At 44.5% G+C, this 57,671-nt stretch carries 49 protein-coding genes (1 of these 49 cut by a window edge); 28 read left to right on the top strand and 21 right to left on the bottom strand.

Features of this window, described 5'->3' with window-relative positions; genetic code table 11:
• Positions 1-103 precede the first annotated feature (103 nt).
• The 7 genes from OU793_RS03230 to thrS form a co-directional block, all read right to left on the bottom strand.
• A complete protein-coding gene (locus OU793_RS03230) occupies positions 104-892 on the bottom strand; it encodes a TetR/AcrR family transcriptional regulator (RefSeq protein WP_005462636.1) in 789 nt (262 codons plus the stop codon).
• Between the two features lie 323 nt (positions 893-1,215).
• Positions 1,216-2,025: a helix-turn-helix transcriptional regulator gene (locus OU793_RS03225; protein ID WP_159404138.1), complete on the bottom strand. Its 810-nt coding sequence runs from the start codon at positions 2,023-2,025 to the stop codon at positions 1,216-1,218.
• Between the two features lie 478 nt (positions 2,026-2,503).
• Positions 2,504-2,821: a heavy metal-binding domain-containing protein gene (locus OU793_RS03220; protein WP_005462608.1), complete on the bottom strand. Its 318-nt coding sequence runs from the start codon at positions 2,819-2,821 to the stop codon at positions 2,504-2,506.
• Positions 2,822-3,066: 245 nt separating this feature from the next.
• Positions 3,067-3,420, bottom strand: coding sequence for a 50S ribosomal protein L20 (rplT, locus tag OU793_RS03215; RefSeq protein WP_004727974.1), 354 nt, complete (start codon positions 3,418-3,420; stop codon positions 3,067-3,069).
• Between the two features lie 40 nt (positions 3,421-3,460).
• Positions 3,461-3,655 carry a 50S ribosomal protein L35 gene (rpmI, locus tag OU793_RS03210; protein WP_005462620.1) on the bottom strand — a complete coding sequence of 65 codons (195 nt, stop codon included), beginning with the start codon at positions 3,653-3,655 and terminating at the stop codon, positions 3,461-3,463.
• Positions 3,656-3,774: 119 nt separating this feature from the next.
• Positions 3,775-4,326 (bottom strand): translation initiation factor IF-3, encoded by a 552-nt coding sequence (gene infC / locus OU793_RS03205; RefSeq protein WP_071651979.1) that lies wholly within the window; start codon positions 4,324-4,326, stop codon positions 3,775-3,777.
• Between the two features lie 3 nt (positions 4,327-4,329).
• The gene (thrS, locus tag OU793_RS03200) at positions 4,330-6,258 is read right to left on the bottom strand and encodes a threonine--tRNA ligase (protein WP_005490070.1); all 1,929 of its coding nucleotides are present in this window, start codon (positions 6,256-6,258) and stop codon (positions 4,330-4,332) included.
• Positions 6,259-6,562: 304 nt separating this feature from the next.
• Between thrS and OU793_RS03195 the strand changes: the two genes are divergently transcribed.
• A complete protein-coding gene (locus OU793_RS03195) occupies positions 6,563-7,558 on the top strand; it encodes a DUF3187 family protein (protein ID WP_140103401.1) in 996 nt (331 codons plus the stop codon).
• Here OU793_RS03195 and OU793_RS03190 read toward each other — a convergent pair.
• Positions 7,553-8,296 (bottom strand): sporulation protein, encoded by a 744-nt coding sequence (locus OU793_RS03190; protein ID WP_140103400.1) that lies wholly within the window; start codon positions 8,294-8,296, stop codon positions 7,553-7,555. The two genes, OU793_RS03195 and OU793_RS03190, sit on opposite strands and share 6 nt — an antisense overlap.
• Positions 8,297-8,544: 248 nt before the next feature.
• Between OU793_RS03190 and hutC the strand changes: the two genes are divergently transcribed.
• The 6 genes from hutC to OU793_RS03160 all read left to right on the top strand — a co-directional run bounded on the left by hutC (position 8,545) and on the right by OU793_RS03160 (position 15,982).
• A complete protein-coding gene (gene hutC, locus OU793_RS03185; RefSeq protein WP_005483583.1) occupies positions 8,545-9,252 on the top strand; it encodes a histidine utilization repressor in 708 nt (235 codons plus the stop codon).
• 130 nt (positions 9,253-9,382) lie between these two features.
• A complete protein-coding gene (gene hutI, locus OU793_RS03180; protein ID WP_159404139.1) occupies positions 9,383-10,633 on the top strand; it encodes an imidazolonepropionase in 1,251 nt (416 codons plus the stop codon).
• Between the two features lies 1 nt (position 10,634).
• On the top strand, positions 10,635-11,657 hold the full coding sequence (hutG, locus tag OU793_RS03175) for a formimidoylglutamase (RefSeq protein ID WP_031821678.1): 1,023 nt from the start codon (positions 10,635-10,637) through the stop codon (positions 11,655-11,657).
• Positions 11,658-11,741: 84 nt separating this feature from the next.
• Positions 11,742-13,439, top strand: coding sequence for a urocanate hydratase (gene hutU, locus OU793_RS03170; protein ID WP_017448639.1), 1,698 nt, complete (start codon positions 11,742-11,744; stop codon positions 13,437-13,439).
• A gap of 11 nt (positions 13,440-13,450) precedes the next feature.
• Positions 13,451-14,986, top strand: a complete 1,536-nt coding sequence (gene hutH / locus OU793_RS03165; RefSeq protein WP_140103398.1) for a histidine ammonia-lyase — start codon at positions 13,451-13,453, stop codon at positions 14,984-14,986.
• 270 nt (positions 14,987-15,256) lie between these two features.
• Positions 15,257-15,982, top strand: coding sequence for a DUF3581 domain-containing protein (locus OU793_RS03160; protein WP_005462640.1), 726 nt, complete (start codon positions 15,257-15,259; stop codon positions 15,980-15,982).
• Positions 15,983-16,087: 105 nt separating this feature from the next.
• Here the strand turns inward: OU793_RS03160 and OU793_RS03155 are convergent, their stop codons facing one another.
• Both OU793_RS03155 and OU793_RS03150 read right to left on the bottom strand, forming a co-directional pair.
• Positions 16,088-16,549 carry an isoprenylcysteine carboxylmethyltransferase family protein gene (locus OU793_RS03155; protein ID WP_020840461.1) on the bottom strand — a complete coding sequence of 154 codons (462 nt, stop codon included), beginning with the start codon at positions 16,547-16,549 and terminating at the stop codon, positions 16,088-16,090.
• Between the two features lie 70 nt (positions 16,550-16,619).
• On the bottom strand, positions 16,620-19,658 hold the full coding sequence (locus tag OU793_RS03150) for an FAD-binding and (Fe-S)-binding domain-containing protein (RefSeq protein WP_159404140.1): 3,039 nt from the start codon (positions 19,656-19,658) through the stop codon (positions 16,620-16,622).
• Positions 19,659-19,922: 264 nt separating this feature from the next.
• On the opposite strand from OU793_RS03150, the gene OU793_RS03145 reads away from it, so the two are divergent.
• The 7 genes from OU793_RS03145 to OU793_RS03115 all read left to right on the top strand — a co-directional run bounded on the left by OU793_RS03145 (position 19,923) and on the right by OU793_RS03115 (position 25,879).
• Positions 19,923-20,603 carry a DUF3334 family protein gene (locus OU793_RS03145; RefSeq protein WP_025635710.1) on the top strand — a complete coding sequence of 227 codons (681 nt, stop codon included), beginning with the start codon at positions 19,923-19,925 and terminating at the stop codon, positions 20,601-20,603.
• Between the two features lie 212 nt (positions 20,604-20,815).
• On the top strand, positions 20,816-21,511 hold the full coding sequence (locus tag OU793_RS03140) for a DUF2786 domain-containing protein (RefSeq protein ID WP_005462644.1): 696 nt from the start codon (positions 20,816-20,818) through the stop codon (positions 21,509-21,511).
• A gap of 178 nt (positions 21,512-21,689) precedes the next feature.
• Positions 21,690-22,358 (top strand): OmpA family protein, encoded by a 669-nt coding sequence (locus tag OU793_RS03135; protein WP_005483532.1) that lies wholly within the window; start codon positions 21,690-21,692, stop codon positions 22,356-22,358.
• Positions 22,359-22,434: 76 nt separating this feature from the next.
• Positions 22,435-23,412 carry a J domain-containing protein gene (locus OU793_RS03130; RefSeq protein ID WP_017448642.1) on the top strand — a complete coding sequence of 326 codons (978 nt, stop codon included), beginning with the start codon at positions 22,435-22,437 and terminating at the stop codon, positions 23,410-23,412.
• Positions 23,413-23,589: 177 nt separating this feature from the next.
• Entirely contained in the window at positions 23,590-23,775 is a 186-nt protein-coding gene (locus tag OU793_RS03125) for a hypothetical protein (protein WP_180793879.1), read from the top strand.
• 405 nt (positions 23,776-24,180) lie between these two features.
• Positions 24,181-24,573, top strand: a complete 393-nt coding sequence (locus tag OU793_RS03120; RefSeq protein ID WP_083151057.1) for a SulA-like leucine-rich domain-containing protein — start codon at positions 24,181-24,183, stop codon at positions 24,571-24,573.
• 202 nt (positions 24,574-24,775) lie between these two features.
• Positions 24,776-25,879, top strand: a complete 1,104-nt coding sequence (locus OU793_RS03115; RefSeq protein WP_025630752.1) for a phosphoribosylaminoimidazolesuccinocarboxamide synthase — start codon at positions 24,776-24,778, stop codon at positions 25,877-25,879.
• A 79-nt stretch (positions 25,880-25,958) separates the two neighbouring features.
• On the opposite strand, the gene OU793_RS03110 is transcribed toward OU793_RS03115, so the two are convergent.
• The 4 genes from OU793_RS03110 to OU793_RS03095 form a co-directional block, all read right to left on the bottom strand.
• Positions 25,959-27,632, bottom strand: a complete 1,674-nt coding sequence (locus tag OU793_RS03110) for an alkaline phosphatase (RefSeq protein ID WP_029824997.1) — start codon at positions 27,630-27,632, stop codon at positions 25,959-25,961.
• Positions 27,633-28,020: 388 nt separating this feature from the next.
• On the bottom strand, positions 28,021-28,398 hold the full coding sequence (locus tag OU793_RS03105; RefSeq protein ID WP_005462601.1) for a hypothetical protein: 378 nt from the start codon (positions 28,396-28,398) through the stop codon (positions 28,021-28,023).
• Between the two features lie 236 nt (positions 28,399-28,634).
• Positions 28,635-29,393, bottom strand: a complete 759-nt coding sequence (locus OU793_RS03100; RefSeq protein WP_005462596.1) for a phospholipase A — start codon at positions 29,391-29,393, stop codon at positions 28,635-28,637.
• Positions 29,394-29,580: 187 nt separating this feature from the next.
• Positions 29,581-31,935 carry a helicase-related protein gene (locus OU793_RS03095; RefSeq protein ID WP_140103395.1) on the bottom strand — a complete coding sequence of 785 codons (2,355 nt, stop codon included), beginning with the start codon at positions 31,933-31,935 and terminating at the stop codon, positions 29,581-29,583.
• A gap of 214 nt (positions 31,936-32,149) precedes the next feature.
• Between OU793_RS03095 and OU793_RS03090 the strand changes: the two genes are divergently transcribed.
• The 3 genes from OU793_RS03090 (at position 32,150) to OU793_RS03080 (ending at position 36,341) form a co-directional block, all read left to right on the top strand.
• Positions 32,150-33,838, top strand: a complete 1,689-nt coding sequence (locus tag OU793_RS03090; RefSeq protein WP_005462599.1) for an NAD-dependent malic enzyme — start codon at positions 32,150-32,152, stop codon at positions 33,836-33,838.
• Positions 33,839-34,003: 165 nt separating this feature from the next.
• Positions 34,004-34,738 (top strand): vancomycin high temperature exclusion protein, encoded by a 735-nt coding sequence (locus OU793_RS03085; RefSeq protein WP_005462605.1) that lies wholly within the window; start codon positions 34,004-34,006, stop codon positions 34,736-34,738.
• 232 nt (positions 34,739-34,970) lie between these two features.
• On the top strand, positions 34,971-36,341 hold the full coding sequence (locus OU793_RS03080; RefSeq protein ID WP_005462594.1) for a DASS family sodium-coupled anion symporter: 1,371 nt from the start codon (positions 34,971-34,973) through the stop codon (positions 36,339-36,341).
• Positions 36,342-36,715: 374 nt separating this feature from the next.
• Here the strand turns inward: OU793_RS03080 and OU793_RS03075 are convergent, their stop codons facing one another.
• Positions 36,716-38,053: a diguanylate cyclase gene (locus OU793_RS03075; protein WP_025509185.1), complete on the bottom strand. Its 1,338-nt coding sequence runs from the start codon at positions 38,051-38,053 to the stop codon at positions 36,716-36,718.
• Between the two features lie 349 nt (positions 38,054-38,402).
• Between OU793_RS03075 and OU793_RS03070 the strand changes: the two genes are divergently transcribed.
• Entirely contained in the window at positions 38,403-39,227 is an 825-nt protein-coding gene (locus OU793_RS03070; protein ID WP_029843054.1) for a DUF2797 domain-containing protein, read from the top strand.
• Positions 39,228-39,319: 92 nt separating this feature from the next.
• On the opposite strand, the gene OU793_RS03065 is transcribed toward OU793_RS03070, so the two are convergent.
• Together OU793_RS03065 and OU793_RS03060 are read right to left on the bottom strand one after the other, a co-directional pair.
• Complete coding sequence (locus tag OU793_RS03065) at positions 39,320-40,555, bottom strand: cysteine desulfurase-like protein (protein WP_020840450.1); 1,236 nt, start codon at positions 40,553-40,555, stop codon at positions 39,320-39,322.
• Positions 40,539-41,195, bottom strand: a complete 657-nt coding sequence (locus tag OU793_RS03060; protein ID WP_015296577.1) for a 2OG-Fe dioxygenase family protein — start codon at positions 41,193-41,195, stop codon at positions 40,539-40,541. The genes OU793_RS03065 and OU793_RS03060 overlap by 17 nt, the downstream gene beginning before the upstream one ends.
• A 360-nt stretch (positions 41,196-41,555) precedes the next feature.
• On the opposite strand from OU793_RS03060, the gene trxB reads away from it, so the two are divergent.
• From trxB to cydC, 3 genes are all read left to right on the top strand, one after another.
• The gene (gene trxB / locus OU793_RS03055) at positions 41,556-42,515 is read left to right on the top strand and encodes a thioredoxin-disulfide reductase (protein WP_017448652.1); all 960 of its coding nucleotides are present in this window, start codon (positions 41,556-41,558) and stop codon (positions 42,513-42,515) included.
• 103 nt (positions 42,516-42,618) lie between these two features.
• Positions 42,619-44,406 carry a cysteine/glutathione ABC transporter permease/ATP-binding protein CydD gene (cydD, locus tag OU793_RS03050; RefSeq protein WP_140103394.1) on the top strand — a complete coding sequence of 596 codons (1,788 nt, stop codon included), beginning with the start codon at positions 42,619-42,621 and terminating at the stop codon, positions 44,404-44,406.
• Entirely contained in the window at positions 44,399-46,120 is a 1,722-nt protein-coding gene (gene cydC / locus OU793_RS03045; RefSeq protein ID WP_025795379.1) for a cysteine/glutathione ABC transporter ATP-binding protein/permease CydC, read from the top strand. Before cydD ends, cydC begins: the two co-directional genes overlap by 8 nt.
• Positions 46,121-46,188: 68 nt before the next feature.
• On the opposite strand, the gene OU793_RS03040 is transcribed toward cydC, so the two are convergent.
• From OU793_RS03040 to OU793_RS03030, 3 genes are all read right to left on the bottom strand, one after another.
• Positions 46,189-47,478, bottom strand: a complete 1,290-nt coding sequence (locus tag OU793_RS03040) for a D-serine ammonia-lyase (RefSeq protein WP_274647722.1) — start codon at positions 47,476-47,478, stop codon at positions 46,189-46,191.
• Positions 47,479-47,583: 105 nt separating this feature from the next.
• On the bottom strand, positions 47,584-48,678 hold the full coding sequence (gene serC / locus OU793_RS03035; protein WP_005456169.1) for a 3-phosphoserine/phosphohydroxythreonine transaminase: 1,095 nt from the start codon (positions 48,676-48,678) through the stop codon (positions 47,584-47,586).
• Positions 48,679-48,816: 138 nt separating this feature from the next.
• Positions 48,817-50,082 (bottom strand): DUF945 family protein, encoded by a 1,266-nt coding sequence (locus OU793_RS03030; RefSeq protein ID WP_005495576.1) that lies wholly within the window; start codon positions 50,080-50,082, stop codon positions 48,817-48,819.
• Positions 50,083-50,268: 186 nt separating this feature from the next.
• Between OU793_RS03030 and OU793_RS03025 the strand changes: the two genes are divergently transcribed.
• The 3 genes from OU793_RS03025 to OU793_RS03015 all read left to right on the top strand — a co-directional run bounded on the left by OU793_RS03025 (position 50,269) and on the right by OU793_RS03015 (position 53,446).
• Positions 50,269-52,209: an ATP-binding protein gene (locus tag OU793_RS03025; RefSeq protein WP_025508532.1), complete on the top strand. Its 1,941-nt coding sequence runs from the start codon at positions 50,269-50,271 to the stop codon at positions 52,207-52,209.
• Positions 52,206-52,703: a response regulator gene (locus tag OU793_RS03020; protein ID WP_005483573.1), complete on the top strand. Its 498-nt coding sequence runs from the start codon at positions 52,206-52,208 to the stop codon at positions 52,701-52,703. Before OU793_RS03025 ends, OU793_RS03020 begins: the two co-directional genes overlap by 4 nt.
• A 197-nt stretch (positions 52,704-52,900) precedes the next feature.
• Complete coding sequence (locus OU793_RS03015) at positions 52,901-53,446, top strand: hypothetical protein (protein WP_005459590.1); 546 nt, start codon at positions 52,901-52,903, stop codon at positions 53,444-53,446.
• Between the two features lie 173 nt (positions 53,447-53,619).
• Here the strand turns inward: OU793_RS03015 and OU793_RS03010 are convergent, their stop codons facing one another.
• A complete protein-coding gene (locus tag OU793_RS03010; RefSeq protein WP_005459593.1) occupies positions 53,620-54,207 on the bottom strand; it encodes a TfoX/Sxy family DNA transformation protein in 588 nt (195 codons plus the stop codon).
• A 370-nt stretch (positions 54,208-54,577) separates the two neighbouring features.
• Between OU793_RS03010 and OU793_RS03005 the strand changes: the two genes are divergently transcribed.
• From OU793_RS03005 to panP, 4 genes are all read left to right on the top strand, one after another.
• Complete coding sequence (locus OU793_RS03005; RefSeq protein WP_017448658.1) at positions 54,578-55,498, top strand: HDOD domain-containing protein; 921 nt, start codon at positions 54,578-54,580, stop codon at positions 55,496-55,498.
• Positions 55,499-55,605: 107 nt separating this feature from the next.
• Positions 55,606-56,511, top strand: a complete 906-nt coding sequence (locus OU793_RS03000) for a lysine exporter LysO family protein (protein ID WP_005483516.1) — start codon at positions 55,606-55,608, stop codon at positions 56,509-56,511.
• Between the two features lie 207 nt (positions 56,512-56,718).
• Entirely contained in the window at positions 56,719-57,231 is a 513-nt protein-coding gene (locus OU793_RS02995) for a hypothetical protein (protein ID WP_005483562.1), read from the top strand.
• 160 nt (positions 57,232-57,391) lie between these two features.
• A protein-coding gene (panP, locus tag OU793_RS02990) for a pyridoxal-dependent aspartate 1-decarboxylase PanP (RefSeq protein ID WP_159404141.1) crosses the window boundary here: on the top strand, positions 57,392-57,671 show its beginning. The gene runs 1,367 nt beyond the window's last position; only the first 280 of its 1,647 coding nucleotides appear in the window; its start codon is at positions 57,392-57,394; the stop codon falls past the right edge of the window.

The following is a 57,671-nucleotide window of genomic DNA, read 5'->3' as shown; positions in this document are numbered from 1 at the left end:
GTTCTTCACCTTAAGCATCATCTTTTAAGTCAAATATTGACGATTCGTCACTTTAGTGTGATAAAAAAGCCAATCATCGTTTGGATTGGCTTCTGTAACCGATTTAACGGTTCACTGTTTCTAAGTAAGCAATCTCTTCACTAAAGAGTTCCTGTTCTACTCGACGCCAGGTTTTCCGATAGTCCCACTCTGTAGAAAGTGGCGCCCAACCTAAGCCGTCTAATAACATATTCGCATTGTGCAACACAGAAAATGGGTCTTGGATTCGTTGTATACAGCGACTATTCGATGCGTTTTGCGCAAGCGCGTTAGAACCAAATGCGATAGACCAGTTAGCAAACACAATAGCATCCGCACCTATAGCAGGAGAAAACTTTAGATCTCCGCACTCTACTGCATTATTGACCAACGCATCTGCACCGGAAATCACTTCTTCTTCTAGCCGATTCAGCTCATTCAAACGTTCAGGTGATGCTTTTTCCAACACCCAAGGCGTTTTAGCTACAATCGCGCAAGTCGACAGCACTGGCTCCATTCGAGCGTAAATACGATAGCCTACATGCATCGCAATAATTTTCTCTCGAGTATTGCCATCGAAGTTTGCCGTGCGCTCGAAAAATATCGCTTCGCTTTTTAACGAATGGATACAAAGCGCAAGTATTACGTCTTCTTTGCTGCAAAAATGATTGTAGATGGTGCCCTTAGAATAAGAGCTAGCCGAGGTCAGCTTATCCATAGTGAGGTTCGCAAACCCCTGCTCTTGGACGAGTGACTTAGCCAGTTGAATAAGCTCAACTTCTCTATCCGCAATCGCTTGTTGCTTTTTGGTTAGCCCGGACGAGACACGACACCCGTCTCGCTTACCATCCTTTTTACAGCGAAAGTTAAACATAATCCTTTGATCCGTATACCCACACACTCCTGATAATTGTAACACGATTATGTAAAACAGGAACGTCACCATTTTTGACGAACCGTCATAATTGACACTTCGTCATAATAGATCAAAAAACAAACATTACAAGTATGAATTTATCCATAACGAAAAATTACAAAAATCTATAGTTTTATCATTAAAATGCAAAAACAAAGGCTAGACAAACTGATGTGCTGAAGATTTAGGCGAGAGATAGACGTTAAGCCAAGAGCTTACAAACTCGATATTTCCCAATACCTAAGATGCAAGCCATTGGCTCTGAGAGATAAGTGAATGGATTAAATTGAAAGGCTTGGTTTATCCCCTGCTGCTGCAATTGCGTAGCGAATATCGTCAATAAAACGATATTCTGTTTCTACAATTCCATCAGAGAATGTCACTGGTTGATGTGGCCCAGCAAGTAGAACGACGTTTGTGAAGTCGGAAACATTAAAGTTTTCAGCGACAACATTCTTCGAGTGAAAATCAATCACCGTTTTCGCTACTTGATCTTCAAGCTCCAGCAACTGTTCTTCCGTAATTTTCATTCGCGCCAAAGCAACACGAACGCATTTATCATGTGTCGTTGTTTGCTCTTTGATTATCTCGGTGTACTTATCGTTTAACTTCGAGTTTTCTGCGTAGCTGTAGTACAGCGGGCCGTGCAACGTAATACTTTTGTTTTCATCTACGTAAACAAGGTCTAGCAACTCTAGTGCACCCAGATAATCAGACATGCTTTGCTCTGATAAGTCGTATTTCTTCTTTAAAATTGTGTATCCATCTTTTCCGCGCAACATCCTCAGTTCACGATAAAAATCGTAAAGATGTGGGAACTGAAAAAACACTTCGTCTTGTGTTCGACTAAAATAATCTTCATCTTCACCTTGCAACTGATTGGCTAACTTTTGCAATTCATCCAATGTACAGTCAATCGCACGACAGTATTCAAGCAGTTTATCTAACGCGAGGTTGGTACTGGTTAAATGTCTCTTAAAAGTGGACAGTGGCATGCCCATTTTTTCAGATAGCTCTCGATATGTTAGCCCCTTTGTTTTAATCGCTTGTCGTAAAGCGGCTAGCAAATATTCGGGAGTCAGATCTCTCATCTACTATTCCTTTTGGCAATGTTACAGCTTTATAGTATTTGTAACAATTTAGAGCTTATTAGCAAGCTATAAGTTCATATTTTTATAATAAATTCTTGAATTAATATACCAACAACACCATTCAACACGCAAATGACATAACTCAAAAGACATTGAACTTGGTTATATATATCTAAGTCATTTAATAATAAAAGAAATAAAATCAGTTTACCTGATCGCAATTTGTATGGCTTAGATAATTAAAGCAAGAAGATAACACCAGATCACATAACTAGTTTTAGAATATTTACCCTACTTAAATCAAGCCAAGTAAATGAATAAAAATTCACAATCACAAAAAAGATATACCAATAAAGCCATAGGATTAGAGTATGAGTTTTTTAACATTTTGGAGTGAAGCCATGGCTTACTCAAACCACTTCAGGGAGAGTCTAAAGAAGGCGAAGAACCGATGTTGCCTCGCCAATCAAAAGCAATTCTATTCCACGAGCTTTACAGCGGTACCAAAAGCAAGGATTTCAGATGAACCATCGACAATTGAGCTTGTAGTAAAGCGAATTCCTACAATCGCATCAGCGCCTTTCTGGTTCGCTTGCTCGACCATACGTTGAATAGCAATGTCACGTGCTTCGGTCATCATTTCGGTGTATCCGCGGATCTCTCCACCAACAATGCTTTTTAGACCAGCCATTAGGTCTCTGCCGATATGCTTAGATTGAACAACGTTGCCCGTCACCACTCCTCTAACTTCTGCTATTTCCTTGCCTGGAATCGTATCTGTTGTTGTGTAAATCATGTCGTGCCCTTAATACTATGAAGTAAATACAGTACGTTACCACCAAGCCTTTAAATATGAAATCAGGATAGTGTTAGTAAGTTATATAGAAGTGGCTGTGCGTGAGTACCTTTATTGAAAGTATTCAATGTGAGAGGAGTGTAACCAGAAGTGATGCAAACAAGTAAGAAAACACACAGAAGAGAAATTACAGATAATAAAAAAGGAGAGCAAATGCTCTCCTTTCCTTAAACCTAAACTGCTAATTAAAGAGCAGCTTTCGCTTTTTCAACTAGAACTGCAAATGCAGCTTTGTCGAATACTGCGATGTCCGCAAGGATCTTACGGTCGATCTCGATAGATGCTTTCTTAAGACCGTTGATGAAACGGCTGTAAGATAGACCATTTTGACGAGATGCCGCGTTGATACGTGCAATCCATAGTTGACGGAATTGACGTTTCTTAGCGCGACGGTCACGGTAAGCGTATTGACCAGCTTTAGTAACTGCTTGGAAAGCTACGCGGTAAACACGTGAACGTGCACCGTAGTAACCTTTAGCTTGTTTTAGAACTTTCTTATGACGTGCACGAGCTTGTACACCACGTTTTACGCGAGGCATTATGCTTCTCCTAAACTAAACGATTGATAACTAAAAAGAATTAAGCGTATGGCAACATACGGATTACTGCAGCCACTTCACAACGTGGAAGGATTGCATTTGGACGTAGTTGACGCTTGTTCTTAGTAGTACGCTTAGTCAGGATGTGACGTTTAGTAGCGTGCTTGTACTTAATACCACCAGCAGTTTTCTTAAAACGCTTAGCAGCACCTTTGTTGGTTTTCATCTTAGGCATGATGAATAACTCCGCATTGAGTAGTTTAATAAACAATGTAATTAGGGCGAACAAAACCCATCCGTTGCCTTTTATTCAAAGGGAAACGGCTGGGTTTCAATTACTTTATGAGCCGTTAATTACTTCTTTTTAGGGGCTAGCACCATGATCATCTGACGACCTTCAATACGGCTAGGGAAAGCTTCTACTACAGCAATTTCTGCAGTGTCTTCTTTCAAGCGGTTTAGAACGTCGACACCGATGTCTTGGTGTGCCATCTCTCGGCCACGGAAGCGAATTGTTACCTTCACTTTGTTGCCTTCTTCAAGGAAACGCGTCAGGTTGCGTAGTTTTACCTGATAGTCTCCAATATCAGTTCCAGGACGGAATTTTACTTCCTTGATCTGGACCTGCTTTTGCTTCTTCTTCTGCTCTTTAGCAGATTTGCTCTTCTCGAAGAGGAACTTACCATAGTCCATCACACGACAAACTGGTGGCTCGGCGTTAGGGCTGATCTCAACGAGATCCATACCAGCTTCTTCAGCAGCTGCAATGGCTTCTTGAATCGATACAACACCAACTGATTCACCGTCAGCGCCTGTTAGTCGAACTTCACGAATACCACGAATTTCACCGTTGATACGGTGCGGGTTTTGTTTTACCGGCTGTTGGCCACGTCTTCCGCCTTTAATAGCTTATTCCTCCAGATTGAGCTTACGGCTAGAGATCTCGTCTTGGATGTATGCGATGAAGTCATCCACTTTAAATTTACCAAGATCTTTGCCTTTACGAGTACGTACTGCAATTTCGCCAGCTTCCATTTCTTGGTCACCAACAACAAGCATATACGGTACACGCTTCAAAGTATGTTCGCGGATTTTAAAGCCAATCTTCTCATTTCTCAAGTCCGCTTTAGCTCTAATTCCACTTTTTTGTAGTTTTTGTACGATTTCTTGAACATAACCTGACTGTTTATCAGTAATGTTCATAAGAACTGCTTGTTCTGGCGCCAACCAAGTTGGGAAGAAACCAGCATATTCTTCGATAAGGATACCGATGAAACGTTCTAGAGAACCTAGAATTGCACGGTGAATCATTACCGGAACAAGACGTTCGTTGTTTTCACCTACGTAAGTTGCACCTAGGCGACCTGGTAGGTTGAAGTCTAGCTGAACTGTACCACATTGCCATGCACGGTCTAGACAGTCATATAGCGTAAACTCGATCTTAGGACCGTAGAATGCACCCTCGCCTTCTTGAATCTCGTATGGAATTTCCATTGATTCTAGAGACTGTTTCAATGCTTCTTCAGATTGATCCCAGATTTCGTCTGAACCTACACGTTTTTCTGGACGAGTAGACAGTTTCACTACGATATTGTCAAAACCAAATGTTTGGTACGTATCGTAAACCATCTTAATACAGCTTGTTACTTCCTCTTGGATTTGACTCTCAGTACAGAAGATGTGAGCGTCATCCTGAGTAAAGCCACGTACACGCATAATGCCGTGTAGTGCGCCAGAAGGTTCGTTACGGTGACATGAGCCAAACTCTGCCATACGTAGCGGAAGATCACGGTACGATTTCAGACCTTGGTTAAAGATCTGAACGTGACCAGGACAGTTCATTGGTTTAATCGCGTATTCACGGTTCTCAGAAGAAGTCGTGAACATCGCGTCTGCGTATTTATCCCAGTGACCAGAACGTTCCCAAAGAACGCGGTCCATCATTAGTGGACCTTTCACTTCTTGGTAATCGTATTCGTTTAGTTTGTCACGAACGAACACTTCTAGATCACGGAAGATAGACCAACCATTGTGATGCCAGAACACCATACCCGGTGCTTCTTGTTGCATGTGGAATAGGTCTAATTGCTTACCGATTTTACGGTGGTCACGCTTCGCCGCTTCTTCTAGACGAGTTAGGTGCGCTTTCAGTGCTTTCTTATCGTGGAAAGCAGTACCGTAGATACGTTGAAGCATTTTGTTGTCGCTGTTACCACGCCAGTAAGCGCCTGCAACATTCAATAAAGTGAAGTGTTGACAGAAGCCCATGTTAGGAACGTGAGGACCACGACACATGTCAATGTATTCTTCATGGTGGTATAGGCCCGGACGATCATCGCGAGATACGTTTTCGTCTAGGATTTCCACTTTGTACGGTTCACCACGTGATTCAAATGTATCACGTGCTTCCTGCCAGCTTACTTTTTTCTTAACAACTTCGTACTTGGTTTTCGCAAGTTCTTTCATACGCTTTTCGATCTTTTCAAGATCTTCTTGCGTTAGAGACTCGTCTAGGTCGATGTCGTAGTAGAAGCCATTGTCGATGGTAGGACCAATCGCCATTTTAGCTTGTGGGTATAGCTGTTTTAGAGCGTGACCAAGAAGGTGAGCACAAGAGTGACGAACGATTTCTAGACCGTCAACTTCATCTTTTACTGTGATGATTTCTAGGCTTGCGTCTTCTTCAATTAGATCACACGCATCAACGCGGTTACCGTTAACACGACCAGCAATCGTTGCTTTTGCAAGACCGGGACCGATCGATTGCGCAACTTCCATTGTAGATACTGGGTTGTCAAATTGACGCTGACTGCCGTCAGGAAGAGTAATAATAGGCATGCTATGTCCTTTACAGTGGTGTTGCATACCAAGCAACACATGTTATTCAAATTTAGAAGCTATTTGTTGATAAATAGTTGAGAAGCGATAGAGGTCGCTCAGTAACACGAATACCGGACCGCTATCGGAAGAGCGATTGTACCTAGCTCACATTTAGATTGCAAAGCGCGATTTCAGTTTGTCATTGAAAGTTCACTACTAAATAAGCTACTCGGCGAAAAACACCATTGGTATAATAGCCAGCACGAAACAATGAGTGGCACTATAGTTAATTTATTGAGTAATCTATATTTAGGTATTCATCATGAAGAAAAATCGATGGCAACCTACAATATTGGCTTTTGCTTTTTGGTTGCCTGCTTCCACTTTTGCCTCTAACGACCTTTACGGACCACTTCGATCTTACGCTCAATCGCCAATGCAAGTGGTCAGTCATACCAACCATCTCCGCTCTGGGTTTAGCTTGCCTTCAGAGTACAGAGAAGCTTATGGCTCGGCGACAATAGCGAGTGTTTGGGCTCATACTAACGAATACGCTTTGGATTATTACCACAACCAATTAGAAATTGGAGCTAAGTGGCAAGTCAGTTCTCAATGGCAATGGGAACTGAATTATCGCTGGGTATTTGCTGCAGATAATCATCTGGATGGCTTAACAGAAAGCTTTCATGACCTATTTGGAATTGGACAAAACGGGCGAGATAAAGTTGATAACAACCGCTTTTACATCTCAATGCCGCAATATGATGTGTTGGAAGACGGCTTCGAAGGCCAAACCATCGCGAACAACCTCTCGACGTATGTTCAATACCAAATATTGCAAAATGAACGTCATGGTCTTTCGCTAGGAGGAAGCCTCTATTATAACAAAGTCGCGCACGGTACCTTTAAAGGCAGTAACTTTGAGCAAGGCGTGCAACTCAATTACTCTTATCTGTACGGAGCACACGCTTTCTATTCAATGTTCGGGATGACTTTTCGTTCTGACGATCGTGCTCTTCTCGATTTACCTTACCGCCACAACACCGCTGCAATGGCGGGTGGATATCGTTATGCACCTTGGGAAAACCACCACTTTATTGTTGAATACCACTGGTATCAAGGTTCCACTGAGGGGCCAGCAGAATTTGCCGATGCGTCAAATGAAATTGTGATGGGATATCGCTATCTCATGGGCAACTCCGCCCTTGAAATCATGGCGATAGAGAATGCAAGAAATATGGATAACAGTACCGATATCGCATTCACGATTGGATATCGGTACCTGCTTTCATCTAACTCGGAAAGCGAGTTTTTATAGACTCAATGTTGGTGCCACTGCGGCTGCCACTTGCGCATCAGTGGCATTGATTGGCAATGTGAATGAGCGATACTGATCACCTGAGAAGCTCAAAGAACGGTCAATTTCAGCCAAACAGTGCATCACCTGCCCTTCCAAAATGAAAGACAGCTCAATTTCCTTTGAAGACACAAACCCGCTATTGCGAAACTCAAGCTCTTGATAGATACCAGAACGGGAGGCAAAAGAGTCGCCGCGCAAGAAGCCTTTTTCGACATCTGCTTTCACCATCGTAAAACCAGCTTGTTCAATCGCTCGAATAACGCGAGATGCCACTGGTAGTGGTTTCACTTCAATGTAATCGCGATCTCGTGGGTCGATGGCAAAATCAATATCCAGAGTGGTTTCGACCCAAACATTGCACTGGTTCTTCAATGCGCTAACCGCAGTGATAGGTGTTTCATCATGCAGTTTTAGCTCGAAAGGCACTTGTTTTTCTTCATTCGGTTGAATCACAAACGGGTCAACCGCCTTGAGCTGGTCGATAGTGAAGGTTTGATAACTTACGCTATCGTCCACTTCAACTTTCATTTCTGTGTTCAATTTAATGGTGATGGCGTCGATCTGCTGTTCAACATCCCCACCTTTGATATGAACATGTCCCTTCAGCGTCGCACCTTGAAACACGCTCATTTCATCCAAAATAGTATCCACTTTTGCAGATCCAATACCCAACGATGCTTTTAATTTCTTAAACATGCCTTTCCTTTTTTGCGACTGTTTTTATTAGTTGTGCTTTGTTTACACAATTGCCTTATAAGCTGCAAGCAATAGACCGCAAGAATACGGCTTGATTCCACTATCGATTCAAAAAATATCAAATCAGCCAAATCATTCAGCAAGCAAATGCCCGTTATTTGTCTCTAAATGTCGTATTTGTCGATAACTATTTGCAATTTGTACTTAAATTGAGCAGTATTTGTATAGTCAATTTAAAAGGTATCATTATGTCTGCGCCACTCTACATGCAAATCAAACAATTTATCCTCGATAAAATTGATTCCGGAGATTGGATGGTCGGACAGCGCATTGCGACTGAAATCGAGCTGACTGAACAGTTTGGTGTAAGCCGAATGACAGTAAACAAAGCGATACGAGATTTGGTGAATGAAGGGAAGCTACAACGTCGCCCAAGGTTGGGAACGTTCGTTTGTGACCCTAGTGAGAAATCAGAATCCCCATTACTAGATATTCGCAATATAGCGGAAGAAGTCAGTGACCGAGGACGCCAATACAGCAGTAAAGTAGTTCAACAAGTCGCGATAAAAGCGGACGATAGCATCGCAATAAAACTAGGAGTAATGCTTGGTACAACGGTGTTTTACAGTGAGATCATTCACTATGAAGACAGCACACCTATTCAGTTAGAACTGCGTTGGGTAAACAGCCAATACGCCCCGAGTTATCTTAGCCAAGACTTCACCCAAATTACTCCTAATCAATACCTATCTAATAACTGTCCGTTGAGTGCGATTGAACACACGGTTGAAGCCATTGTTCCCGATAATCGCATCAAACTGGATTTGAAAATGCAGGCCAATGAACCTTGTCTTCTTCTTAATCGTAGAACATGGAGCCAAGACAAATTGGTCAGTACAGCTCTACTCTACCACCCAGGTAATAAGTACAAGCTGAGCTCTAAAGTTCTGCTCTAGGTGCATATAAACAGCCTTTCCCACTACGTTTTGATCACATTTTAGCAACATCACGCTTGTCACCGCATTCTTTTTGACTTATTTATTTGTATATACATTTAAAGATACAAATCAAAGTAGGAATGAGAGAATGGATTTGCTGATTGAGAATGCCCGACTAGTTAGCATGGAACGTGGTGAAGCAGGTTACTTACCAACGCCGCCAGCCCGTGTTGGTATTCAAGCTGGTAAAATCGCGGCTATCAGTGCTCATCCAGTTGGAAGTGACACCCCTCAAATAGAAGCGCTTCTGTCTCCTCAGCACTATTCGCAAACTATCGACCTACAAGGTCAACTTCTGACGCCGGGACTCATTGATTGCCACACCCACTTAATTTACGCGGGGAATCGCGCGAATGAATTTGAGATGCGCTTAAACGGCGTGCCTTATCAGGAAATAGCGAAGCAAGGTGGCGGTATCCTTTCCAGCGTAAAGGCCACTCGAGCAGCTACTGAAGAGCAATTAATTGAGCTCGCGTTGCCTCGTTTAGATGGCTTGTTAGCAAGTGGGGTTACGTCGGTTGAAGTAAAATCAGGCTACGGCTTGACGCTCAAAGACGAACTAAAAATGCTGCGTGCTGCAAAAGCCTTAGAACAAGAGCGTAAAGTCAAAATCACAACTACCCTTCTTGCCGCTCATGCTTTACCGCCTGAATTTGAAGCTCGCGCAGACGATTACATCGAACATATTTGTCAGGAAATCATCCCAATCGTCGCAGAGGAAAACTTGGCTACCAGTGTGGATGTGTTTTGTGAGTCTATCGGTTTTAATTTGGATCAAACCGAAAAAGTATTTGCGACAGCGAAACAATATGGCTTACACGTAAAAGGCCACACAGAGCAGCTATCGAACCTTGGTGGCACTGAATTGACTGCACGATACAAAGGCCTTTCGGCTGACCATATCGAATATCTCGATGAAGACGGTGTGATCGCCCTTTCGAAATCCGATACCGTAGCCACACTACTACCCGGTGCTTTTTACTTTTTGAGAGAAACTCAGTTACCACCGATTGAGCTACTAAGGAAGTACCACGTGCCAATGGCCATCGCCACCGATGTAAACCCAGGTACATCTCCCTTTTCCGACCTGACTCTAATGATGAATATGGCATGCACCCTATTTCGTCTCACGCCACAAGAAGCATTGCGCGGCGTAACGCAACATGCTGCACAAGCACTTGGCTACACCAACTCACGAGGAGTGATAAAAACAGGTTTCGATGCGGACTTTGCTATCTGGGATATCGAACACCCAGCAGATTTAAGTTACCAAGTCGGAGCAAAACGTCTCGTAGGTCGTATAGTAAATGGTGAATATGTTTCACACGGAGGCTTTTAATATGTCTCAGTCAGATTTACACCAGCAAAAATTTCACTGGCAAGGCCGTCATGATGCTGAAGATGGCAAATTGGGTCAACGCATTCACCACGTCGTTAAACATCAAAAAACAAGCGAACTAGAAAAAGCCTCTCAAGGCGTATCCATTCTGGGTTTTGCTACCGACGCAGGCGTTGCGAGAAACAAAGGCCGAATTGGAGCAAAAAAAGCACCAGATTTGATTCGTAGAGCGCTAGCGAATCTCGCTTGGCATAAAGATGCCCCGCTTTATGATCTTGGGACTGTCGTTTGCGATGATGACTTGTTAGAAGAAAGCCAATCACGCTGTGCAAACCTCATTTCAGAAGCGCTACCTCACACGCCAACTATCGTTTTGGGGGGCGGACACGAAATTGCGTGGGCATCGTTTTCTGGTCTAGCGGAATATTTCAAAACGCATCATCCAGAAAAAAAGCCAAAAATTGGCATCATTAACTTCGATGCGCACTTCGATTTGCGTGCGTTCGAAAGTTCATTAGCGGATGTAAAACCAAGCTCAGGTACACCATTCAACCAAATTCATCATTTTTGTCAGCGTAATAATTGGGCTTTCCATTACGCCTGTTTGGGGGTGAGTCGCAGCAGCAACACGCAAGCTTTGTTCCAAAAAGCAGACGAGCTGAACGTATGGTATGTAGAAGATAGTCAACTCAATTACTTGAATCACAGCTACCACCTAACCCAACTGCAACACTTTATCGACGATTGTGACTATCTCTATCTCACCATTGATTTGGATGTATTCCCAGCAGCAACCGCGCCAGGCGTAAGTGCTCCTGCGGCTAGAGGTGTAAGTTACGACACAATCGCACCTTTTTTAGAACGAATTCTTCACTACAAAAACAAGCTTATGTTAGCCGATATCGCAGAGTACAACCCGAATTACGATGTCGATAGTCAAACCGCTCGCTTAGCTGCCCGTTTGTGTTGGGACATCGCCAACGCCATGGCGGAGAAAGAACATAAACCTCAACCTATTAAATAACCATCACTTTGAAATCTAAGTGAATTTTGAATAAAAAGACCAAGCAAGCACTTGGTCATCACGAGAAACTAAAGGAGTCTGAAAATGACACAGCGCCAGGGACAAGATCCACGACTTGATACAAGCAGAACAATTCGTGCACCTCACGGAAATAAACTGCGCGCAAAATCTTGGCTTACAGAAGCCCCACTTCGTATGCTGATGAACAACCTAGATCCTGATGTGGCAGAACATCCACATTCATTAGTGGTATACGGCGGCATTGGTCGCGCAGCACGAAACTGGGAATGTTACGACAAGATTGTAGAAGTACTGGAAAGACTCGAAGATGACCAAACGCTTTTAGTGCAATCAGGTAAACCTGTGGGTGTTTTCCCAACCCACAAAAACGCACCGCGTGTGCTCATTGCTAACTCAAACTTGGTTCCGCATTGGGCAAACTGGGAACACTTCAACGAGCTTGATAAGCAAGGTTTGATGATGTACGGCCAAATGACCGCGGGTAGCTGGATTTATATCGGTTCACAAGGCATCGTACAAGGCACTTACGAAACCTTCGTGTCAGTTGCGAAAAAGCACTTTAACGGCGATGCAAAAGGTCGTTGGGTTCTAACTGGTGGTCTTGGTGGCATGGGTGGCGCTCAACCACTTGCGGGCACCATGGCAGGTTTTTCAATGATTGCCGTTGAGTGTGACGAATCACGTATCGATTACCGTCTGCGTACTGGTTATGTTGACCAAAAAGCGACTTCCCTAGACGAAGCACTCGCAATCATCACCGAATCGGACACGCCAGTATCTGTAGGTCTTCTAGGTAACGCGGCCGACGTTTTCTCTGAGCTTGTTGAGCGCAATATCACACCAGATGTAGTTACTGACCAAACCTCTGCGCACGACCCATTAAATGGTTACCTACCACAAGGTTGGAGCATGTCTCACGCAGCAGAAATGCGTCTGCAAGATGAAGCCGCTGTTGTAAAAGCAGCGAAGAAATCCATGGCAGTACAAGTGCAAGCGATGCTTGATCTGCAAAGCCGTGGCGCGGCGACACTCGATTACGGTAACAACATTCGTCAGATGGCACTGGAAGAAGGCGTAGAAAATGCGTTTGATTTCCCAGGTTTCGTTCCTGCTTATATTCGTCCTTTATTCTGTGAAGGCATTGGGCCTTTCCGTTGGGCAGCTCTATCAGGTGATCCAGAAGACATTTACAAAACCGACCAAAAAGTAAAAGAGTTGATTCCTGACAACCCACATCTGCATAACTGGTTAGATATGGCGCGTGAGCGTATTCAGTTCCAAGGTCTTCCGGCTCGTATTTGTTGGGTAGGTTTGAAAGATCGTGAGCGCCTTGGTCAAGCGTTCAACGAAATGGTGAAAAATGGTGAGCTGAAAGCTCCTATCGTTATTGGTCGCGACCACTTAGATTCAGGCTCTGTAGCAAGCCCGAACCGAGAAACAGAAGGCATGATGGACGGATCTGACGCAGTATCAGACTGGCCACTATTAAACGCATTATTGAACACTGCTGGCGGCGCAACATGGGTATCACTTCATCATGGTGGTGGCGTAGGTATGGGCTTCTCCCAACACTCGGGTATGGTCATTTGTTGTGACGGTAGTGACGATGCTGCTCAACGCATTGCTCGCGTACTGCATAACGACCCTGCAACGGGTGTAATGCGTCATGCTGATGCAGGATATGATATCGCCAAACAATGTGCAGCCGAGCAAGGACTGGATTTACCAATGCTCAACGAAGAACTGAAGAAGCTCAAGTAAGGATGGAAGAGATGTTAAATTTAACGCTAAAGCCAGGTCATATTAGCTTAAACGAACTGCGTCAAGTGAGCCGTTCCTCGGTTAACCTTACTTTGGACCCAGAGGCCATTCCGGGCATTGAAGAAAGTACTCAAGTCGTCGATCGCGTCATTGCGGAAGATCGTACCGTCTATGGTATCAACACCGGTTTCGGTCTTTTGGCAAACACTCGAATTGCACCGGAAGACTTAGAAACGCTGCAAAGAAGCATTGTTTTATCTCACGCTGCGGGTATCGGCAAATTCATGTCTGATGAAACCGTCCGCCTCATGATGGTTTTAAAAATCAACAGCTTGGCTCGTGGATTTTCTGGCATTCGTTTGAAAGTCATCAACATGTTGATTGATTTAGTCAATGCACAAGTTTATCCATGCGTCCCTCAAAAAGGCTCGGTGGGCGCTTCAGGCGATTTGGCTCCCCTAGCCCACATGAGTACGGTGCTACTTGGTGAAGGTCAAGCACGTCACAATGGCCAAATCGTATCCGGCTACGAAGCACTAAAAATTGCTGGTCTTGAGCCTATTACACTAGCGCCAAAAGAAGGCTTGGCGTTACTCAATGGTACACAGGCTTCAACAGCATTCGCGCTAGAAGGTCTGTTTATTGCCGAGGATCTTTTCGCGTCAGCAACCGTGTGTGGCGCCATGTCTGTAGAAGCCGCACTAGGTAGCCGACGTCCGTTCGACCCTCGAATCCACCGCGTACGTGGTCATCGTAGCCAAATGGACGCAGCACTCGCATACCGTCACCTACTGGATACATCAAGTGAAATTGGTGAATCGCACACTAACTGTGAAAAAGTGCAAGACCCATACTCACTGCGTTGTCAGCCGCAAGTAATGGGCGCGTGTTTGCAGCAAATTCGTAACTCCGCTGAAGTATTGCAAGTAGAAGCGAACTCCGTTTCTGATAACCCATTAGTATTTGCAGAAGATAACGACATCATCTCCGGCGGTAACTTCCATGCAGAACCTGTTGCGATGGCAGCCGATAACTTAGCTCTCGCCATTGCAGAAATTGGCAGTTTGTCTGAACGTCGTATGGCACTTCTCATCGACAGCGCGCTATCAAAACTACCGCCATTCTTAGTCGATAATGGTGGCGTGAACTCTGGCTTCATGATTGCTCAAGTAACCTCTGCGGCATTAGCAAGTGAAAATAAGACCCTTGCTCACCCAGCCTCAGTAGATAGCTTACCAACATCAGCAAACCAAGAAGACCACGTGTCAATGGCGACATTCGCGGCTCGCAGACTGAAAGAAATGGGTGAAAACACTCGCGGCATTCTAGCTGTCGAATATCTATCGGCGGCGCAAGGTTTGGATTTCAGAGCGCCAAATAAATCGTCTGAGCGAATCGAAATTGCAAAACAGATGCTGCGTGAAAAAGTGTCGTTCTACGATAAAGACCGTTACTTTGCACCCGATATCGAGCAAGCAAACACATTGTTGAAACTCGCTCTACATAACGCACTGATGCCAGAGAACCTTCTGCCAAGCGTACATTAATCTGTAGAAGCAAACTTCAGTCTAGGCTCCACCTCTTCGTGGAGCCTTTTTTGTGTCTATACTCTTAACAATTCGTGAGTGATATCAGAGTCGCGCGACGCACTTATTCGCATCATAAATGGATAAGCCATTCAAGCATGTGTTTTTAAACGTTTATCTGCTGATTTGGGTGCGCATTGTCAAAATGCAGTGAACTTTCTACTGGATGGACCATTGCTACTCAGATATTCGCATATAATCCCTTACAGTTTTGGTTACTACTTAATAATTATGTTTCTAACACCTTATTTTTCAAACAATAATCATCAATTTCAATTCACTCGTGAACAAGCAAGTCACTTTGCTAAGCGCGTGGCTGGTGATTACAACCCTATTCATGATGAAGATAACAAACGCTTTTGTGTGCCTGGCGACCTGCTATTTGCCGTTCTACTAAGTAAAGAAGGCATCAGCCAAAAAATGCGCTTTCGTTTCTCTGGCATGGTAAATGATGGCATTGAGCTGCATATTGAAAATAAGTGTGAAAAAGAAAGCGCAGTCGTAGATGAGGCAGGCAAAGAATACTTGCACATGTCTCGTGAAGGCGAAACCAATCACAACCCGGCTTTTATTGAGCACGTGGTAACGAATTACGTGCAGTTTTCTGGCATGAACTTCCCGCACATCATGGTTCCTCTTATGGAAGAGAAACAAATGATGATCAACTGTCAGCGTCCACTGGTTATTTATGAAAGCATGGAAGTTGAATTTTCACGCTTAGACCTTACACATCCTGAAGTGGATTTTACTGGTGCGACGTTTGATGTAGATGGTAAGCGCGGCGTGGTGACTTTGAACTTCGCATTCAAAGAAGATGGTGAAGTGGTCGGTAAAGGCATTAAACGTATGGTAGCGAGTGGTTTGAAGCCATACGATCAAGAAGCCGTTGACGACCTTGTACACCGCTTTAATGAGCGTAAGGATGCATTCCTAGCAAAGTTCGTTAAGGCAGCGTAACAGACTGCCGAATTAGCGATAACAATCGGATACCAAAAAGAAAGCCCAACGATTGATGTTGGGCTTTCTTTTTACTTAAAAAATGATTCGATGGCAGCTCGGTATTCAAATCCAGCGACGAACTTGGTTTTTATAATCCAAGTATTCCTCACCAAACAACCTTTCCAATACATGTTCTTCTGGTTTGATTTGAAATCGATTCATATAACTAACAAACAGCACACCGCAAAGCACCACACTTAAATGTTGCCACCATAAACCCACCGCAATGATGAGCAGTAACAACGCCATGTACATTGGGTTACGTGAGAAGGCAAACACACCAGTTCTTACAACGGAAGATGCTGCATCAGGTTTTACTGGGTTCACGGTAGTCTTTACTTTGCGAAATTCATATACACCGGCAATCCCCATGTAGCCAGACAACAAAGTTAGTGCACCGACTACAAACTCAACAAAGGGCACTCGAATGTTCATGCTCGGCGTCAAGACTTTAAGCCCGTACATCAAGAGTATGACCAGCAAAAACACCGCAACAGGTGGGACTTTGAGTTCAAGTTTTCTCAAGGTTCAGATCCTTTGAAATGGAATGTTCATCATTGGGCAAAAAAGCCCAGTTAGACTGGGCTTGATGTCATTATACCAAAGTTAACAGTGCTTGAACGGGATGCTTAGGCTTTGTTCCTTCAAAGCGTTTTACTTGGCTTCGGCAAGAATAACCAGTAATCAAACATCTTTCGTTATCTAACTTATCTAGGTTTGGCTTCCAACTTAAATTGTATATGTCTTTCGACATCGACAGCTTATCCACCTCGTGGCCAAATGTCCCCGCCATGCCACAACAACCAACCGGTACTGTGTTCAATACCGCGCCAAAGTGAGCAAAAATAGCGCCCCATTCTTTCTCTGCGTTCGGCATTTTGGTTTTTTCAGTGCAGTGCGCAAACAAGTACCACGGTTCCTGATTTTCCCGTTGCTTTGCTACTTCAAACGCTTCCAACCTTGGGTACAGCCATTCGTGTGCCGTTAGCACATCGAAATCGCCTCGCTTGCTACCGAGTACTTCCGCGTACTCATCTCGATAGCACAGCACCAATGCCGGATCAACGCCGACCAACGGAATGTCTAATTCCGCCACCATCGCCAAGAACTTCGCCGTATCAGCCGCGGTATCTTTAAACTGGCGTAGGAAACCTTTGATGTGTTGCGCTTTACCATTTGGCTTAAATGGCAAAAGCACTGGATACATACCTAGCTTTTTAACCAACTTGACGAAGTCTTCAACAACGTCCGCATCGTAATAACTGGTAAATGGGTCTTGAACGATTAATACGTGCTTGCTCTTTTCAGTCGAAGACAAACCACTCAATACTTGCAGATCATACGGCGTTGTCAGCGACTCTACGCGCTGTTTCAACGTAGGAACAGACAGCAACGGCGCATCCACATACCCTACTGTTGAAGCCGTTAAACTCTTAACCCACGACTGTTTCAATACGCCGTTCACGACTGCTGGTGCTTTTGCCATCATTGGCAGCATGGTTTCAATGTTGGCAACCAAATAATCTTTTGCCGGACGCTGATAGCGCGAGTGATAAATGTTTAAAAAGCGGGAGCGGAAACTTGGGACATCCACTTTGATCGGACATTGGCTCGCACACGCTTTACACGCTAAGCAGCCGTTCATTGCTTCATAAACTTCATGAGAGAAATCGTATTCGTGACGACGATTAATGGAATGACGCACACGATCAATCATGGTTTTGATCGATGTTTTGTTTTCTAACGTGTGCTTTTCTAGATCAAGAATATCAATACCTTGCTCAGTAAGCTGACGCAACCATTCACGAACCAATCCAGCGCGCCCTTTTGGCGAATGACGACGATCAGCCGTCACTTTCATAGATGGACACATCGGCGAGCTGGTATCGTAGTTAAAGCACAAACCGTTACCGTTACATTCCATCGCTTGCTTAAAGCTGTCACGTACTTGTACGTCAATTTGGCGATCATAGTAACCACGTTTGGTGTCGGTTACTTTTACCAACTCTGCATCGCTATCAAGTGGCGTACAGATTTTACCTGGGTTCATTTTATTGTGTGGGTCGAATGCAGCTTTTACGCGTCTAAGCTCAGTAAACAACTCTTTACCAAAGAACTCCGGACCATATTCCGAGCGGAAACCTTTTCCGTGCTCACCCCACATCAGGCCGCCGTATTTCGCTACCAGCTTGACAACTTCATCAGAGACTTCATGCATCAATGCTTCTTGGTGCGGGTCGCACAAGTCCAACGCAGGACGCACATGCAGCACCCCTGCATCAACGTGACCAAACATACCGTAATTCAGAGACTTGCTATCTAATAGTTCGCGGAACTCTACAATGAAATCGGCCAAGTTTTCTGGTGGTACACACGTATCTTCAGCGAATGCGACCGGTTTAGCGCGGCCTTTTGCAGCGCCTAACAAACCCACCGCTTTTTTACGCATGTTGTAGATACGTCCAATACTCGCCACATCGTTACAAACTTGGTAGCCGATAATGCCCGCTTCTTCTGTTTCCAACATGATATCGAGTTTGGCGGTTAACGCCGCGACCTGCGCAGTAACTTCTTCTTCGTCTTGCCCTGCGTATTCCACCATATTGATGCCAAGCATTTCTTTGTTTGGCACGTCGGTGATCAGATCGCTCACGGTGTGCCAGACAATGTCTTGCTTCGCGAGATTAAGTACTTTTGAGTCAACAGTTTCGACAGAAAGAGCTTTCGCTTCGACCATAAATGGCGCGTTGCGCAGTGCAGAGTCAAAGCTGTTGTATTTCACGTTAACTAAGGTACGCGCTTTCGGAATTGGCGTCAGGTTTAGCTTCGCTTCCGTAATAAAGGCCAATGAGCCTTCTGCTCCACACAGCACTCGCGTGATATCGAAACGGTCATCGTCTTCATTTAACGCGTTCTTTAAGTCATAGCCCGTTAGGAAGCGGTTGAGAGGAGGAAATTTATCCACGATCTGCTGGCGTTTTTCTCGACAAACTGATTCCGTCACTTGTAACGCCGTCGCGGCAAACTCGCCTTCTTTTGGATACCCATGAGACAAATCAGACTCTAAAATCGAGCCATCAGCAAACACCGCTTGCAACGACAGTACATGATCAGACGTTTTCCCGTATTTAAGAGAGCCTTGACCAGAGGCGTCGGTATTCACCATCCCGCCAATCGTTGCGCGGTTGCTGGTCGACAAATCTGGAGAGAAAAAGTAGCCGTAAGGACGAACCGCATCGTTCAACTGATCTTTCACAACACCAGTTTGAACGCGAACCCACCCTTCATCTTCATTCACTTCCAATACTTTGTTCATGTGGCGAGACAAATCCACCACAATTCCTTTGGTCAGCGACTGGCCATTTGTACCGGTACCGCCACCACGAGGGGAGAATGTGATTCTTTCGTACTTTTCTTGATTGCTCAGTTTCCCGATGAGAGAAACATCTTGAGTCGTTCGAGGATGGACGACTGCTTGAGGGAGTTGCTGGTAAACGCTGTTGTCAGTAGCGACGGCTAAACGACTTGAATATTGGCTTTCGATGTCGCCAGTGAATCCGGCTTGTTCAAGCTCTTTCAGAAAACGAAGCACAAGAGGATCGACATCAGTTTGCGAGTGTAATCTTGGTAACATTTGCTTCCTGCCCCTACGACGCTGATCCCATCAGCTGCGGGTTATCTAATTATTTGCTCATTTCTCATACAGCGCAGCTATCAGCACAACAAGACGCCGCAAAAAAAGTGAGAGGAGTAATATTCTTTGAATTTCGTCACTTTACAACATTTAAAAAGGCGATCAAATCAGAATCTCAATACAATAATTAAACTTATGCTTTATTTTTTGAGGCTTGATGCCTTACATTGGGATAGAAATCGCGTTTCTAGATGAGCTTTCAGAATGAAAAAAAATAAAGTTGTTACCACGGAAGATATCCTTCTAAAACTTTGCCAGTCTGTTTCTGGCGTTCTTACTTCGGCCACCTCTTCTCAAGTTAATTACTCCGCAATGGTTCAAAAGATCAACAAGACCAGCCTCAAACCAGATTTTGGCTGTTTTGTCCTATTTGATGGCGGATTTACCGGACTTGTAGTGATTAACTTTACTGCAAAAGCCGCTTTAGAGATTTACACAAACTACATGCGCAATATGGGCATGCCAGAAGAAGAACTGGCTATCTCCCATACTTCTGATGAAGTTGCAGACGTATTGGGTGAACTCATGAACCAATTGGTCGGTGACTTTACCAATAAAATCCGTAAAGAACTGCAAACCAACATCACGCAAAACCAACCGAAGATGCTGGCGCTGAACAAACAGGTAATTTTGCAAGTTGACACCAATTTGGATCGCCCTCAAGCACGTCGTGTGACGTTCTCGACCGCGAACAACAACATTTTCTATTTAGAGCTAGCGATGGACAAAACAGAGTTCATCCAGCTTGAAGAATTTGAAATTGCAGAAGATGAAAACCCAGATGACATCTTAGAAGCCGCGCGTAAAAACATGGCAGAAAAAGAGTCGGAATCTTCGAACCCTAAAGATGACGCTGACGACTTACTGAGCCAACTGGGTTTGTAACCGTAAGCCATGCCATCCCAAAAGAAGTCATCTCGATAAGGTAATATCGTTTCGCCTGATTAAGACGACCTAAAAACGCCTAGCCTCGCTCCTTGCGGGGCTTATTTTTTCTCGGAAGAAACCACTTCCACCTCGCCTTGTATTTCGTTTTTATGTCAAAAAAGGTAATATGTCTGACTTCGTAAATTTTCTGCTTTCGTTACTGGTTGTCGATGGATAAACAAAAAGCTCTGAAAAAAATCGCCAAGTGTTTGGAACTGGGTAACTCCGCCAACGTGAATGAGGCGGCAAACGCCATCAAGATGGCGCATCGCCTTATGCTCAAATATGGTTTGGACAAAGACGATATTGAGTTTATCAAAATGGGAAAAACTCAATCTTCCCATTTGTTGCCGTCCAACATCAGTTCTACCCTATTGCGCGTGATTCGCGGCATTAACACTAAGTTTGGTGTTGAAGCCGTATTGTTGAATCACAAAGGGCTTAAACGCGTTGAGTTTATTGGTGAAGCCGATCGCGCTATCTTTGCTGCCTTTGCTTTCGACATCATCTATCGAGAATTGAATGAAAGCACCGGCCAGTTCCGTAATAGCTTTGCAGGTTCTGGTACGTCTTCAATGGAAGTGACTCGTCGCGTTAACTCTTTTGTTTCTGGCTGGGTAGAAGGCGCACTTGAAAAGCTACCTGTGATCTCACCAGATGAAGAGTCTGCAAACAAAATCAATGATTACATTGATAAAGAGTTTCAGAACATCGACCGTGAAACGTTCAAAAAACAATTAAGAGAAGCCATGAAGAATCTGACTGAAGACTACGAAGTCGGATTAAAGAAAGGCAGAAAAGTCTCTGTAAACCGTGGTGTCGGTGGAGAACAAGCCAGAAAAATGTTGGGCAACACCTCGAAGTAAGCGCAACATACTCAACTAGATACGTAAAAGTGGGTTGATATTGAGCGTTATAAGAAAATTCTTACACAGCTCTCTATCAATCTTACTTTCGCATAACAAATATCAATATCTACTGATTCATAATTCGCATCCCATTATGAGGCACTGTTTCGCCTCAGTTTTATACGGAGATTTTCCCTTGAAAAAGATGTCTATTGCACTGGCACTAGTGCTAGCTCTTACAGGCTGTCAAGCTACTCAACGCCAAAATGCAACAACGGGTGAATACGAAACGAACTCTACCACGCAAGGCGCGCTAATTGGTGCTATTGCTGGTGCAGCGATCGGTTTGGCAACTGGTGATAACGCAAAAGAACGTCGTAAACATGCTCTTATTGGTGCGGCGGCAGGCGGTGCTACTGGAGCAGGCGTCGGTTACTACTTTGACCAACAAGAAGCAGAACTGCGTCGTGCGTTGCTAAACTCTGGCGTACAAGTACAGCGTGTAGGTGAAAACCAACTTCTACTTCGCATGGAAAATGGCATTGGCTTCTCTTCAAGCTCATACCAACTGGATGCAAGCATCCACAATACTCTACGTGGTGTTGCTCGTATTCTGGTTGAATACCCAGATACAAGCCTAGTCATTGATGGCTACACAGACAGCACTGGTAGCGAATCATACAACCAAACGCTTTCTGAGCGTCGCGCGGAATCTGTTCGTCAGTTCCTAGTGTCTCAAAAAGTGGCTCCAGGCCGTGCAATTGCACGTGGCTACGGCGAGCGCAATCCAATTTGCTCAAACCAAACTTCTGAAGGTCGTGCTTGCAACCGCCGTGTTGAAATCCAGATCTTGCCACTGAAGTAATTTGGTAGCACCATAACGGTAATAACAAAAATTACCGGAGCAGGCCTAGCAACATACGCTAGGCCTGACACATTCAATGTCATTCAAAACCATCGCCCTATCCTTTACGTTAAGCAGCTGTCTTTCTGTATCTGCATTTGCTTCTCAAGCACCAACATCCCCAGCAGAACAATTTGAACTGGCGCAGCAACTGGCTCTTTCTCCAAAATCAGATTCGCCATCGGATGTTCGCTATTGGCTAGAGCAATCCGCAAGCCAAGGCTATTTACCTGCGCAGAAACAGCTGGCCGAAGACTATTCCCGAGGATTGACCGGTGCGGTTAATTACTCACAGGCAACGTATTGGTTTACCTCTGTAGCGTTGAATGACCCTCGCGACCGCGGGTTCTTGTTAGCGGACTTTGTTCAGCATCACCAAAAAGACATCACCACCAGCGATCTCGTTGAGGCGTGGTACCAATTAGCCTCGGACACAAACCCTCAAGCGGAAGAAGCTTACAATCATTATCTCGAAGAGCGCTTCAATCAACTGCGTGCAAAGCAAGTCTCCGAAATTGTGGAATTAGATAAAGAAGCGACAAAAGAAGAGCAGCCTGTCGCTCCACAATCAACCGTAACGTCTGATAATGGCACGATTATGTGGTTGGCTATTGGTGGATTGGTGATCGCTCTAGCAGGCTTCGGTGGATGCGTAGTTCTAAGAAAGCAGCAACGAGCTTTGGCCGCACAGTCTTCCCAAGAGGCAAACCAAACTCAGCAACTTAATGCAAAAGTAAAAGAGTTAGAGTTCACGAATAAACAATTGAAGCGTCAGTTGGAGAAAGTATTCAAAGAGTTTAAAAAGACTCGCAGCCAATCCGACAATCATAAAGTTGCGGTTGCCTGCGCGATGTTTGGTTACACACCACAAACCATTCCTGATAACCAAGCAGTGAAACTCCGCTATCGACAACTTTCAAAACTCTATCATCCAGATACTCGTGGAAGTGAAGAAGAAATGAAACGTTTGAACCAGGCGTTTAAAATCATCTCACAAAATGTTACAAAATCGTAAATCACAACTAGAGAGCGCTTGATGGCTAGCTTTAAGTCTAAGTAAAACAAGGTTCGCAATCGATCTCGCTCTCAAACAAATTAACAGACATTTAACGTCAATCTCTTTTTCATGCCATAATGCCCGGCGAAAAATAACACCTAACGACTCATATTTATCTAGGTGGGGAGAAAATCAATGTTCACTGAAGAAGGCACCTGCGATTGGTGTAAAAAACCTAGTTTTGTTACTCGTCACGATTATGTAGATGGCAAATATCATCACTCTTGCCAAACCTGCTACGACATGGCGAAGATCGATGTTTGTCTGTTTAACCAAGGCGAAATGCAAATGCGTGAGCGCATGGCACAACGAGCGAGCTAATCCGGTTAGAATCAATGGAACTGATTTTCAAAAGCGCCTTTTAGGGCGCTTTTTTGATCGCTTATGATTCACATCTCTTCCCCATAATCACGACGTAAACACGCTCATCGTGTGACTCATACCTGTATCGACCATCAAAAACCACTGTATAACATCAACAAAAGCACTGTATATACAGTAGTAAACACCTGTATATACCACTCGGATAATGTTGCTAACTTCACACTTTTCAATCCATACCCAACATATCAAGAACAAAGACAATTCATTACAAATCAATACTTTAAGCAAATCACTCAACTATCAGTGAGCGTTATCTCACGTACTCATCAGTAAAAATGGGTTGATCAGATAGCCAAAACAAACTACTGTATACACATACAGCATGTATAAAGGAACAGTAAGATGCAGTTACAAAGTCAATCTCGTACATACTCACGTTACAACGTACTGGCACAAACCACTCAACCAATGGATGTGTCTGATCAGCTTCTTTCTAAGTTGGCAGTATTGTCACAGCAAAAACAATGGATTCTGTTTACCGCTGAGTGTCCTCGTCCTGATTTTGAGCAACTCACTGCTTCCAATATTTGCTGCAAAAACGTTATTCAGATGAAGCCGTCTCAACAGCTTTCTGAAGTCGAAATCGTTATCAAAGCCATTCAGTCTGGCAATGCCTGCGCGGTTGTCGCATCAAACAAAATTGCTCTTATGAACCAATCCATGTTGCGTGACATTGCTCAGCGTTATCAGTGTGAAGTCTTTTTCGTCGATGGCAGAGTAAACCAGTATCACTAACAAGATCGACGTTATCTATCCTGCATCTCGCCTCCTTTTAAGGGGGCATTTTTTGTATTAAAGAAAAGAGGCAAACGTTTGCTTTTTCTCTGGCGAGTTAAAATAGTTCTGGTATGATGCCCTCATTCGATTTATTCAGCTGATATTTTCCGCTGAATATCTTCTCCTTAAGACGTTTGATTAAGATGATAGGAATGTCGCAATGAGCCTTGCTAATCAAGTACTTGCCGTCAATGACGACCTGCCAATTCGCACCCACAAACCCGTACACAGCGGAAAAGTTCGTTCAGTTTACTGGTTAACTGAAGAAGACAGTGCCCGACTGATCAAAGAGAAAGGATACGATGTCGCACCAGATGCGCCCCTGGCCATCATGGTGATCAGCGATCGTATTTCTGCTTTCGATTGTATTTGGCATGGTGAAGGTGGGCTTAAAGGTGTGCCGGGTAAAGGTGCCGCATTGAATGCCATTTCAAATCATTGGTTTAAGCTTTTTAAAGACAACGGCTTAGCTGACAGCCACATCTTAGATATTCCTCACCCATTTGTTTGGATCGTTCAAAAAGCAAAACCGGTAAAAATTGAGGCAATCTGCCGTAAATACATCACTGGTTCCATGTGGCGTGCATACGCAAATGGTGAGCGCGAGTTTTGTGGTATCCAACTTCCTGAAGGGTTAGAAAAAGATAAGGCTCTACCGGATTTGCTAATGACGCCGTCAACCAAAGGCATCCTAAAAGGCATTCCTGGTGTACCAGAAGCAGACGATGTGAACATCACTCGCCAAAATATCGTGGACAACTATGAAGCGTTTAACTTCTCAAGTGCAGAAGATATCGCTCAGTACGAAAAATTGTTGAAAGAAGGCTTTAACGTTATCAGCCAAGCGTTAGAAGAAATCGACCAAATCTTTGTCGATACCAAATTCGAATTTGGTTATGTTCATGACGCCGCAGGTAATGAAAAGCTGATCTACATGGATGAAGTTGGCACGCCAGATTCTTCTCGTATTTGGGATGCAAAGGAGTACCGAGCAGGTAACATCGTTGAAAACTCGAAAGAAGGTTTCCGTCAGTTCCTACTTAACCACTTCCCTGACCCAGATATCTTATTAAACAAAGAACGTATGCCAGAGCGCGAAGCTCTTGCACGCGATAACGATCTTCCTGTTGAATCTTTGATGGATATTTCAAGAACCTACATTGGTATCGCCGAGAAAATTACAGGTAACCCAATTACGCTAAGCGAAAATCCAAAAGCTGAAATCATCGAAATTCTCAGCAAAGAGTACGGTTTGATCGACTAGCTATCCGAAAGCTGATTGAAAATTGCCAACAAAAAAGTCCGCCTTGATGAGCGGACTTTTACTTTTTCGCCAGTTTAGATTAGATAATGTCTAACGTTGTGCCATTTGTCGTAGACGCCGACTTCGTCGTCACCTGATACTTTTTATCTTTGATGGTCGACACCAAGTACCACGTCGATTGAGCGGCATCAGCAGTAAAGGTCACTCGCATAAAGCCACGTTGTTTAATGTCAGCCCATTGCAGCTCGGAGACTAAATGCGGCAAGGTGTATTCCATTTGCGCAATCGCCACCGGGTCCAACGCCAAATACTCTTCCAACCCCGGAGAGCTCACCGAGCTCGTCGCAAACTCGACCCCTATCGGATTGTTTGACACATCTTTTAACTCACTTGCCCACGCGTTGTGAGTATCGCCCGCTAAACACACAAAATTGCCACTACTTGCTTTGGCCAGTTGGTAGACTTTTTCACGCTCGACATAGTAACCATCCCAAGCATCGAGGTTGTAAGGCAGAGAAATGGGATCTGCACTTGGATCGGCAAGATAACCCGTGATCGCTGTATTCACCGCCAACAACGCTTCTGTTTTCTTCTCTTCTGTTGACGTAAACAGTTGGAACATCGCCGTCATCACTGAACTTGGTAGCTCCATTCGCGACATCAAAACTTGTTGGCCTAAAACGTTCCATTTTGCGTCGTGCGTGTTGAATTCATTCATCAACCAAGCAAGTTGTTCAGTGCCTAGCAGTTCTCTGTCTGCACTACGTGATTGAGCAACTAACCCACCGATAGCTTCCATTGTAGGTGCACTGAGTGAGAAGTAATCCAACGGCTTATCACGACCAACAAGGCGCGTATCGAGCATCATGAGATTCACTAAGTTGCCAAATGAGAACTGACGATAAATCAACATGTTTGAGAATGTATTCTCACGAACTGGCAACCACTCAGTCCATGCAGCCGCAGCGGCGGCTCGACGGTCGATAAAGCTACCTTCGTCGTCTTGATGGTTCTCTGCGCCATTTTTCCATGTGTCATTAGCTAACTCGTGATCATCCCAAACTGCAATCATGGGCAGTTTGGCATGTAATGCTTGCAGATCGGCATCTTGACGATATTGGGCGTATCTTTTTCGGTAATCGTCCAGCGTGATACATTCTGTGCCTTTGCTCGGTTCGCGCCCTAATGCAGCGGCATCTTCACTGGCATAGCCTCCAGCCCCATATTCATAAATGTAGTCACCAAGATGTAACACAACGTCGAATGGCGATTGTTCATGTTGATTTAAAATTTCGCGATAAACGTGGAAATAACCCGCTGGATAGTTGGCGCAAGACACCACAGCCATCGATGCTTTTTCTACACCATCTTCAGGCAGAGTTTGAGTTTGCCCTACCTCACTCATCATCTCGCCGACCATAAATCGGTAGTAGTACTGAGAATTGGCGTTGAGGTTTTGTACGTCCACTTTTACCGTGAAATCACGTCCTGTATCGGTAGTGAATACGCCACTTTGCACGACATTGGAAAACTCCATGTCGGATGCGACTTGCCAGCTCACATCCACGTAACTCGCGGCTGTAGTCACCCGAGTCCAAATAATTACTTGTGCTTGAGTCGGATCGCCACTGGCGACACCATGTTCAAAACTAACGGCAACGGATTCATTATCGTCGCTGCCACAACCGATTAAACCGGTAGCAACGGCGGTTGAAGAGACAACTTTCATAAAGTCTCGACGAGACAAAGACATACTGACTTCCTTTCTTATTGTGTTTTTATTTTTGCCCAAATAACGCAACGAATAAAAATCTCCCTATCCGCAGACAAAAGGGTATTGATTCGAGCTCACAGCGCCGATGATTTGGGTCGGTAATTTGTCCTAAAAACACTAAGTTAGAAGCTAGTTATGACAATTGCATTTCTAAAGGTTACGTTTTTGTTAAATTAAGTGTAAATACTCTATATTCATCACACTTCCAACAAAAGTGGCATTAGACTAAGCCAATCAATAATATGAGCTAGACAGAGCAGGTGGAATGCATAGCACTTGAGATACGAAAAAAGCGACCCAGAGAGGTCGCTTTTGTGGTGATTCTATTTAAGCGTATAAGTGAGATTAGAAGGCCACGCTTAAAAGCTTAAAACTTGATATTCAGAACATCTTGCTCCGACGCATCGACCTTCAACTTACTGCGAGATTCAATATATTCAATCTGCTTTGAGTCGAGTGAATATGGCATGACAACACGTAATTCATTTATCCCTTCATGCTTTGCGAGCTGAGTTAAACGAACTAAGTTCGATTCGTCACTTTGGCGTGAAGACATCGATTTTAATGCCGCATCCCAGAGTCGATCTTCCGGTCGGCTCAACTCTGCAATGTTCTGCTTCCACATCAAACCAAAAATGGGCGCAATGGTCGCGAACGCCTCTAAGAAGGTCCATTTCTTACTTCCTGTAGCTCCTAAAAAGCTGGTGTAGTCGAACTCGATGCATGTCTTTCCTTGTTGATCCATTCTCTGCCCCCGACACTCGAAAATGAGATATACCAAATATCGTTCAACTATTTTGATATAGCAATGGGATATAAAAGAATAGTCTTTTATGCCCTTAATTACATTCAAAAGGAAATATTAAAACCAGCTTTGTAACAAGTGATGCACAGCTTCGCCATATATAAGCATTCAATTGATTAATATTTCAAACAGCAAACTAAAAACAGGGCTTAAGCGATGATGTCAATATCAAAAGCTTATAGATTCATCAGCTTAATACCAAGCCCAACACGGGTTTGAGAATGGTCATAGTCGATCAGCGTTTCACCATAGCCATGGTAACCTTGAAGATATACACCAAGAATGTCATTGAAATAGAATGTGTAACCTAGTTCAACCCCACCTTTATCATCAGCAAAGTTGTAAAAACCGCGTGTATTGACCACGCCCGCACGGGTATAAACTTTCGCCCACAACTCGTAAGGTGCGTAGTAATTTTCCATGTCGTCATTTTCTGTGGTAATCACCCACCATGCATGTACGCCATACTCGACTGGGCCAGAAAAACGCTCGGCAGCGACATATAGACGATCCCAACTGCGTGACAGTTTGCTGGATTGACCGTTCGATTCATGTTTGTAACCGGCTTCAACATGATTGAACAACAACATGTTCGATTGATGCGCTAAGAACACTTGCGGCTTGTAGTTTGTTTCTCTAAATGGCGATGAGATATCAGAGTTTGCCAGTTGCCATAGGGACTTTTGAGTATAAGCCCCCATTAAAGCAGTGCCTGAGCTGAAGCGATAAAATGGAATTGATGCTGAGATCTGAAACTTCACTTCAAAATCTTGCAGTGAATCCATCTCTGAGCCCATTTCACTGTAGGCGCTTTGGTTGATGTCTGTGGTGTATGTACCTAGAACGTAGTTGTCTTCGTAGGTAGAGATATGGGTAATGTCTTTTCCGTAAGCAAGTACGGGGCACAACAAGAGCGGAATTACTTTATACTTCATCGTTATCCTTTTGCCGCCAAATCATAAAGCGGCAATATCATTCCTTATCATCGATAACTTCGACAATAAACAGCAAGGGAAAAGCGGTTAAAGCAATTTTCATTCCGGATTTTATAATTAGCTGAAGATTTTACAATAAGCTGTAGATACACAGCTCAATTTCTACCAACTCGTTGATAAAGTTCGTTTATTTGACATCCACCACACGGCTGGCTTTTTTGTACTGAACTTTCCACCCAGCCCATCTTGGAAGTTCCCAGCGTTTAGGGTCACCTTTGCGATTTCCTTCTGTGTAGATGACATGAACCAACTTGCGAGACACAAAATATTCCACTTCAAGCTTGAGCTCAGCTAACACGAGCTTCAGAGGGTACTGCTCTGCGAAGTCGTTGTATTCCCACTCGGGAATGCCTTCAAATGGAAGGTCATCGGCCTCGAACAATTCGATGTCATCAACACTTTCAACGCCGAGCGTTGCCAATTGTTCGGTCAGCCAAGTAGAAAAACAAAGTTCATCAAGGGCTTTCTTATCCACCAGTTCAGTATTCAGACCTAGGGAGTTGTAGATTTTCCAGTGTTGAATTTGTTGTTTTCGCAATGGAGCAAAGCCTGGCAACAACATTTCTTGTTCGATCATGTCGGCAATAGATTGAATCGCCACTTCACCTTGTAACGCTTGATGCTCAGTGAATATTGTACGACCAGCGTACACTAAGTGCATAGTTGCTAGCGGAGTATCATCTTCGTATTGAGTAACACCTTGGTGCCATTCTCCCAGTTCGAGCATTTTAATGAGGTCGAGCGAAATCGGCATAATGACAGATGCAAGGTTGAGCGTTTGTTTAACTCCCCTACCCGGTACGCTGTGGCTATCTAGCACCAAAGCCGCTTCACTTTTATCCGGAAAACGACTGTTTCGACCAACGACCATTTCCATCGAACCATTGCCAAGTGCATCTCGGCGACGCTCTCTGCGCACAAACACCAATTCAGGATGCAAAGCCGCTATCGCTTGAGTCAGTTGATCTCGTCGATAACGCGAAGCCACTTCCAATTGAGGCAATTCAAATACGTCCCGCATCTGCTTTGCTAAGCCTTGCGCTTCTTCCAACACACTGGCATCAACAATCACAGCAGGAAGCTGTTCTCCACGTACCAATCGAATCATTAGCGACGCGTCACACCCCAAAGGTTCTTCTTGCTCTAGTGCCTCTGCTGCCTCTCCCCCTTGCAGTTGATACAGCTGTGCAGGCACGGAGAGCGCTGCCGCTAAATCGATCATGACTTCTTTTTCGGCTTTGGTCGGAATGCGAGTCACCAGATCGGCGAATAGCGCATCAATTGGCAGTGGATAGACTTTTTTGCCGTGCTCAGTTACGTCACCGTTATCGTCTAATGCACCCATCGCTTGCAAACACAGAAGCGCTGCGTTCAATGACTTTTCTGGAACCGCATCAAGAAAGTGCAGCTCAGATAAACGATAGCCACAACACGCCGCCGCAAGCATGGGCTCTACCAGCTCTTCACGATGCAACTCCGGTGGCGTGACCAACTCTAATGGAGCATGTTCGCCAAATAAACGGATACAGGAGCCTTCTGCTACGCGCCCTGCACGCCCCATTCGCTGTGCTGCACTGGCTTTTGAAATGTTGGTTAATGTAAGAGCAGTACGTCCGTTGCGCTGAACCGTTCTTCGCTCCAAACCGCTATCAATCACAACGCGGATGTTAGGAATGGTAAGCGACGTTTCCGCGACATTGGTTGCCAGCACCACTTTGCGCTGCGCTTGAACAGTTAAAGCTCGATGTCGCTCTTCATCACTGACCGAGGCATGAAGCTTCACCACCAGCACATCATCCAAGTGCTGTAACATCTGCGCGCACTGAGTGATCTCTTTTCGACCTGGTAAGAACACCAAGATATCGCCTTCTTCATCTTCAAGGGCTTCTTTTACTGCTTTCACCACGTCATTTTCACACCCTTTTTTATTGGGCAGATGACGACTGTCTATTACTCGATGAGTCACCGAGACAGGAAAACAGCGCCCTTCTGAACGAAGACGATGAGCATTAAGATAATGTGCGAGTTTTTCGCCCTCTAACGTGGCAGAAGTCACTATCAATCGATGCTGATTTTCTTGCTTCAAAATTGCGGTTAGTAGATCAATGTCCCAGCGACGCTCGTGAAATTCGTCCACTATCACGATGTCGAAGCTTGCAAGTTTGTCTTCCGCAAACCAACGCAACGCTACACCCGGCGTCACAAACACAACTTCCGTGTTCTCATCGAAATACGCATGCAGCTTGATCGCGTAACCAATTTTGTTACCTATCGGCTCACCAGATTGCTCCGCAAGAAACTCAGCTAATGAGGTACAAGCAATTCGACGTGGCTCGATGACCAAAACACGTCCGTGCTTTGCCGCCCAAAGAGGAAGGCGTGTTGACTTACCCGAACCCGTTTCTGCTTCCACAACGAGGTGGTGGTGCTTCACGTGTTGGTCAAATTCAGCTTGTAAGCTATCGATAGGCAGTTGAAACATAAAGAATGGATTTTGTTGTGATAATGCTGAGCATTATACCCAAGTGAAAAAATCCTGCTTTAGGTATCTCTTACAACAAATATTGACGATATTTTCGTCGGTAAACGAGTTTTTTTGCGACATTACATTGATGTGCGTCAACGCATGTTTACAACTAAATGGTGAACCCGTTAAAATTTCGTGCGCATCCTTCAACCCTACATTAAGGCACCCAATGAACAACGATAAACGCCCACTATATATTCCATATGCGGGTCCGGCTCTTATGGCAACCCCTCTATTGAACAAAGGCAGTGCTTTTTCTGCTGAAGAACGTAGTTCATTCAACTTAGAAGGTCTGCTTCCAGAGACAACAGAAACAATTCAAGAACAGGTAGAACGTGCCTACCAACAATACAAGAGTTTCGAAAGCGACATGGATAAGCACATTTACCTGCGCAATATCCAAGATACCAACGAAACCCTATTCTACCGTTTAGTACAAAACCATATTTCTGAGATGATGCCGATCATCTACACGCCAACCGTTGGTGCTGCGTGTGAGAACTTCTCGAACATTTACCGTCGTGGTCGTGGTCTATTTATCTCTTACCCGAACCGTGATCGTATCGATGACCTGCTAAACAACGCAGCCAACCACAACGTAAAAGTGATTGTTGTGACTGATGGCGAACGAATCCTAGGTTTGGGTGACCAAGGTATCGGCGGTATGGGTATTCCTATCGGTAAGCTTTCTCTGTACACCGCATGTGGTGGTATCAGCCCTGCTTACACATTGCCTATCGTTCTGGATGTGGGTACAAACAACCCTCAACGTCTTGCTGATCCAATGTACATGGGCTGGCGTCATCCTCGTATTACGGGCCCTGACTACGATGCATTTGTAGAAGAATTCATCCAAGCGGTACAACGCCGTTGGCCAGATGCACTTATCCAGTTTGAAGACTTCGCGCAGAAAAATGCGATGCCTCTACTAGAGCGCTACAAAGACCGTATTTGTTGTTTCAACGATGACATCCAAGGTACGGCAGCAGTAACCGTAGGCTCTTTACTGGCAGCATGTAAAGCGGCGGGTACTCAACTTTCTAAACAGCGCATCACTTTCTTAGGTGCGGGTTCTGCGGGTTGTGGTATCGCAGAAGCGATCATTGCGCAAATGGTATCGGAAGGGATTTCTGACGAGAAAGCACGCTCTCAAGTTTACATGGTCGATCGCTGGGGTCTGTTACAAGAAGGTATGCCTAACCTGCTTGATTTCCAACAGCGTTTGGTCCAAAAACACAGCAACACAAAAGAGTGGGAAAATGAAGGAAATGGCTTCTCACTACTGGATGTAATGCGTAACGCGAAACCAACGGTACTGATTGGTGTATCAGGTGCTCCTGGCCTATTTAGCCAAGAAGTCATCGAAGAGATGCACAAACACTGCAAGCGTCCGATTGTCTTCCCGCTATCAAACCCAACCAGCCGTGTTGAAGCAACACCAAACGACATCATCCGTTGGACAAACGGTGAAGCACTAGTGGCAACGGGTAGTCCGTTTGATCCTGTGGTTCACGAAGGTCGCACTTACCCTATCGCACAATGTAACAACAGTTACATCTTCCCAGGTATCGGTCTTGGCGTTTTAGCGGTTAACGCAAAACGCGTGACTGACGAAATGCTAATGGAATCAAGCCGAGCGCTGGCTACATGTTCTCCACTTGCGATTAATGGTCGTGGTGCACTTCTACCACCTTTGGAAGAAATCCACCTAGTATCGAAGAAGATTGCTTTTGCCGTTGCGAAGAAAGCAATCGAGCAAGGTGTGGCACTGGAAATCACAGACGAAGCGCTAAACGATGCCATTGACCAAGCGTTCTGGCAGCCAGTTTACCGCCGCTACAAGCGCACAGCATTCTAAGCTTGAGACAACTTGTATAATTATTAGCCCCTACTCTGTAGGGGCTTTTGTTTTTTAAGCTGTTTTTTATCATCCTAACCAGATTTTGGCATAAATGGGCTTCTCTCTTTTTGTTTCTATCAGATATGATGAGGAATACACATTTATTAAAGGGTATAAGACGTTTTGCTGTTTTCTCGTATAAGGTCAAAGTGGAAGCTTAAGTGTTCGTGGAAGCGAATTGCTTTGATTTTGTCGATCTCTTTATTTGGACTCCTCCTGTCTGTTGTTGCCATCGACCGCTGGGTCGCATTGCAGGCCAAAGACAATATCTTTATCGATTACGACCAAATACCCCAGCACGAAGTCGCGGTGGTGCTTGGTACGAGTAAATACATCGGAAAGACACTCAACACCTATTACACTCATCGCATCAATGCAGCGATCGAGCTTTATAAACAAGGCAAAGTGAAACAGTTTTTGCTTAGCGGAGACAACGCACATCGCTCTTACAATGAGCCATGGACCATGAAACGAGATCTGCTTAAAGCTGGCGTTCCAGAAGAAGTCATCCATCTCGATTACGCTGGATTTAGGACTTTGGACTCCATCGTGCGAGCAAAAAAGATCTTCGCCTCAGAGCGTTTTTTAATAGTGACTCAACGCTTTCACTGTGAGCGCGCGTTGTTCATTGCCGATGCGTATAACATTGATGCACAGTGCCTTGCAGTCGCAGGCCCAACGGCGAATAAACAAAAAACTTCGATGCGAATTCGTGAACTGCTTGCTCGTGTGAAAGCATTTTTGGATCTCTACGTGATGAATACGCAGCCACGCTTCCTTGGCCCTCAAGAGCCAATTCTTGCGGTAGAAGACCCAACAGAAGCATCAAATGCTGAGCGCAACATTCCTATAGAATAATCAGCTGGCACCATTTTCGTGCATCACGTCACACATGAATAACAATTCGTTAAAAACAAATGGGTAGAGTTCTACCCATTTCTAAATCTCAACCTCACATTTTCTTATTTCGCCTACGATTCAGGCCAAATTGCCCTTCGCATTCGCAGTAACATTTAATCAATAAATAACTACAAGTCAGTTACCTTGCCATAAAAAACCGACAAAAAGGCAATGCAAAAGGAGCACACCCATGACCGCACTCGCTGTGACACTGAAGAATTGGTTCTTCACTCGCAACAGCATGATTTTGAATGCCAACATTCTGCTGTTCATTATCTTGTTTAATACCCTACCCTTTGAACCACAAGTCGTAACCGGCATCAGCATCTTAGTTTTTGTTGCGATTCTTTGGTTAACAGAAGCGATTCACGTCAGCATTACTGCTTTGCTGATACCGATGCTTGCCGTTTTCCTGGGCGTATTTAACACCCAAGCTGCACTGAATAACTTCTCGAACTCAATCATCTTCTTGTTCTTGGGTGGCTTTGCTCTCGCCGCTGCGTTGCACAAGCAGAAACTTGACCAAGCACTCGCTGACAAAGTGTTGCTGATTGCTCGTGGTCGAATGTCTGTCGCGGTATTTATGCTGTTCGGTGTGAGCGCAGGTCTTTCAATGTGGATTTCCAACACAGCAACAGCCGCAATGATGCTTCCTTTGGTGTTAGGTGTCATGACGAAACTGGACGCGAAGAAAAACCACAACACATTCTTGTTCGTTCTTCTCGGTATTGCTTACAGCGCCTCTATCGGCGGTATCGCTACGCTAGTTGGTAGCCCACCAAACGCGATTGCTGCGGCCGAAGTAGGTTTGAACTTCACGGAATGGATGAAGCTAGGTCTGCCAATCTCTTTGATTTTGATGCCAATTGCGATTTTGGTTCTGTACACCATGACCAAGCCAGATTTGAGCCACAAGTTTGAACTTGACCACAAACCTGTTGAATGGACGAACGGCAAAATGGTCACACTGGCAATCTTCTTACTTACCGTCACTTTGTGGATTTTCAGCAAGCCGATCAACACCATGCTTGGCGGTTTTGCAAAATTCGACACCTTGGTTGCGATTGGTGCCATCTTGCTGCTAGGCGCATCTCGAGCAGTCGAATGGAAGGACATTGAAAAGACAACAGACTGGGGTGTTCTGATCCTGTTCGGCGGCGGTATCTGCTTGAGTAACGTTCTAAAAGCGACAGGCACCAGCGTTTTCCTAGCGCACAGCCTAACTGGCTTCCTTGAGCAAGCAGGTGTATTACTCACTATCCTTTCTGTGGTTGCCTTTGTCGTCTTCTTGACTGAGTTTGCAAGTAACACAGCAAGTGCTGCGCTACTGGTACCAGTGTTCGCGACCATTGCCGAAGCACTTGGTCTATCACCAGTGATTCTGTCAGCGCTTATCGCGGTAGCCGCATCTTGTGCCTTCATGTTGCCAGTTGCAACGCCACCAAATGCAATTGTGTTCGGTACGGGTCACATCAAGCAAAAAGAAATGATGAGAATCGGCTTCGTATTAAACATTGCTTGTATCGGTGCACTGACACTGTTCGCTTGGTTGTTCTGGTAAAGAAACACTGACTCGATTAGCACTACACTGCTGTTCACGGTGATCGAATTGATAGCCCAAACTTCCCCTAAAGTGGTGTTCAGCAGTTTCCCTCTTGGTGGCCAGTTGGCCACCTTTTTTTATTCTTTCTTACCTCGTATTGGCGGATTCACTTTGCATTCTTCCCTCTAAAGGGGGAATTCCTAGTGCTCAATCAACCTTTACTCTTAAAGCCTGAACAAACTCTCATACCAGCTTCAATGAACAATCGAACTCAATAGCCTGCCAACACAAACTGTAGACACAAAAAAGCCGTCATACTTTGCTTTCATAAGCTCAGTACAACGGCGCGTTTAAACGAAAAGTGTGAATCGCTAGAACGTCATGCTATTTATTTATGCCTCATTCTTTTGGCAACTCAACAATCCGTAATTCACTTCAACGCGGTTTCGACCATTACGTTTAGCGAGATACAATACTTCATCGGCTCTTGCCATGGTCTCGGTTACGCGCTCATTTTGCATTTGGGCCACACCAATACTGCAAGTAAGCGCCTCACCATGAACCCACAAGTGGTTTGCTACATTCTTGCGTATCATCTCGGCCTTTTTCACTGCTTGTTCGATATTGGTATCTGGGCAGAAAACCACAAACTCTTCCCCCCCCCAACGAACCAAACGGTCATCAGGTGCAATAGAACTGGCAACGACCATGACGAACTCACGCAGAATATCATCCCCCATTTGATGCCCGAACTTATCGTTAATCTTCTTAAAGTTGTCTAAATCCATATAAAGGATGCTCAACGTCGAGTGCCCCCAACGTACTTGGCGTGCTTGCTGTTCTAACCAAGTTTGTACAGCATGACGGTTCATCGCTCCGGTTAGCGCATCTCGGTGCGCCAACTCGGCAAATTCGTAATTCTGCGCGCGCAAAGTGCCATTCACTTTTTCTAGATGACGATGACGACGCTTCGCTTTTTCATACGCCGCTCTGTTTTTCCGTAGTTCATGCAGAGAGAAAGCCAGCCCTAAAGCCATCCAAGAAAACAATAGAGCAAACAACAACGTTTCTTGTGCAAGATAGGCACCTTCAAATTCGATCTTATCAATCACAATTTTGTGCTGACCAAGCGCAGCACCCGAACCAGTGGCAATATCAATACGCGTAATGTTCGAAAACTCTGGCGCAGAATGTTCAATATCGACCTTGTTATCCGCAAGCCACCAGGTCATTACCTGTAAGTTCTTAATCGGAATCTCGATGGTTTCACTAAAATTCGATGGAGAAAACTGCATGCCATTGTATTTGATAGTGTATTCATCATCCGGTTTCGAGTATTCCGGATTGTAGTTTCTCAGATAAAGACGCAAGTCATGGCTTGGGTTTTGCCCATTGCCCGCCTCTTCATAATGAAGCTTTAATCGGATGGTATGGTAATTAGAAAGATCGATGCCATGCGTTGGCTTCGCTACATCGGTATAAACCGAGATACCGCAATACGGCCAAGCATAACTGCTTTTTTTTAGCTCACAATTGAGTACCAAGCTTTGCGCATCATAGGTGATATCGGCCGTGCTTAGCCCACCTTCGCTCGCATCTTTTGTCGCATAAATATTGAATTGTTCAGGTGTAATGACGAGCTTACGCGTGTCACCTAACACACTGTACAGAGCAACTAAACTGATCGTACAAATCGAAAGAGCGAAGATTAATTTGTGTATCCACTTCATAGGCAAGTGACCTGCTTAACTTATATACAACACAGTGTACTCAATGATATTTCGAACTTCAAATAAAGTCATTTATCAAGAAACAAAATTACTTTTGGCTTGGGTTCTTATTTCCGATACATGGTAACGCGTTTTGAACCGTTATCACGGTTTAAAATCGTCCAATTTGATGACTTACTTGTTATTTGCGAAGCAATTCACAACCACTCAAGCGAGGCACAATCATGCTTTGCGACGAGAAACAATGGTCATTCATTGTGGAAACATTGCCAGTTATTAACCCTGTCAAGCCTGCATCTTGAGCGCACTTCGTTATATACTGTCGAAAAACACAATAACGAGTAATGTCATGTCATTAATTGCTACTGGTACGCTAAACAAAATGCGTGCTTCTCTCGATGGTGCCGTCAGCTATCGTCTTCCTGTGGGTGATGAAGAAGTCGATCTGTCACCTTTTCTCGGTAAAACACTCACGTTGACGCATACTGGCAATATTTTTTGTTGCTCATGCGGTAAGAAAACCAAGAAGAGCTATTCTCAAGGCCACTGTTTCGTGTGTATGAAGAAGCTTGCGAGCTGCGATATGTGCATCATGAAGCCAGAGACTTGCCACTACGATCAAGGCACATGCCGCGAACCGCAGTGGGGAGAAGAAAACTGTATGGTGGATCACTTCGTGTATCTATCAAATACATCAAGCTTGAAAGTGGGCATCACTCGCCACACTCAAATTCCAACACGTTGGATTGATCAAGGTGCAACTCAGGGTCTGCCAATTTTCAAAGTCAAAACGCGTCATATTTCAGGCTTGATTGAAGTGGAACTGGCAAAGCATATTGCAGACAAAACAAACTGGCGCACTTTGCTTAAAGGCGATGGTGAACCGATTGAGTTACAAGATCGTTTTGCTGAACTGCTTCCTCTTGTGCAAGACAAGATTGCTGAAATCAAACAGCAATTTGGTGAAGATGCCATCGAGATACTGAGCGAAACCATTACCGATCTTAGCTACCCCGTTCAGCAACACCCAACGAAAATCACCTCTCATAACTTCGACAAAAACCCGGTTGTGACTGGCATTTTGCAAGGCATCAAAGGTCAGTATCTGATTTTTGATACCGGTGTGATTAACGTCCGCAAATTTACATCTTACGAAGTTGAAGTAAGCGCATAGATACGTCTGCTTTACTATACAAACTTCCTAGATAGAAAAAGCTCGAGCACTGGCTCGAGCTTTTGTTTTTCTTCGTTCAGAGCGATGAGAGATTAAGCATCAAGGATGCTTTCTAGCACATCAAACAACATATCCACTTCTTCAATAGTGTTGTAATGCATACAACCAATTCGTACGACCCCACCTGATTCTTCAATGCCAAGCTGACGAACCAAACCAAGTGCATAGAAGTGACCATTCCAAACACAGATATTGTGCTCACCTAAGGTCTTAGCGATAAACTCTGGTGAATACTTGTCAAACGTTAGAGCAAACGTCGGCGTACGTTGCTGACAATCTTCGCTCTCAATGCCATACAGTTTCACACCTTCTAGCGCGTCGAGTCGTTGCAAAAAACGCTCACTTAAACGCTGTTCGTGTTGATTGTAAAGCGCGTAACTTTGTTCTAATCGCTGACGAAGTGGTAAGTCGTTATCGCCAAACTGAGCCAAATATTCCACTGCGGCCGCAACACCAGCAAGGCCTTCGAAGCTTTGTGTACCCGTTTCAAAACGACCCGGACCAATATTCGTAGCCGGTTCTACTTTATAAGGACGAAGGCTGTGCAACCATTGGTCAGCCACGTAAGCGATACCGACATGCGGTCCAAAGAACTTATAAGCAGAACACGCTAAGAAATCACAGCCCAGCGCTTGTACATCGACTAAGTGGTGAGGAGCATAATGCACGGCATCGACATAAACTTGAGCACCAACACCGTGCGCCATGTCAACTACGCGCTGAATATCGACTATCGATCCCGTGGTGTTTGACGCATATGTCACGGCAACCAAGCGTGTTTTTTCTGAAAGTAGGCTTTGTAAGTGCTCAAGATCTAAAGTGCAATCAGCTTCATTGATTCGAACTTGGTGAACCTTAGCACCTTTGTCTTCCGCTGCTTGTTGCCAGCTTGAAACGTTCGAGTAATGGTCAAGCGCTGAGACAATGATCTCATCCCCTTCTTGCCAATCACGACTGATTGCACGGCTTAACTGGAACGTCAGTGATGTCATGTTCGCGCCAAAGACAATATTACCAGACGAAGGGGCATTCAATAGCGCTTGTGCCGACTCGCGCGCACTCTGCATGACATCGACTGTAGCTTGGCTAGAGAAGTAATGCCCACCCAAGTTGGAATTAAAACGCCCAAGGTAACCGACCATTGAATCAAGCACAGATTGAGGAACTTGCGAGCCGCCAGGCCCATCAAAAAACGTAACTGGTTTGTCATTATGATACTGAGCCAGCGCGGGAAACTGTTCTCTGATTTGATTAAGATTGAAGTTCATTACGTTTGTCCGTTGCGGTTAATACAAAGACATCCATGTGGCCTGCTTGGTCATCAATCACAGAACGAATTGGACAGGCGTTGTGCCAAAGTTTGCTGTCAGCCAACATCGCCACTTCCCCGTTTTCTAATACTTTGCGGAAAAATGGGGCTTGGTTATGGCTACTGTATAGCATGATGTCACCACCAATGATGTTGTGACGACCAACACCAACCATCGCGATATGATCAAAACCGTCTTGGTGCACACCTTCTGGCGCGACCTGCGTTTCGCTATCTAATGCAGTGATTCGAATCTGGTGAATTTCGATTTCTTGACCATTTGGAAGGTGGTTTGCGCTCACGAATAGCGCACACATTTCGCGAAAGCCTTCACTTGCTAAAATGTCTTTCTCGATAGGTTCAAATTGACGAATGACATCACCCTGAAATCGGTTGATATCTGAAGACTGTACAAAGCTGTTCTTGTTCAAATCTATCACTTGTCCATCTTCAAAACTCACGACTGAGTAGCGTCGTAATCGATATTGCCCATCAGCGTGCTCAGTATGAGGTAACGCTTCAAATGAAGGCGAAAGTTGCTCAATTGCTGCCATGCTGAGCTGAGTTAAATGTAGAGTGTTCTCACGCGAATGTAACATCATTGACTCCTTTAATGAGGCACATTTAATTAACATTTAATTTACAACATAGATTACGCAAATATTCTGCAATTGCCAGCTTTTAACGTTGATAGCTTCAACATAAATAATAAAACGAGATAAAAACCTACAAACAAAAGTTAAACCAGGTATATGTTTTAGATTAAAGCTTACACAACATTTGAAACTAGATTTCTCTACTGCAAATAGAATTTTATGCTGGATTGAGACAATTTCTATCACGCGATAGTGAGTTCTAATCTATAACCATTTATTCGATCTCAATCGCCGTTTATGCTTTTAAAGCTATAAGAATTTCCATACAATCGAGAGAAATGTTCAGCCCTCTTTGGAGCCACAATGAGCGACGTAAAACACTGTAAATTATTAATTCTTGGTTCTGGTCCAGCAGGTTACACCGCGGCAGTATACGCTGCGCGCGCGAATCTAAACCCTGTGCTTGTGACGGGAATGCAACAAGGTGGTCAGCTAACCACTACAACAGAAGTAGAAAACTGGCCAGGTGATGCAGAAGGCCTAACAGGCCCAGCATTAATGGAACGCATGAAAGAACATGCGGAACGTTTCGAAACAGAAATCGTATTCGATCACATCAACGAAGTTGAACTGTCTCAACGTCCATTCCGTTTAAAAGGTGATTCTGGTGAGTACACTTGTGATGCTTTGATCATTTCAACAGGTGCATCCGCTAAATACCTAGGTCTGGAATCAGAAGAAGCGTTCAAAGGTCGCGGCGTATCGGCGTGTGCTACGTGTGACGGTTTCTTCTACCGCAACCAAAAAGTAGCGGTTGTCGGCGGCGGTAACACAGCGGTTGAAGAAGCGCTGTACCTATCTAACATCGCATCTGAAGTTCACCTGATCCACCGTCGTGATTCATTCCGTGCGGAGAAGATCCTCATTAATCGTCTTATGGACAAAGTGGAAAATGGCAACATCATACTTCACACCGATCGCACACTAGAAGAAGTTCTGGGCGACGATATGGGTGTAACTGGTGTTCGCATTAAAGATGTAAACACAGGCACAACTGAAGATCTTGAAGTGATGGGCGCGTTTATCGCGATCGGCCACCAGCCAAACACCCAGATCTTTGAAGGCCAGCTAGAAATGAAAGATGGCTACATCGTTGTGAAGTCGGGTCTAGAAGGCAACGCGACGCAAACTAGCATTGAAGGTGTATTTGCAGCTGGTGACGTAATGGATCACAACTATCGTCAAGCAATCACATCAGCAGGTACAGGCTGTATGGCAGCTCTGGATGCGGAACGCTTCCTAGACGCACTTAGTGACAAATAACTTTTCACATTTGTGTCATATCCTTAAAGCCCAGCGGTATTCCCGCTGGGTTTTCTTTTGTATACTACCGCCTCATTAAAACAATTATCATTAAGCCTTCACGATGGATAAGAAAAAGCAAAGCAGCTTGAATAAGTGGCTTAAGCAACAGAGCAAGTTAGCTAAGCGCTGGCTCATGATTGCGATAGGCCTAGGCGTACTTTCAAGCGTGTTTTTATTGGCTCAAGCAGCCCTGCTCGCCTCCATTCTTCACCAATTAATCATCGAACAAGTCGATAAAAGTGAGCTCATTTGGCACTTTGTCGGATTAGTCGGAACCGTCATCGGCCGCGCTGCATGTACGTGGGGCCGCGAAATTGCGGGCTACCGCTGTGGCGAACAAATCCGAGTTTACATTCGACAACTCATTTTAGACAAAGTCCACAAGCTGGGGCCTGCTTACATTAAAGGCAAACCAGCAGGCATTTGGGCGACATTGATTCTAGAGCAAGTTGAGAACATGCAAGACTTCTTCTCTCGCTACTTACCTCAAATGTCGCTGTCGGTATTAGTTCCTTTCATCATTTTGGTTGTGGTATTCCCAGTTAACTGGGCGGCAGGTTTAATCTTCCTTGTGACGGCCCCGCTAGTGCCTATTTTTATGGCATTAGTTGGTATCAAAGCCGCGGAAGCGAACCGTAAAAACTTCAAAGCAATGCAACGCTTGTCCGGTCACTTCTACGACCGATTGCAAGCGATGACGACTATTCGCCTTTTCGACCGTACAAAGTCAGAAACTGAGACCCTAAAAGGGGCATCAGAGGTATTTCGTACCCGCACGATGGATGTACTAAAAATCGCATTCCTTTCTTCTGCGGTACTAGAGTTCTTCACTTCTATTTCTATCGCTATTACTGCGGTTTACTTCGGCTTCAGTTACATCGGTGAATTGAACTTTGGTTACTACGGTGCTGGCGTCACCTTGTTTGCTGGCCTGTTCATCCTGATTTTAGCTCCTGAGTTTTACCAACCACTTCGAGATCTCGGTACTTTCTATCACGCGAAGCAACAAGCGGTGGGCGCTGCCGAAAGTATTGTCGAGTTTCTTGAACTAGAGGTCGATCAAGTGAAAGATGGAACTCAATCTCTTGAACAGAACACGCCAATTCAAATCGAAGCTCAAGATTTGGTTGTTTTCAGCCCTGAAGGCAAACAATTGGCTGGCCCTCTGTCATTTTCATTGGAAGCCAATCAAAGCACTGCGCTTGTTGGCCCAAGTGGCGCAGGTAAAACCAGTTTGGTTAATACCATTCTTGGCTTTATGCCATACAAGGGCAGTTTGAAAATTAACGGCTGCGAGTTGTCTCAACTTGATCTATCGACTTGGCGCGAAGCTGTCAGCTGGATTGGTCAAAACCCAATGTTATTGCACGGCAGCATTCGTGATAACGTCACGCTTGGTAAACACGATATTCCAGACGCACAAGTGAATACAGTGCTCAACGATTCTTACGCGGCTGAGTTTGTTGAAATGCATGGCCTGAATTACGCAATCTCTGACCGTTCAGGCGGTTTATCTGTAGGACAAGCTCAACGTCTTGCACTTGCGCGAGCAATGCTACAAAACGGCCGTTTCTGGTTGCTTGACGAACCAACAGCAAGCTTAGATGCGCGCAGTGAAAAACTGGTGATGGAAGGAATTAATAAGTATACCCAATCCACCACTAACTTGATGATCACTCACCAACTTGCGCCTTTGCAAAACGTTTCACAAATTCTCGTGATGCAAGATGGTCAAATCGTACAACGTGGCGACTACGCTACCCTAGCCTCACAAGAAGGTTTGTTTAAAGACATGTTAGCTGCCAACCTAGCGCAGCGTGAATCAGACAAGGGGAACCTAGATGCGTGATTTACTCCCTTATCTAAAACTGTATAAAAAACATTGGTTCGGTTTGTCGCTGGGTATGCTATTGGCGTTCCTAACACTTGCTGCATCTATCGGCTTGCTCACTCTGTCTGGTTGGTTTATCTCCGCAGCAGCAGTGGCTGGTTTAAGCGTTGCGCGTGAAACCTTCAACTACATGCTGCCAGGTGCTGGCGTGCGCGGTGCCGCAATGGCACGAACAGCTGGCCGTTGGGGTGAGCGCGTTGTAAGCCACAATGCGACATTTAAATTACTGACAGACCTGCGCATCTTCTTCTTCAAGAAACTTGCTCCGCTGATCCCAGGCCGAGTGTCAACAATGCGCGATGCTGATCTGCTGAACCGTCTGGTAGCCGATGTGGACGCAATGGATCACGTTTATCTGCGACTTGTCAGCCCAGTCATTATTGGCATCTTTGGTATTCTGAGTTTAACCGCAGTCTTAGCGTTCTTTGACTGGCATCTTGCGCTACTTTTAGGCTCAATTCTTACGATCATGCTTTTGGTGTGGCCAGTGCTTTTTTACAAACTGGGCAAAAACAATGGTGAGCACTTAACGCATAACAAAGCTCAGCTTCGTGTCGCGACACTCGATTGGCTACAAGGCTATAGCGAGCTGAGTATTTTTGGCGCAGAAGAACGCTACCGTAACCTGATTCTTGAAAAGCAAAAACAACTGCTTTCAAACCAGTTTGTAAACGCTAATCTGACTGGTATGGCGTCAGGACTTCTGATGTTGGTGAACGGCCTGACTTTAGTTGTCATGCTTTGGTTTGCTGCTGATGGTGTTGGTGGTCGGGCACCTGATCCTTGGATCGCCCTATTCGCTTTTGCAACAATGGCAAGTTTTGAAATTTTGATGCCTATTGCGGGTGCGTTCCAATACCTTGGTCAAACGCTGACTTCTGCCCGTCGCTTGAACGAAGTGATTCTTGCTGAGCCTGATGTTGTCTTCCCTGAGCAATCTAAACGCGAAGAAAAGCCACTGGATATCGAGTTCATCAACATTGATTTTGCATACCCTGATGGACAACAGAAAGTGCTGAAAGACCTTTCGCTTTCACTTCCTTTAGGCTCGAAAACCGCAATTGTTGGTCAAACGGGTTCAGGCAAGTCGACTCTGATTCAACTACTTTGTCGCTACTGGGATGTAAACCAAGGTGAGGTTCGCATTGGTGGCGCTTCACTAAAAGATTGGTGTGAATCCGATCTGCGCTCAGCAATTACCGTAGTGAGCCAACGAGTAGATGTGTTAAACGGCACACTACGTGACAACTTGTTAATGGCGTCACCAAATGCGACTGATGAGCAACTGGCGGAGATCCTAACAAAAGTTGAACTGGGTGCTCTGCTTGAAGAGCCGGGTCTTGATGCTTGGCTGGGTGATGGCGGTCGTCAACTTTCTGGTGGCGAGAAACGTCGTATTGGTATTGCGCGAGCGTTACTACGAGATGCTCCGATTTTGCTTCTTGATGAGCCAACCGAAGGCCTCGACAAGCGTACCGAACAAAAAGTCATGGCGCTTTTCAACGAGTATTTTGCCAACAAGACGGTTGTGTTCATCACTCACCGACTCATAGAATTAGAGAGCATGGACAACATTTGCCTTATGGAACAGGGCGAGATCATTGAGCAAGGCGACCATCAAACGCTACTCGCTCAACACGGTCGTTACTACCAGTTGCTTCAATCTCTATAAGTAAGACTAAAAAGCTCATCTTCGGATGAGCTTTTTCATTGACTAACTCAACAAATTTGAAGAACGCTCTAACGACCAGACTTCGCCAAGTAAGCTGACATTTCGGCTTCTGGCACCATCCCTCCCCCGGTCGCCCAAACTAAGTGTGTGGCATTTTTCAAACGTTCATCCGTAAGCTGTAAACGAGTCTGGTAGTGTAGAGAACTCGAGACATGCACCGCGCCCATCATTCCGGCTAATGCAGAGGGCTCCAAATTGATGCCTTCTCGTTCACTCAACTCTCCTAAAAGCTGATACATACGTTCGTCCGTCACTGTGTAGTAACCATCAATTAGCCGCTCCATGGCTCGCCCAACAAAACCAGAAGGACGACCAACTGCCAAGCCATCTGCCGCGGTGAGATTATCTATACCGATATCTTGCACCGCTATCTCATCATGCAAACCAGTATGTACTCCCAACAGCATGCAAGGAGAATGTGTTGGCTCAGCGAAGATGCAATGCACGTGGTCACCAAAGGCCACCTTGAGCCCAAAAGCAACACCACCTGGCCCACCACCAACACCGCATGGTAAATACACAAACAGTGGATGGCGTTCATCAACCACAATACCTAAATCATCAAATTGTTGTTTTAAGCGTTCACCTGCAACCGAGTAACCTAGGAACAAGGTTTGTGAGTTTTCATCATCGATAAAAAAGCAGTTGGGATCGCTCTCTGCCTGTTTTCGACCTTGCTCAACCGCAACACCATAATCTTGCTCGTACTCAACCACGTTGACACCGTGCGATCGAAGTTTATTTTTCTTCCACTCTCTCGCATCGGCGGACATATGAACCGATACTGAAAAACCAAGCTTGGCACTCATCATGCCTATCGACATGCCTAGGTTTCCCGTTGAACCAACCGCGATGCTGTATTGTTGGAAAAATTGTCGGAACTCACCACTCAGCAGCTTGCTGTAATCATCACTCTCACTTAACAACCCTGCGACAATCGCCAGTTTTTCTGCATGAACTAACACTTCATAAATGCCACCACGGGCTTTTATCGAGCCGGATATTGGTAAGTGACTATCAAGCTTGAGCATGAGGCGACCGAATATTGGGACGTTGTACTGAGTTTCCAAAGCCGCTTTCATCTTTGGAATGTCCACTACAGGCGACTCAATGAGACCAGAAGCGGTCTTGAGCCTTGCACTCGCGACATGAATATCTTCTGCGTTCAATCCGACGTGCGGCAAACCTTCTTCAAGCGAGGTCACGTTGGGATTAAACCAGCAAACTTCATCTAGGTTGATCAGTTGCTCTACAAGTGGGAATTGTTTTTTAAGCACTTCCACATTCAGCTTGTTCATATCCTCTATCCTGCAATTCGTTCTTTAGAATCTTCCATTCAATTGGTTACGCACATAAACAAAAGCGCCGCAATTGCGACGCTTTTAACTCATTCAATTTGTGCTCTATGCGTAGTTTTGCTCGAACTCTTTCATGAAATCGACCAACGCTTGCACACCTTCTAGCGGCATTGCATTGTAAATCGATGCGCGCATACCACCCACCACACGGTGACCTTTTAGCGCTTTTAGTCCTTTTGCATCCGCAAGCTCAAGGAAAGTCGCGTCAAGTTCAGGCTTCGCTAATTGGAAAGGAACGTTCATCAATGAACGGTTCGATGGATGAACGCCGTTACGGTAAAAATCAGACTGATCAATGTAATCGTAAAGCAGTTTTGCTTTTTCGCGATTCACTGTTTCAATGCTCTTAACGCCGCCTTGTGCTTTAAGCCATTTGAAAACAAGGCCAGACAAGTACCAAGCAAACGTTGGTGGCGTGTTAAACATTGATTCTTTTTCAGCAAGAACTTTGTAATCAAGAATACTTGGTAGCACTTGTTTCGCCATGCCGAGTAGATCGTCACGAACGATCGCGATGGCAATACCTGATGGGCCAATGTTTTTCTGAGCGCCCGCGTAAATCACACCGTATTTCGACACGTCGATTTCACGAGAAAGAATTGTCGAAGACATATCAGCAACAATTGGTTTGTCGGTGATCGGAAGATCATTGATTTCGATGCCATCGATGGTTTCATTTGGGCAAAAGTGAACATAAGCCGCTTCTGGGGCAATTTTCCATTCGCTTGCAGGTAGAACAGCTACTTTACCGTCAATCTCTGTTTTGGCATCAAATACGTCAGGTTCGCAGTACTTCTTCGCCTCTTCGACTGCACTTTCAGCCCAGTAGCCACCATCGATGTAGGTTGCAGTTTCTGCATCACCAAGTAAGTTTAGCGGAACAGCGGCAAACTGAGCACGAGCACCACCTTGGCAGAACAGTACTTTGTAGTTGTCTGGAATATTCAGCAAATCACGTAGATCTTGCTCTGCTTCTTGTGCAACTTTGATGAACTCTTTACTTCGGTGACTGATTTCCATTACCGAAGTACCAAGACCTTGCCAGTCGATCAGTTCCTGTTGTGCTTGCTGCATGACAGCTTTTGGCAAAGCCGCTGGCCCTGCACTGAAGTTAAATACGTTGTCCGTATTTTGTTCCATGATGCTCATTGCTCCTGCTATGTAAATATTACGAAATTAATATCACGTTTTTATGGTGATAAAAACAAGAAAAGAGGTCTTAAGACCTCTTTTAAACTGAAAACGTCAAATTAACGGAAAGCTCGAATCGTAATCGGCTTATTTCTGCATCAACGCGGGCATTAACAGACCAATCAATGGAAATTCATGACCATTTTCAAACTTAAGCTTGCCTTCACCGATTTGAGCTTTAAGTTCATAACCACCATCGACTTTTTCAATCAACTCCATGATCAAAAGCTCATCAATGCCTTCTTGGATAAATGGATAGTGTTCAACAAGTTCATCTGAGAAGTAAGTACTCAATTCGCCGTTTGTTGCGGTCATCAACTTCATTGGGTCTTGCGTGATATGGTCTGTACCTTGAGGGACAGATAATTGCCACTCGTTGCGGAATTTACCTTCACCAAACGCCAAAGAAAGCTCATTAACTGAAAGCTTAAAGCCCTTACTAAATAGCGTGTCGATGTGAGGCATTAATTCGGACACCTGTTGTTCATCAAGTACTGGTGAGCTTTGATAGATCGACATAATTTGATCGAACGAATTACTATCGACATCTGCAATAGCAAAATTCAACTTAAAGTTATCAACATCAGTGCCATCCGTTAGGCGCATTTTTTGAGCATTAATGTTCAATTGGCTGTTTAACTTCTCACCGGTTTCGTCATTCGACGTGTTGCCGCTGTAGCTCGCCTTTTCAATCAAAAATACCTGTTTAAGCGATGAATCAACCACATCTAACTTTTCTAGAGAAAAGGTTTGTTCACCAAGCCAATAACCTTTCGCTTGCTTACCCTTACCTTGTCCACTCAGATCATTCAGGTGTAACTCGTCACCATTTTCAAAATCGACTTGAACTGAAGGAATCGATACTTGGTACTTCAAATCACCAAGCACGGTAACATCGCCAGTCACTTGTGCAGGACTTGTCGAAACCGATACGCCTTGCGCTTCATTGCGATAGTTCCAGCTGTCTAAATCCAACGTAAACACAGTGTTACCATTAAGCTGTGTTTTGCTATGCATGGTAAGCGGCAGAAAATCATTATCCACCAGCTTAGAGTCTGCTGTCAGGCTAGTTAAGCCATGGCTTACATCACTCGTGACTTCGAACATAATCGGCAAACCATCGCGTTCAAACTGTGTTTTCAGTTCAGGATCAACCACTGAGTATCGAGTTAATACAACGGAAGAAAGGTAGCCGCGTTGGTATTCAACAACTTCGCCTTTGATCATCTTATCGTTCATATTGGCGATACCGTCTTCAATAATCGACTGACCAATTTGACCAACCGCAAGCGGCCAACACAACGCCAATGAGATTGCACCACCGATGGCGCCTAGTTTTTTTAAGTTTTGCATAACATCACTTTTCAGGTATTTGCGCTCAGTCTACCCGAAACTATTAACGGATAAAACATTGAGATAAATCAGACTATTGATGCTAATTCTAGTCCATTAGTCAGGAATCATACGCAGCTCGCACTCATTACGCCGTTTTATTGATAAAGTTTGCTTGGCCAAGTTTTAACCGGAGCTCAACCACCTGTGAATCGTTACGCTGTATTGTGTCTCGACAATAATCCAATCAGTGCAGAGCAGTTTCGATTGGAACTGTCGGCTTTCTCTAGCAAGTTTGATATTTTTTCTGTCGAGTCGATAGAAGAAGCGCAAAGCGCGTTGGAATATCTTGAAGAAAGAGAACAAACTGTCGCGTTAGTGATCGCCAGCCATCACGCGCACTTTAATGGTGTGGATTTTCTCATTGGGCTGGACAAAACACCGCACACAGAGCGCGCTCGTAAAATTCTCATCAGTTGCTCTTCAGATATTGACGCGATACTCACGGCCGTCAACGAAGGTCGTTTGGATCATTGTTTGACCAAGCCTCTGCCAGATAACGTCCTTTTTAATACCGCTCAAAAAGAGCTGACGCAGTTTATCTTACGTAATTGCAAAGAAGACTTGCTCAGTTATAGCCAAATCTTGGACCAGCACAAATTGCTACGTGCTCATATCGAAAATCAGATGAGCAATTACCAAGCCGGTTTCTTACACGACTATCACTCGATGTCTGATAATGAACTGGCAGAACAAGTAATCTCTGCCTTGCAACAATTTTTCAAAGAAAATGACGAAACAAAAGCTTGTCGAACCTACTCTCCTGAGCATTTGCTGACGGTTGAAGGAGAACCTAACAGCTTTTTATGGTTCATAACCAGCGGAGAAGTGGCGCTTTACAAAAGAGACGAACAAGGTATGCAGCGAGAAGTGGTTCGCCATACCAAAGGGAACATTGTCGGCGGCATGTCATTTGTGACTGGGGAATGCTCCTTTTCTACTGCACTTACGCTTACCGAAACAGAAGTAATTAAACTTGATAGAAATGTGTTCCGTAAAGTAATGCAGAGTGACTCAAACCTTCTCCCCCTATTTACGAACTTACTTCTTCGTCATTTCAATCGCCGATTACAGAGAAGCATCAACACAAAATTACAATTGCAGAAAACACTCGAGTCACTTGAATCTGCTCATCAACAACTGATTGAAAGAGAAAAAATGGCCATGCTCGGCCAGTTGGTTGCGGGCGTGGCCCATGAGCTGAACAACCCAATAGCTGCGATTTTGCGTGGTGTAGAAAACCTCACTCATACCCTCGAAGGGCTATTAACTCAACTTCCGACAGCAGAAGTACAAATCAAAGGCGTTCAGCTTCTAACCAGAGCTCAAACCGCCAAGCCAGCCTCGACTTCCGAACTGCGCTCACGCGTCAAAGAGCTCAACAGCACGTTACCTGATCGTGCCATTGCCAAAAAAGTCGTCAATTTAGGCCTAGAGAGCGATTCCGAACTCGTTTCCCAGCTCGCCAAGAAGAAAGACAATGCCTCCTCTACGCTAGAGACGTTAGAACAATACCATCAAGCAGGTGCTTCTCTCCGTTCTATCAATGTTTGTGCCGCTCGCATCGCTGACATGGTGAAAAGCCTAAAAGGCTACGCGAGATCTGATGATGAACGCATGCACTACGCCGATATCCATGAAGGCATCGAAGACACTTTAGTGATTTTCGAAAACAAGCTAAAGGTACATCAAGTTTCAACAGATTACGCCCCACTTCCGCGTATGCTTTGCCAACCTATTGCATTGCAACAAGTGTGGACCAACCTAATTTCTAATGCGATTGACGCCTTTCCGGACAAAGGGTCGTTAAAAATACAAACGAGAGAAGTTGAAAAAAACCAACAGCGTTATGCCGTGATTTCATTTGAAGATAATGGATGCGGTATTCCGGATTCGCAGAAAAAAGCAATTTTTGAACTCAACTTTACAACCAAAAAAGAAGGCAACTTTGGCTTAGGTATTGGACTGTCTATTTGCCAACAAATCGTTGCAGCACACAAAGGCTGGATTGATGTTCAATCGGAACTCAATGCCTTTACTTGTATGACCGTCTGGTTACCAGTCATTGAAGAAGGAGATGAAACATGACTAAGTATCTGATTTTATGTGTCGATGACGAACGAGAAGTCTTGGATAGTGTCCTTCAAGATTTAGCACCATTCGAAGAACATTTCATCGTTGAGGGTGCAGAGTCCGTTACGGAAGCAAAGCAAGTGATTGAAGAGATGGCGGAAGAAGAAGTTCAGCTTGCGCTGATTTTGTGCGACCACATCATGCCAGAACAAACGGGCATCAGCTTTCTTATAGAACTGAGTCAAAATGGTGACACCAAAGCAGCAAGAAAAGTACTCCTAACCGGGCAAGCGGGTCTTGAAGACACCGTTGAAGCGGTAAACCATGCTAGCTTAGATTATTACATTGCCAAGCCTTGGAAAGGTGAGGAGCTAAGACAAGCCATTACATCCCAGTTAACAGCCTTTGTTATTGAAAATGATGACAATTTGTTGTCTTGGACGACGATTCTCGATTCAGAAGCAATCTTGAATGCAATGGCAGATCGCAGAGCCAGCTTCGGAGAGTAATAGTTGAGAATAGCTCTCTAGCTACTAGTGGCGCGCTTTTTGCTTTTGTTACGTCACCATTAAGTCAATTGACAAAACCTCGACACATTTTTGTTGGTCGTAGACCTTCGTTTTTATTATGATGTCGGACAAATCAGATTACGGTTCAAGCATTTGCCTGAATCCATGGAAATAAAGAACAAGGTTTATCGTTAGTTATGCGTAAAACACTATTAGCCGCTGCCCTATTAATGGCATCAAGCCATGCCCTAGCCGCAGACCGCAACGCGCCTGCAACTATGAGCAACTTTAGCTACGATTATTTCGAAGCTCGTATCGGCGCAAGCCCTGTGACATTTGGTGCTGGCTTCAGCAAATCCATTCACCCGAATGCGCACGTTATTGCTCGTATCGACTCTGAGTTTGATAGCGACTTTGATTCTGCTGCAGGTTTTGGCTTTCACTCACCGCTAAACAACTGGGCAGACCTTACAGGTGAAATGCTGATGCGTGTGGTTCAGCCAACAAGCTCAAGCAGTACAGATGTTGGTATGGAGCTAAACCTAGGCGTTCGCCAATGGCTTGGTCCTCAACTTGAAGTGGGTGGTAAAGTTGGTTACGTTTCAATCGACAACGATGACGATTGGACAGGTTCTGCTTACGCGCGCTTCCATTCAACAGAGCTTTTCTCTCTTGGTGCTGAAGCTCGCATCAACGATTTCTACGGTGATCAAATCATGTTCACTACACGCTTCAAGTTCTAATTGGCGTGAAAAAAGCAAAACCGAGGCAATTGCCTCGGTTTTTTTATTCATAAAATGACTAACTCAAATGAAGTGGTCAAAAACATCAACATCCCTTTTCTGCTTTTAACACTTACTTTTCTGACTCGCTAACTCCATTAGAAACGAGTCAATCATTGTGTGGTTCAGTTGCCTTATTCACACAGTGCCAGTAACTGTTTTTTGCGCGGCTCTTGGATTAGTTTCCAGTGCACACCATCAATGGCACCAGCAAACTTCCACAGCAGTTTAACGTCAACATCATTGCCGTAAGCAACTCTTACTTTGTTGAACACTTCAACTGGACCAAGTTCCAAAAAGGTTTCAACATCATCAATACCCGCCTTTTTAACCATGCGCTCTAATGTAAGCTGCATGTTCGGTAGATCTCTCAAACGTTTACTTGCAGAAGACTTTTGGTATTTTCGCTCCTTAATTGAGCAATCAATAGATTTGCGTAACAAATCGTCAAGACCAGTAAATCCGGACTCAAATAAATCGGTTACGTCATAATAGTTTACAGTAGCCGTCGTCTGTTTTTTGACGTGCTTGTATTTTTCACAATTAAGCAGAGTAAATTCTTCGTCTAAACCATTACCGCCGCGCAAATAACAGCAATCATTGCTGACAAGCGCAAACATGGCGTCATCGCTAAACAAGCCGATACCACCAAACATAGAACGTTTCTGATACTCATTAAAATTGCGTACATATTTAAAAAAAGCTTGGTCTGTCATGTCCATTGACCTCTTTAATCTGAATAAATTACCCCGATTAGCGATGTCACCAGATAAACAGCAGCTTGTAGCGAATTTAAAATGTCGATTTGTTGGCGATATTTTTGTGAGTTGTGCTCACCAACTTGCTTAATCATACTTAACGTTGAAAAATAAGTTAGGACATAGGTCACATATAAAAAAGTATAAATTCATCATACGTGATTAGTTTCACACTTATTGGGTATTTAGCGATATTTTTTTGACGCATGGCGTGCCAAAAACCACGCATCGTTATGATCCGTATACCATTTATAGAGAACTTAGTACGCATTTCATTGATAATGTTCTTCGGGTAAGGGTACACTGTACGAAAGTTCTCTAACACCACGTCACAATGGAACATCTATCATTTTTTTGGCTACCAAATAACAAAGATAAGCTTATACAAGCGCTTGAATCTGAATTCGCCCAATTGGTCGAACAATCCATATCTACGGGTAAAATTTCGTTACCACCCATCCCCGATGTAGTCATCAAAATTCAAAAACTTTGTATAGAAGAAAACACCACGGTTTCTGATGTCGCAAATTGCCTTCTAGAAGATCCAGGGTTAGCTGCTATTGTGATTCGCGTAGCCAACTCGGTGATTTTTAACCGAAGAAACATTACTTGTAGTGATTTAACTACCGCCGTCTCTCGTTTAGGCATCTTCCGCGTTCGAGACATCGTGACCGCACAAGCTATCGAGCAATTGAAACACGCGGTCAATCTGAGTAAAGAGTGCAATGACATACTGGTAAAAAGTGCGGCCGTCTCTCGAGAGCTTGGCGCCACGATGGTGCTGGTCGTACAAGAATTCCACAAACACGAGCCTTCTGTTTACACACATCTGGAGCTGGAAAAGGCACTTCTAGTTGGCTTATTGGCCGATATTGGCTTGTTCTGCCTCATTAACGAATATCACCTGTATCTGGATAGTGGCAATTACCTTGACCCTGATATCGCGTTGCAAATCTTCCAAACTCGCTGCTCTGCAACCAGTAAGTTGGTGCTAGAACGCTGGGGGTTCGACAACGATTTTCGAGAAGTCTCTTCAAACGAAAAGTTTGTTACCGCTCGTCCAGAAGTCAGTTATTTGGACATTGCTCGAATTGCAAACCACTTATTGATGTTCCGCAATCAAGACGAACGTATTGATGAACATGAAGTGGAATTCAATTTAACAGGTGCAGAGGTCTTGTATGACCTAAGCAATATGAGTGATACTGACTTTCGAAACGAAATCAACGCAGTACTCAGTGCTAGCGGCTTGTAATTAAGTTAACTAACGTCATCCACGATAAACATTAAACTCAAGGTCGAGTGTTGTTTTGTCAGTGGCTTTTGTCTCCGGCTTGTCTCACTAAGGAATTATCAAGTTTTATGTTCTCAGGGATGCTATTCATTTTTGCCCCTCTTGTTGTGGGGTACTTAATTCCTATTTCTCGCGCAGCTTTACTAGAGAAAATTAACCAATCAACTTCATACCTTATTTACGTCATTCTTTCGTTGATGGGTTTAAGTTTAGCTGCCTTAGACAACTTGAGTAGCAACTTGCAGAGTATACTGCTGTACGCTGGTACTTTTTTCGTCTGCTTGAGTGTATGTAACTTACTCGCTCTGCCAATAATCGATAAGATTATCCCGTTACAGACCAATCACAACCAAAACAAGCTTCCACTTTCTTCTATGGCATTAGAATCAGTAAAACTGATTGTTGTCGTTGGTGGAGGTTTAATTGCTGGTCTCATTTTGCCGATAGGTCTGGAGTGGGTAGATACCGCGAGCGAATGGATCCTCTTCCTTCTGCTCTTTTTCATCGGCATTCAACTCAGAAACAGCGGTTTAACTCTGAGGCAGATCTTGCTCAACAAACAAGGCATGGCGATTGCTGCCATTGTTATCGCCACTTGTATGCTCGGCGGCGTTATCGCTTCTGTGATTTTAGACTTACCACTTTATCAAGCATTAGCGATGTCTTCCGGATTTGGCTGGTACTCATTAGCTGGCATTTTGATGGGCGACGCATTTGGTCCTGTGTTTGGTGGGGCATCTTTCCTTATCGAACTCATGCGTGAGTTGATAGCGCTGGTCGCGATCCCACTCTTTATCCGTAGCTACCCTTGTACGGCTATCGGTTACGCGGGCGCAACTGCGATGGACTTTACTTTGCCTGTGATTCAAACCACAGGTGGTGTCCGCTGCGTCCCTGTCGCTATTGTTAGTGGTTTTATCTTGAGTTTACTTGTGCCCGTTATGATGCTTTTCTTTGTATCACTTGCTAGCTAGATCTCAGGTTTTATCTTTAACATCCATTACAATACGGCAAAAATTTAAATACCCAATTAACGTTAAAGTGGTCAGTACACTGACAACTTATTAATTTGAATTTTGTTATTTAGCCCAACGATTTATACAACAAATCCAATTGATAAGAGCAACATCATTCGATGCGCTTTAACGTTAATGAAGGGATAACAACCAGAAGGAAGAAGAATGAAACGCTTTGTCGTTGCAGCGCTCCTCGCTACAAGCTCAACTTTTACGTTTGCCGCAGATCAACAGTGTCTTGCTAACAAGTACGATGGCTATGTCGATGCTTCACTACAATGGTATCAAGATCTTGTTGATTTAACGGTCTCCCAATATCCTGACTTAAAAGAAGTCAGCCAGTGGTTCTTAGATGGTCGCAAACACCACTTTGAACTTAATCGTGAGGCTGTTCATTACTTTCTTAAAAATGATCCAAGCCGCGTAGCAACAGAACAACCTATCGAAGCTTGGTTAAAATTAGAGCAACACGATGTCAAACAGCTTGCAAGTCGCAGTGATGATTTAGGCGAAGCCGCTAAGAAAACATTTAGCGATCGTCAATCAACCAATCATCCGAAAAACTACGAACTTCGCTCAGCGTTTGCTGATCTGTTAAGTCACCCTCAACAAATTGACACGGCACTCAACAAGTACAACCAATCGATTGAGAAGCTTGAAAAACAAAAGTGTGACTAGTCGCTAACTGACTCTAAAACCTCCGGTTTAGAGCGATTAGATATGACCACGCTTTCATTTCAGTAACATCGGTTTCAATAATTAAAACGGGACTTTGCGCCCGTTTTAGTTTAGATTGTGCCGCTCGCATTACCAAAATAACTACAAATGATTCTTTGCCATGGTTAAGGAACAAAAAACCGCTGACGTTAGCTTTGAGAGCTTGCTAAAGATCTTCACCGTACCTGAAGGTCCTGATTCTACGTTGACAAAAATTGACGAAAGTCTCTCCCGAAACTTAAACCAATTTCTTCGTGAACACATCGTGGCAGAAGAAAAGCCTTTACGTGAAATCGAGAAAGACTTTTCTTCTGCTCAGATTCCTGAGCAACCTGAATTCGTGTCAGATCACACCGAGCACCTGCTAGACACGTTAGTGTCGCACTCGGTTCACACTTCAG

Source organism: Vibrio sp. VP6 (genome assembly GCF_028823755.1).
GTDB classification, from domain to species: Bacteria; Pseudomonadota; Gammaproteobacteria; order Enterobacterales; family Vibrionaceae; genus Vibrio; species Vibrio parahaemolyticus.
Note: the sequence above shows the minus strand (reverse complement) of the source record. Positions and strands in the feature narration are given on the sequence as shown.

Bases quoted from the DNA above. Each gene is read 5' to 3' on its own strand.
- hutI (WP_159404139.1), top strand. From the start codon at position 9,383: ATGGATTTGCTGATTGAGAATGCCCGACTAGTTAGCATGGAACGTGGT.
- OU793_RS03110 (WP_029824997.1), bottom strand. From the start codon at position 27,632: ATGTCTTTGTCTCGTCGAGACTTTATGAAAGTTGTCTCTTCAACCGCC.
- OU793_RS03130 (WP_017448642.1), top strand. From the start codon at position 22,435: ATGTCATTCAAAACCATCGCCCTATCCTTTACGTTAAGCAGCTGTCTT.
- OU793_RS03070 (WP_029843054.1), top strand. From the start codon at position 38,403: ATGTCATTAATTGCTACTGGTACGCTAAACAAAATGCGTGCTTCTCTC.
- hutC (WP_005483583.1), top strand. From the start codon at position 8,545: ATGTCTGCGCCACTCTACATGCAAATCAAACAATTTATCCTCGATAAA.
- OU793_RS03100 (WP_005462596.1), bottom strand. From the start codon at position 29,393: ATGAAGTATAAAGTAATTCCGCTCTTGTTGTGCCCCGTACTTGCTTAC.
- OU793_RS03060 (WP_015296577.1), bottom strand. From the start codon at position 41,195: ATGTTACATTCGCGTGAGAACACTCTACATTTAACTCAGCTCAGCATG.
- OU793_RS03090 (WP_005462599.1), top strand. From the start codon at position 32,150: ATGAACAACGATAAACGCCCACTATATATTCCATATGCGGGTCCGGCT.
- OU793_RS03195 (WP_140103401.1), top strand. From the start codon at position 6,563: ATGAAGAAAAATCGATGGCAACCTACAATATTGGCTTTTGCTTTTTGG.
- OU793_RS03145 (WP_025635710.1), top strand. From the start codon at position 19,923: ATGAAAAAAAATAAAGTTGTTACCACGGAAGATATCCTTCTAAAACTT.
- hutG (WP_031821678.1), top strand. From the start codon at position 10,635: ATGTCTCAGTCAGATTTACACCAGCAAAAATTTCACTGGCAAGGCCGT.
- rpmI (WP_005462620.1), bottom strand. From the start codon at position 3,655: ATGCCTAAGATGAAAACCAACAAAGGTGCTGCTAAGCGTTTTAAGAAA.
- OU793_RS03015 (WP_005459590.1), top strand. From the start codon at position 52,901: ATGCGTAAAACACTATTAGCCGCTGCCCTATTAATGGCATCAAGCCAT.
- OU793_RS03000 (WP_005483516.1), top strand. From the start codon at position 55,606: ATGTTCTCAGGGATGCTATTCATTTTTGCCCCTCTTGTTGTGGGGTAC.
- serC (WP_005456169.1), bottom strand. From the start codon at position 48,678: ATGGAACAAAATACGGACAACGTATTTAACTTCAGTGCAGGGCCAGCG.
- rplT (WP_004727974.1), bottom strand. From the start codon at position 3,420: ATGCCTCGCGTAAAACGTGGTGTACAAGCTCGTGCACGTCATAAGAAA.
- OU793_RS03075 (WP_025509185.1), bottom strand. From the start codon at position 38,053: ATGAAGTGGATACACAAATTAATCTTCGCTCTTTCGATTTGTACGATC.
- OU793_RS03105 (WP_005462601.1), bottom strand. From the start codon at position 28,398: ATGGATCAACAAGGAAAGACATGCATCGAGTTCGACTACACCAGCTTT.
- OU793_RS03040 (WP_274647722.1), bottom strand. From the start codon at position 47,478: ATGAACAAGCTGAATGTGGAAGTGCTTAAAAAACAATTCCCACTTGTA.
- cydC (WP_025795379.1), top strand. From the start codon at position 44,399: ATGCGTGATTTACTCCCTTATCTAAAACTGTATAAAAAACATTGGTTC.
- OU793_RS03080 (WP_005462594.1), top strand. From the start codon at position 34,971: ATGACCGCACTCGCTGTGACACTGAAGAATTGGTTCTTCACTCGCAAC.
- OU793_RS03020 (WP_005483573.1), top strand. From the start codon at position 52,206: ATGACTAAGTATCTGATTTTATGTGTCGATGACGAACGAGAAGTCTTG.
- OU793_RS03095 (WP_140103395.1), bottom strand. From the start codon at position 31,935: ATGTTTCAACTGCCTATCGATAGCTTACAAGCTGAATTTGACCAACAC.
- OU793_RS03030 (WP_005495576.1), bottom strand. From the start codon at position 50,082: ATGCAAAACTTAAAAAAACTAGGCGCCATCGGTGGTGCAATCTCATTG.
- hutH (WP_140103398.1), top strand. From the start codon at position 13,451: ATGTTAAATTTAACGCTAAAGCCAGGTCATATTAGCTTAAACGAACTG.
- OU793_RS03065 (WP_020840450.1), bottom strand. From the start codon at position 40,555: ATGAACTTCAATCTTAATCAAATCAGAGAACAGTTTCCCGCGCTGGCT.
- OU793_RS03005 (WP_017448658.1), top strand. From the start codon at position 54,578: ATGGAACATCTATCATTTTTTTGGCTACCAAATAACAAAGATAAGCTT.
- OU793_RS03125 (WP_180793879.1), top strand. From the start codon at position 23,590: ATGTTCACTGAAGAAGGCACCTGCGATTGGTGTAAAAAACCTAGTTTT.
- OU793_RS03150 (WP_159404140.1), bottom strand. From the start codon at position 19,658: ATGTTACCAAGATTACACTCGCAAACTGATGTCGATCCTCTTGTGCTT.
- OU793_RS03140 (WP_005462644.1), top strand. From the start codon at position 20,816: ATGGATAAACAAAAAGCTCTGAAAAAAATCGCCAAGTGTTTGGAACTG.
- OU793_RS02995 (WP_005483562.1), top strand. From the start codon at position 56,719: ATGAAACGCTTTGTCGTTGCAGCGCTCCTCGCTACAAGCTCAACTTTT.
- OU793_RS03115 (WP_025630752.1), top strand. From the start codon at position 24,776: ATGAGCCTTGCTAATCAAGTACTTGCCGTCAATGACGACCTGCCAATT.
- OU793_RS03120 (WP_083151057.1), top strand. From the start codon at position 24,181: ATGCAGTTACAAAGTCAATCTCGTACATACTCACGTTACAACGTACTG.
- thrS (WP_005490070.1), bottom strand. From the start codon at position 6,258: ATGCCTATTATTACTCTTCCTGACGGCAGTCAGCGTCAATTTGACAAC.
- OU793_RS03190 (WP_140103400.1), bottom strand. From the start codon at position 8,296: ATGTTTAAGAAATTAAAAGCATCGTTGGGTATTGGATCTGCAAAAGTG.
- hutU (WP_017448639.1), top strand. From the start codon at position 11,742: ATGACACAGCGCCAGGGACAAGATCCACGACTTGATACAAGCAGAACA.
- cydD (WP_140103394.1), top strand. From the start codon at position 42,619: ATGGATAAGAAAAAGCAAAGCAGCTTGAATAAGTGGCTTAAGCAACAG.
- OU793_RS03010 (WP_005459593.1), bottom strand. From the start codon at position 54,207: ATGGACATGACAGACCAAGCTTTTTTTAAATATGTACGCAATTTTAAT.
- OU793_RS03225 (WP_159404138.1), bottom strand. From the start codon at position 2,025: ATGAGAGATCTGACTCCCGAATATTTGCTAGCCGCTTTACGACAAGCG.
- OU793_RS03160 (WP_005462640.1), top strand. From the start codon at position 15,257: ATGTTTCTAACACCTTATTTTTCAAACAATAATCATCAATTTCAATTC.
- OU793_RS03230 (WP_005462636.1), bottom strand. From the start codon at position 892: ATGTTTAACTTTCGCTGTAAAAAGGATGGTAAGCGAGACGGGTGTCGT.
- trxB (WP_017448652.1), top strand. From the start codon at position 41,556: ATGAGCGACGTAAAACACTGTAAATTATTAATTCTTGGTTCTGGTCCA.
- OU793_RS03220 (WP_005462608.1), bottom strand. From the start codon at position 2,821: ATGATTTACACAACAACAGATACGATTCCAGGCAAGGAAATAGCAGAA.